Source organism: Prochlorococcus sp. ALOHA_ZT_50 (assembly GCF_022447305.1).
GTDB lineage: Bacteria > Cyanobacteriota > Cyanobacteriia > PCC-6307 > Cyanobiaceae > Prochlorococcus_A.
The window spans coordinates 1-51680 of sequence record NZ_JAKVCI010000016.1 but is presented as its reverse complement, the minus strand read 5'-3'; the positions used below and the strand labels follow the sequence as shown (position 1 = coordinate 51680).

53 protein-coding genes, 3 tRNA genes and 1 other RNA gene are annotated in these 51680 nt (G+C 32.5%); 31 read left to right on the top strand and 26 right to left on the bottom strand.

Annotation, left to right across the window (positions count from 1 at the left end; translation table 11 throughout):
* The coding region (ffh, locus tag MK115_RS05830) for a signal recognition particle protein (RefSeq protein WP_287610165.1) at positions 1-1375 on the bottom strand (1375 nt) is incomplete at its 3' end.
* Positions 1376-1422: 47 nt separating this feature from the next.
* The gene (locus MK115_RS05825; RefSeq protein ID WP_287610163.1) at positions 1423-3528 is read right to left on the bottom strand and encodes an IMS domain-containing protein; all 2106 of its coding nucleotides are present in this window, start codon (positions 3526-3528) and stop codon (positions 1423-1425) included.
* Between the two features lie 113 nt (positions 3529-3641).
* On the opposite strand from MK115_RS05825, the gene pdhA reads away from it, so the two are divergent.
* The gene (pdhA, locus tag MK115_RS05820; protein WP_209110844.1) at positions 3642-4715 is read left to right on the top strand and encodes a pyruvate dehydrogenase (acetyl-transferring) E1 component subunit alpha; all 1074 of its coding nucleotides are present in this window, start codon (positions 3642-3644) and stop codon (positions 4713-4715) included.
* Between the two features lies 1 nt (position 4716).
* Here the strand turns inward: pdhA and MK115_RS05815 are convergent, their stop codons facing one another.
* Complete coding sequence (locus MK115_RS05815; protein WP_025935352.1) at positions 4717-5658, bottom strand: RpoD/SigA family RNA polymerase sigma factor; 942 nt, start codon at positions 5656-5658, stop codon at positions 4717-4719.
* Positions 5659-5797: 139 nt separating this feature from the next.
* Positions 5798-7363: an NAD(P)H-hydrate dehydratase gene (locus tag MK115_RS05810; protein ID WP_287610159.1), complete on the bottom strand. Its 1566-nt coding sequence runs from the start codon at positions 7361-7363 to the stop codon at positions 5798-5800.
* A 46-nt stretch (positions 7364-7409) separates the two neighbouring features.
* Here MK115_RS05810 and mnmA point away from each other — a divergent pair, with 46 nt between their 5' ends.
* Complete coding sequence (gene mnmA / locus MK115_RS05805; protein WP_287610156.1) at positions 7410-8567, top strand: tRNA 2-thiouridine(34) synthase MnmA; 1158 nt, start codon at positions 7410-7412, stop codon at positions 8565-8567.
* On the opposite strand, the gene MK115_RS05800 is transcribed toward mnmA, so the two are convergent.
* Positions 8560-10047 carry a carbon-nitrogen hydrolase family protein gene (locus tag MK115_RS05800; protein WP_287610154.1) on the bottom strand — a complete coding sequence of 496 codons (1488 nt, stop codon included), beginning with the start codon at positions 10045-10047 and terminating at the stop codon, positions 8560-8562. The genes mnmA and MK115_RS05800 overlap by 8 nt on opposite strands.
* 86 nt (positions 10048-10133) lie before the next feature.
* Between MK115_RS05800 and MK115_RS05795 the strand changes: the two genes are divergently transcribed.
* From MK115_RS05795 to sodX, 3 genes are all read left to right on the top strand, one after another.
* The gene (locus tag MK115_RS05795; protein ID WP_025928738.1) at positions 10134-10706 is read left to right on the top strand and encodes an FKBP-type peptidyl-prolyl cis-trans isomerase; all 573 of its coding nucleotides are present in this window, start codon (positions 10134-10136) and stop codon (positions 10704-10706) included.
* A 78-nt stretch (positions 10707-10784) separates the two neighbouring features.
* Positions 10785-11258, top strand: coding sequence for a superoxide dismutase, Ni (gene sodN, locus MK115_RS05790; RefSeq protein WP_025894879.1), 474 nt, complete (start codon positions 10785-10787; stop codon positions 11256-11258).
* Positions 11258-11659, top strand: coding sequence for a nickel-type superoxide dismutase maturation protease (gene sodX, locus MK115_RS05785; RefSeq protein ID WP_502923634.1), 402 nt, complete (start codon positions 11258-11260; stop codon positions 11657-11659). Before sodN ends, sodX begins: the two co-directional genes overlap by 1 nt.
* Here sodX and MK115_RS05780 read toward each other — a convergent pair.
* The 4 genes from MK115_RS05780 to MK115_RS05765 are packed head-to-tail and all read right to left on the bottom strand — an operon-like array spanning position 11618 to position 15568.
* The gene (locus tag MK115_RS05780; protein ID WP_079332964.1) at positions 11618-12289 is read right to left on the bottom strand and encodes a hydantoin utilization protein A; all 672 of its coding nucleotides are present in this window, start codon (positions 12287-12289) and stop codon (positions 11618-11620) included. The genes sodX and MK115_RS05780 overlap by 42 nt on opposite strands.
* Positions 12290-12344: 55 nt before the next feature.
* Positions 12345-13232, bottom strand: coding sequence for an indole-3-glycerol phosphate synthase TrpC (trpC, locus tag MK115_RS05775; RefSeq protein WP_287610148.1), 888 nt, complete (start codon positions 13230-13232; stop codon positions 12345-12347).
* Between the two features lie 12 nt (positions 13233-13244).
* Positions 13245-14684: a dihydrolipoyl dehydrogenase gene (gene lpdA, locus MK115_RS05770; protein ID WP_209110862.1), complete on the bottom strand. Its 1440-nt coding sequence runs from the start codon at positions 14682-14684 to the stop codon at positions 13245-13247.
* Positions 14685-14695: 11 nt separating this feature from the next.
* A complete protein-coding gene (locus tag MK115_RS05765; RefSeq protein WP_353847956.1) occupies positions 14696-15568 on the bottom strand; it encodes a TrmH family RNA methyltransferase in 873 nt (290 codons plus the stop codon).
* A gap of 159 nt (positions 15569-15727) precedes the next feature.
* Here MK115_RS05765 and murA point away from each other — a divergent pair, with 159 nt between their 5' ends.
* The 4 genes from murA to MK115_RS05745 all read left to right on the top strand — a co-directional run bounded on the left by murA (position 15728) and on the right by MK115_RS05745 (position 20136).
* Positions 15728-17098, top strand: coding sequence for a UDP-N-acetylglucosamine 1-carboxyvinyltransferase (gene murA / locus MK115_RS05760; RefSeq protein ID WP_287610144.1), 1371 nt, complete (start codon positions 15728-15730; stop codon positions 17096-17098).
* A 531-nt stretch (positions 17099-17629) separates the two neighbouring features.
* Positions 17630-17711: transfer RNA gene (locus MK115_RS05755), tRNA-Leu, on the top strand.
* A gap of 5 nt (positions 17712-17716) precedes the next feature.
* Complete coding sequence (locus MK115_RS05750) at positions 17717-18892, top strand: aspartate aminotransferase family protein (protein WP_287610142.1); 1176 nt, start codon at positions 17717-17719, stop codon at positions 18890-18892.
* Between the two features lie 11 nt (positions 18893-18903).
* A complete protein-coding gene (locus MK115_RS05745) occupies positions 18904-20136 on the top strand; it encodes a bifunctional folylpolyglutamate synthase/dihydrofolate synthase (protein ID WP_287610140.1) in 1233 nt (410 codons plus the stop codon).
* On the opposite strand, the gene MK115_RS05740 is transcribed toward MK115_RS05745, so the two are convergent.
* Both MK115_RS05740 and MK115_RS05735 read right to left on the bottom strand, forming a co-directional pair.
* On the bottom strand, positions 20133-21485 hold the full coding sequence (locus MK115_RS05740) for an FAD-binding oxidoreductase (protein WP_287610138.1): 1353 nt from the start codon (positions 21483-21485) through the stop codon (positions 20133-20135). The genes MK115_RS05745 and MK115_RS05740 overlap by 4 nt on opposite strands.
* 38 nt (positions 21486-21523) lie before the next feature.
* Positions 21524-22759 (bottom strand): amidohydrolase family protein, encoded by a 1236-nt coding sequence (locus MK115_RS05735; protein WP_287610136.1) that lies wholly within the window; start codon positions 22757-22759, stop codon positions 21524-21526.
* A 129-nt stretch (positions 22760-22888) separates the two neighbouring features.
* Here MK115_RS05735 and MK115_RS05730 point away from each other — a divergent pair.
* From MK115_RS05730 to ftsZ, 6 genes are all read left to right on the top strand, one after another.
* A tRNA-His gene (locus MK115_RS05730) sits at positions 22889-22961 on the top strand.
* Between the two features lie 72 nt (positions 22962-23033).
* Positions 23034-24428, top strand: coding sequence for a tRNA (N6-isopentenyl adenosine(37)-C2)-methylthiotransferase MiaB (miaB, locus tag MK115_RS05725; protein ID WP_287610134.1), 1395 nt, complete (start codon positions 23034-23036; stop codon positions 24426-24428).
* Positions 24429-24439: 11 nt separating this feature from the next.
* Positions 24440-25507 (top strand): D-alanine--D-alanine ligase family protein, encoded by a 1068-nt coding sequence (locus MK115_RS05720; protein ID WP_287610132.1) that lies wholly within the window; start codon positions 24440-24442, stop codon positions 25505-25507.
* Positions 25508-25517: 10 nt separating this feature from the next.
* Positions 25518-25928: a hypothetical protein gene (locus MK115_RS05715; protein WP_011863423.1), complete on the top strand. Its 411-nt coding sequence runs from the start codon at positions 25518-25520 to the stop codon at positions 25926-25928.
* Positions 25925-26650, top strand: a complete 726-nt coding sequence (locus MK115_RS05710) for a cell division protein FtsQ/DivIB (protein WP_287610130.1) — start codon at positions 25925-25927, stop codon at positions 26648-26650. The genes MK115_RS05715 and MK115_RS05710 overlap by 4 nt, the downstream gene beginning before the upstream one ends.
* Positions 26651-26829: 179 nt before the next feature.
* Positions 26830-27945 carry a cell division protein FtsZ gene (ftsZ, locus tag MK115_RS05705; RefSeq protein WP_011863425.1) on the top strand — a complete coding sequence of 372 codons (1116 nt, stop codon included), beginning with the start codon at positions 26830-26832 and terminating at the stop codon, positions 27943-27945.
* A 12-nt stretch (positions 27946-27957) separates the two neighbouring features.
* On the opposite strand, the gene ffs is transcribed toward ftsZ, so the two are convergent.
* Positions 27958-28054, bottom strand: an RNA gene (gene ffs, locus MK115_RS05700) — signal recognition particle sRNA small type.
* A gap of 47 nt (positions 28055-28101) precedes the next feature.
* Here ffs and panB point away from each other — a divergent pair.
* Positions 28102-28875 (top strand): 3-methyl-2-oxobutanoate hydroxymethyltransferase, encoded by a 774-nt coding sequence (panB, locus tag MK115_RS05695; protein ID WP_287610127.1) that lies wholly within the window; start codon positions 28102-28104, stop codon positions 28873-28875.
* Here the strand turns inward: panB and hemW are convergent.
* Positions 28868-30091, bottom strand: coding sequence for a radical SAM family heme chaperone HemW (gene hemW, locus MK115_RS05690; protein WP_287610126.1), 1224 nt, complete (start codon positions 30089-30091; stop codon positions 28868-28870). The two genes, panB and hemW, sit on opposite strands and share 8 nt — an antisense overlap.
* 96 nt (positions 30092-30187) lie before the next feature.
* Here hemW and MK115_RS05685 point away from each other — a divergent pair, with 96 nt between their 5' ends.
* The 7 genes from MK115_RS05685 to MK115_RS05655 all read left to right on the top strand — a co-directional run bounded on the left by MK115_RS05685 (position 30188) and on the right by MK115_RS05655 (position 35256).
* Entirely contained in the window at positions 30188-31297 is a 1110-nt protein-coding gene (locus MK115_RS05685; protein ID WP_025900790.1) for a PIN/TRAM domain-containing protein, read from the top strand.
* Between the two features lie 40 nt (positions 31298-31337).
* Positions 31338-32000: an ATP-dependent Clp protease proteolytic subunit gene (locus MK115_RS05680; RefSeq protein ID WP_011376956.1), complete on the top strand. Its 663-nt coding sequence runs from the start codon at positions 31338-31340 to the stop codon at positions 31998-32000.
* A gap of 24 nt (positions 32001-32024) precedes the next feature.
* Positions 32025-32636, top strand: a complete 612-nt coding sequence (locus tag MK115_RS05675) for an ATP-dependent Clp protease proteolytic subunit (protein ID WP_002807795.1) — start codon at positions 32025-32027, stop codon at positions 32634-32636.
* Positions 32637-32747: 111 nt separating this feature from the next.
* The gene (gene ilvC, locus MK115_RS05670; RefSeq protein ID WP_002807943.1) at positions 32748-33737 is read left to right on the top strand and encodes a ketol-acid reductoisomerase; all 990 of its coding nucleotides are present in this window, start codon (positions 32748-32750) and stop codon (positions 33735-33737) included.
* Entirely contained in the window at positions 33725-34750 is a 1026-nt protein-coding gene (cbiB, locus tag MK115_RS05665) for an adenosylcobinamide-phosphate synthase CbiB (RefSeq protein ID WP_287610120.1), read from the top strand. Before ilvC ends, cbiB begins: the two co-directional genes overlap by 13 nt.
* A gap of 45 nt (positions 34751-34795) precedes the next feature.
* Positions 34796-35041, top strand: a complete 246-nt coding sequence (locus MK115_RS05660) for a chlorophyll a/b-binding protein (protein ID WP_162512697.1) — start codon at positions 34796-34798, stop codon at positions 35039-35041.
* A gap of 2 nt (positions 35042-35043) precedes the next feature.
* Complete coding sequence (locus MK115_RS05655; protein WP_079292620.1) at positions 35044-35256, top strand: hypothetical protein; 213 nt, start codon at positions 35044-35046, stop codon at positions 35254-35256.
* Here the strand turns inward: MK115_RS05655 and MK115_RS05650 are convergent.
* From MK115_RS05650 to MK115_RS05635, 4 genes are all read right to left on the bottom strand, one after another.
* Positions 35251-35508, bottom strand: a complete 258-nt coding sequence (locus MK115_RS05650; RefSeq protein ID WP_032524907.1) for a hypothetical protein — start codon at positions 35506-35508, stop codon at positions 35251-35253. The two genes, MK115_RS05655 and MK115_RS05650, sit on opposite strands and share 6 nt — an antisense overlap.
* A gap of 58 nt (positions 35509-35566) precedes the next feature.
* Positions 35567-35809 carry a hypothetical protein gene (locus MK115_RS05645; protein WP_287610115.1) on the bottom strand — a complete coding sequence of 81 codons (243 nt, stop codon included), beginning with the start codon at positions 35807-35809 and terminating at the stop codon, positions 35567-35569.
* A gap of 54 nt (positions 35810-35863) precedes the next feature.
* Positions 35864-36121, bottom strand: a complete 258-nt coding sequence (locus MK115_RS05640; protein ID WP_233485802.1) for a hypothetical protein — start codon at positions 36119-36121, stop codon at positions 35864-35866.
* 192 nt (positions 36122-36313) lie between these two features.
* The gene (locus tag MK115_RS05635; protein WP_002806330.1) at positions 36314-36589 is read right to left on the bottom strand and encodes an HU family DNA-binding protein; all 276 of its coding nucleotides are present in this window, start codon (positions 36587-36589) and stop codon (positions 36314-36316) included.
* Between the two features lie 623 nt (positions 36590-37212).
* On the opposite strand from MK115_RS05635, the gene MK115_RS05630 reads away from it, so the two are divergent.
* Positions 37213-39246 (top strand): glycogen debranching protein, encoded by a 2034-nt coding sequence (locus MK115_RS05630; protein ID WP_287610110.1) that lies wholly within the window; start codon positions 37213-37215, stop codon positions 39244-39246.
* A gap of 1 nt (position 39247) precedes the next feature.
* Here the strand turns inward: MK115_RS05630 and MK115_RS05625 are convergent.
* Positions 39248-39318, bottom strand: a tRNA-Gly gene (locus MK115_RS05625).
* 112 nt (positions 39319-39430) lie between these two features.
* On the opposite strand from MK115_RS05625, the gene MK115_RS05620 reads away from it, so the two are divergent.
* From MK115_RS05620 to plsY, 5 genes are read left to right on the top strand one after another with little or no spacing between them, the layout of a single operon-like run.
* Entirely contained in the window at positions 39431-40777 is a 1347-nt protein-coding gene (locus MK115_RS05620) for an MFS transporter (protein ID WP_287610167.1), read from the top strand.
* Between the two features lie 9 nt (positions 40778-40786).
* Entirely contained in the window at positions 40787-41542 is a 756-nt protein-coding gene (locus tag MK115_RS05615) for an MlaE family ABC transporter permease (RefSeq protein WP_025937520.1), read from the top strand.
* Between the two features lie 4 nt (positions 41543-41546).
* Positions 41547-41951, top strand: a complete 405-nt coding sequence (locus MK115_RS05610) for a DUF3119 family protein (protein WP_012008209.1) — start codon at positions 41547-41549, stop codon at positions 41949-41951.
* A 35-nt stretch (positions 41952-41986) separates the two neighbouring features.
* Positions 41987-42997: a DUF3086 domain-containing protein gene (locus MK115_RS05605; RefSeq protein WP_287610103.1), complete on the top strand. Its 1011-nt coding sequence runs from the start codon at positions 41987-41989 to the stop codon at positions 42995-42997.
* Positions 42998-43002: 5 nt separating this feature from the next.
* Positions 43003-43596 (top strand): glycerol-3-phosphate 1-O-acyltransferase PlsY, encoded by a 594-nt coding sequence (gene plsY, locus MK115_RS05600; protein ID WP_025968241.1) that lies wholly within the window; start codon positions 43003-43005, stop codon positions 43594-43596.
* Here plsY and pyrF read toward each other — a convergent pair.
* Genes pyrF through MK115_RS05585 form a run of 3 tightly spaced genes read right to left on the bottom strand, consistent with a single transcriptional unit; the run spans position 43580 to position 45896 of the window.
* Positions 43580-44308 carry an orotidine-5'-phosphate decarboxylase gene (pyrF, locus tag MK115_RS05595; protein ID WP_287610100.1) on the bottom strand — a complete coding sequence of 243 codons (729 nt, stop codon included), beginning with the start codon at positions 44306-44308 and terminating at the stop codon, positions 43580-43582. The genes plsY and pyrF overlap by 17 nt on opposite strands.
* Before the next feature lie 6 nt (positions 44309-44314).
* Positions 44315-45553 (bottom strand): tyrosine--tRNA ligase, encoded by a 1239-nt coding sequence (tyrS, locus tag MK115_RS05590; protein WP_287610099.1) that lies wholly within the window; start codon positions 45551-45553, stop codon positions 44315-44317.
* A 19-nt stretch (positions 45554-45572) separates the two neighbouring features.
* Positions 45573-45896 (bottom strand): DUF1825 family protein, encoded by a 324-nt coding sequence (locus MK115_RS05585; RefSeq protein ID WP_002807348.1) that lies wholly within the window; start codon positions 45894-45896, stop codon positions 45573-45575.
* 151 nt (positions 45897-46047) lie between these two features.
* Between MK115_RS05585 and MK115_RS05580 the strand changes: the two genes are divergently transcribed.
* Together MK115_RS05580 and MK115_RS05575 are read left to right on the top strand one after the other, a co-directional pair.
* Positions 46048-46659: a hypothetical protein gene (locus MK115_RS05580; protein WP_287610094.1), complete on the top strand. Its 612-nt coding sequence runs from the start codon at positions 46048-46050 to the stop codon at positions 46657-46659.
* Positions 46660-46683: 24 nt separating this feature from the next.
* Positions 46684-48156 (top strand): leucyl aminopeptidase, encoded by a 1473-nt coding sequence (locus tag MK115_RS05575; protein WP_287610092.1) that lies wholly within the window; start codon positions 46684-46686, stop codon positions 48154-48156.
* 12 nt (positions 48157-48168) lie between these two features.
* Here the strand turns inward: MK115_RS05575 and msrA are convergent, their stop codons facing one another.
* The 5 genes from msrA to MK115_RS05550 form a co-directional block, all read right to left on the bottom strand.
* The gene (msrA, locus tag MK115_RS05570) at positions 48169-48771 is read right to left on the bottom strand and encodes a peptide-methionine (S)-S-oxide reductase MsrA (RefSeq protein WP_287610090.1); all 603 of its coding nucleotides are present in this window, start codon (positions 48769-48771) and stop codon (positions 48169-48171) included.
* A 16-nt stretch (positions 48772-48787) separates the two neighbouring features.
* Complete coding sequence (lpxB, locus tag MK115_RS05565) at positions 48788-49966, bottom strand: lipid-A-disaccharide synthase (RefSeq protein WP_287610088.1); 1179 nt, start codon at positions 49964-49966, stop codon at positions 48788-48790.
* Complete coding sequence (gene lpxA / locus MK115_RS05560) at positions 49963-50805, bottom strand: acyl-ACP--UDP-N-acetylglucosamine O-acyltransferase (protein ID WP_287610087.1); 843 nt, start codon at positions 50803-50805, stop codon at positions 49963-49965. Before lpxA ends, lpxB begins: the two co-directional genes overlap by 4 nt.
* Before the next feature lie 4 nt (positions 50806-50809).
* Complete coding sequence (gene fabZ / locus MK115_RS05555) at positions 50810-51268, bottom strand: 3-hydroxyacyl-ACP dehydratase FabZ (RefSeq protein ID WP_287610086.1); 459 nt, start codon at positions 51266-51268, stop codon at positions 50810-50812.
* 17 nt (positions 51269-51285) lie between these two features.
* Positions 51286-51680 (bottom strand): UDP-3-O-acyl-N-acetylglucosamine deacetylase (locus MK115_RS05550; protein WP_287610084.1); only part of this gene is annotated, 395 nt, incomplete at its 5' end.

Below are 51680 nucleotides of genomic sequence, written 5' to 3'. Positions count from 1 at the left end.
TCCCTCCCGTTCCTGGCATTCCTCCCATTCCTGGCATTCCTCCCATTCCTGGCATACCTCCCATTCCTGGCATTCCTCCGTTAGACATTTGTTTCATAAAACCTCTCATTCTTTGAAAATCGGCTAAAACTTTATCTACATCTTTTGCTTCATAACCGCTACCTTGAGCGATTCTTTGTCTTCTTGAGGGGTGAGCGGCAAGAACTTCGGGTTTTTGTTTCTCCTCAAGAGTCATTGACGAGATCATAGATTCTATTTTCTTAAGTTGATCTTCTCCATCTTTTATCATCCCATCATCTATTTTATTCATTCCAGGAATCAATTTAATCAATCCACCAAGTGAACCCATTCTTTTAATTAATCTCATTTGCTTTACAAAATCATTAAAATCAAAAGTCGCTTCTTGAAGTTTCTTTTGCATCGCTTCTGCATCAGCAAGTTCAACTTCTTTTTGTGCTTTTTCAACAAGTGTCAATACATCGCCCATGCCTAAAATTCTGCTGGCCATTCTCTCTGGATGAAATGGTTGCAATGCCTCTATTTTTTCACCTACACCTATAAATTTGATTGGTTTACCACTTATTTTTCTTATTGATAAAGCAGCTCCGCCTCTTGAGTCACCATCCAACTTAGTTAATATCGCCCCTGTGATTCCTACTTTTTCATGAAATGACTTTGTTAAGTCTGCAGCTTCTTGCCCAATCATTGAATCAACAACAAGCAAAACCTCATCAGGATTAGAAACTTCTTTTATTCGAACCATTTCACTCATCATGGAATCATCAATTTGCAGTCTTCCTGCGGTATCAATAATTATCGAATTAAAATCATTTTCACTAGCAAAATTCAATGCTTCCTTTGCTATTTCTTCTGGTTTGCTATTTTTTTCTTTAGCTGAAAAAACTTCCAATTCATATTGACTTCCCAATGTTTTAAGCTGCTCTACAGCTGCTGGTCGATAAATATCTGCAGCCACCAAAAGAACTTTTTTATCTTTTTCCTTCAAATAAAGTCCTAATTTTCCTGTTGCAGTTGTTTTACCCGCTCCCTGAAGTCCAGCCATCAAAATGACTGTAGGACTATTTTCATTTTCGTTTAATGGAGAATTTTCATTCCCCATAATGTTAATCAATTCTTTATTTACAACTTCTATAAATTTTTGACCTGGGTTTACACCCCTAACTACTTCTTCTCCAATAGCTTTATCTTTGACATCTGATATAAACTCTTTTACTACAGACAAACTAACATCTGCATCAAGGAGTGCTCTTTTTACCTCCTTCAAGGCATCGTTAATATTATTTTCACTAATTTTTGCTTCGCCTCTTAAACCCTTTACTGCGTCTTCAAAGCGTGACGAGAGTTCATCAAACATTATTAAAAAGTAATTTTAATTATTATAGATGATCTTGAAGTTTGTAATTACAAGCCGCTCACGAAATCAACCAATTTCCATGATTTATTTGAAAAACCCAAAATATATTTAACTTTAAGGGGATTTAATGATGTTTCATTAACAAATTCTCCAGAATTCTTTACTATTCTCTCTAGATAATTCAATTCTACTAAAACAACTATCCGAGATGAAGTTTGCGATTCCAAATCAATCTTACGTATTTGGGAATTAATTTCTTTATAAATTCCCTTCTTGATATCGTTCTGTCTTTCTTCGATTGTTCGATCAATTAGACCTTTACTAACAATCTTAGAAAGATTAATTTCACTCTTTCCTGCTAAATAATTACTTTTACTTAGAAGCCATCCATTAATTAAATTCCTTATATCTTCCAAAGAAGGTGAAGCTGTATTAAGTTCTTTGAATTCATAGGAAATAATTGAAGTAGATTTCTCAGAAATAGAATTCAATTTACTTGAAGGATTTTTTTTTATTTCTTGAATAATATCTATCTCACTAAGCTTTTGATTTTTATCTATAGCAATTAAAGGTTTTTCAGCAATAGATTCGTCCTGAATTGATTTTTTTAAATTATTTCTTAAAAATCCAATACCAATACCAAATGCAAATAAGATCAAAAACGCATAAATATAAATTAAATAAGGCGACCGATTAATAATCTCTTTATCCTTTAAGAATTCCCCAAAACTAAACTTTAATTCAGCAATTTTTTCAATTAAAAAATTATAAAACTCTATTGGTTTTTTCTTAAAGTATTCCTCATTGAATTCGTTTTCTTTGATCTCAACCTTTTCATAATCTTGTTTTATACCACCAGGCCAAGGTAATTTTCTTTCATCAATATTGCCCAATATATTATCAAAATCTTCAGTCGTTTTTGTGGAGGATTCCTTCTCAGTTTGTTGGTTTTGAAGATTTGATCTAATTGCAATTTTATTTGATTTCTTTTCTAATTTTTCAATAAATTCTTGAATTTCCCTATCTTCAAACCAAGAATCTAAATCAACCTCTTTTGATTCAATGTCTCTATACCCAACTAAAACATCATTCTCTAACCAATTTTTACAGAAAATACATATCGCTTCTAACTTATTTCCAGGATAATTATTAAGCCAATCTCGTAAATTTTCATCAGAACTACTTGAAAACCTTGCAGAGGCCTGGTCAATATCAGCTAAAAGCAAATCTAAACAACCAACTAGAGGCATTGAATCAAGACCGGATAAATTTAGTTTCTTTAAAATTCTCCTCGCTTCAAATAATTTTTCCGGCTTTCTTCTAGAGAAACCAATAGCTGTTAAGGATAGAAAAGCTAAAAATCCTGCTTCTAATGATCCTCTTTTTTGTAATTCAAGAAACAAATCAATCTGTTCTTGCACTGTCAAAAATGGCTTAATTTGTTGAAAAAAAGCTTCAAACTCTTGCTGATTTAAATAATCTTTATATTCAGATTTATTATTACCTTCTAAACCACCTCTTTTGATTATTAAATTTTCCAACATACTTAAGCCTTTTTTATGAGACTCTTGATCATTTAGATCCCTACTAAGTAGATCTAGGATTCTGTAAGGAAGCAAAGCAACCAAATCTTCTTCAAGTTCTTTTCTTTTTTCTCCAAGCTTTCCCATTCTTTGTAGAAGTTGTATACCTTCATGTAAAAAGTCTGCCGCGTTCGAATAGGATCTAAGCTGTTGTTCTTGAATTGCAGAATCTCTAGCTGTTAAAGCAGCCAATAATGTTAAATCAGCTTCTCTACTACTTCCTAAAGCTGGAGTTTGTGGGGGTTGCAATGCTTTTCTCGTAATTTTAAAAGCTTCTTTTGGTGAACCTGATTCCCAAAGAAGTATTAATCCTGCTACTTCTCTATTTGAGGAAAAATCCAATCCAGAATTCCCATTTAATAACAAATTTTCGTACTCTCTTCTGCTTTCTGGATCTGTAAGTAGATCTGCAGTGAGGCGAAGCAACTCAGATCTTTGGGTTAAAACTTCATAAGTAAAACCTTCATCAGGTGTTTTATCTAACCGCAATTGAAACGCCCTTAATATTTCCTCAGAAGTTGCAGAGGGGCTTACGCCAATTAAACGAAAATGGTCTAAAGGAAGTTCCAAACAAATATCCTATTGAAAATTCTTAGACAAATTTTATCAAGTTAAAAATTTTTTTCACAAGGTCTTACAGAGTTATTAAAAAAAATCATGAAAATCGCCCTTCACGGCTTAGAATGTTAACAAATCAAAACTTCGTTAAGGTATTTTTCTTGGAAACACACGTAGAGAGAATCTCAAATCTTCAAGACATAAAAAAAGCCGAATTAGATCGAGAAACCGGATTATTTCTTTATGAAGACATGACGCTTGGTCGTAGGTTTGAAGATAAGTGTGCAGAAATGTATTACAGGGGGAAAATGTTTGGTTTCGTTCATTTATATAACGGTCAAGAGGCTATAAGCACGGGAGTAATTGGCGCCATGAAAAAGAAACATGATTGGTTTTGTAGTACCTATCGCGATCATGTTCATGCACTAAGTGCGGGTGTTCCCTCATTTGAAGTAATGAGTGAACTTTTTGGTAAAGCTACTGGTTGTAGCAAAGGCCGAGGTGGATCCATGCACTTATTTTCAAGAGAGCATCACTTACTCGGAGGATATGCATTTATTGGAGAGGGAATTCCAGTTGCCTTAGGGGCAGCCTTTTCAAGTAAATACAAAAAGGAAGTTGCTGGTAATAGTAATAGTGATGCTGTAACTGCAGCATTCTTTGGGGATGGGACTTGCAATAATGGGCAGTTTTTTGAATGTTTAAATATGGCCCAGTTATGGAAATTACCCATAATTTTTGTTGTTGAAAATAATAAATGGGCTATTGGTATGGCTCACGATAGAGCTACTAGTAATCCTGAAATCTGGAGAAAAGCGTCTGCTTTTGGTATGCACGGCGAGGAAGTTGATGGAATGGATGTATTAGCAGTTAGAGGAGCAGCACAAAGAGCAATTGAGCGCGCTAGAGCAGGAGAAGGTCCCACACTTTTAGAATGTTTGACTTATAGATATAGAGGACATTCTCTTGCAGATCCAGATGAATTAAGGTCTGAAAAAGAGAAGGAGTTTTGGGGGAAAAGAGATCCTATTAAGAAATTAGCCAAAGAAATTATTGACGGTAAATTCGCAACGGAAGAAGAATTAAAAATTATTGAAAAGAAAATTGATGCAGAGATATCGGAGTCAGTTAAAAATGCTATTGAAGCTCCCGAACCCCCTTCAGAAGAATTAACCAAATATATTTGGGCAGAAGATTAGATTAAATACCACTAGGTAATTTTCTGGTTAAATTCCTTAATTTTCTTAGTGCCTTAAGTTCAACTTGTCTTACTCTTTCTCTAGAAACTTCTAATAATCTTCCAATTTCTGCAAGCGTATGTCTCTCATTTGCATCAAGTCCAAACCTTAGTTTGAGAACATGTTGTTCTTGCTCGCTTAAATGACTTAACCACTTACCAAGTTGCTCTTGATGCATTTTCTGTTCAACTTGATCTAAAGGCTCTTCATTATTACTATCTGCAATTAAATCACCTAAAAAGCTCCTGCCATCATCACCATTTACTGGAGCATCTAAACTACTTGTCGATAAAGCTTGTCTTAAAACAGAATCCAATTCTTCAACATCAATTTCCATTGCCTCTGCAATTTCAATTCTGCTTGGCATAGCACCAAGCTTATGAGCCAAATCTCTACTAACTTTTCTAATAGAAGCTAACCTTTCACTTAAGTGAACAGGTAAACGGATTGTTCTTGATTGACAGGCAATTGCTCTTGTCATACTCTGCCTAATCCACCAAAAGGCATAAGTAGAAAACTTATATCCTCTTGTCGGATCAAATTTTTCAACAGCCCTCTCCAACCCAAGAGAACCTTCTTGTACTAAATCAAGTAATTCCAGTCCTTTACCTTGATATTTTTTTGCCACACTGACAACTAATCTTAAATTAGCTTTCATCATTCTTTCTTTAGCTCTTCGACCAATTTTTATAGTTCTTTTTTGCTGAGTTGTAAAATCATTAATCTTTTCATTTAATTGTCCATCTTCTGTAAGAATCATCATCTTCTGGACTTGATTACCCAATTCAATCTCTTCGGCAGGTGTTAATAAGGGAACTCTACCAATATTCTGCAAATACCAACTTATTGGATCATTACTCCTCCTTTTAGGTTGTTCTGATTGAGTTGGTAATGATGAAACCATTTTTTGACCTATTTAGGTAGTAAAACTCTCCTACACTTTTAAAGAAATGGCCAAATATTTAATGCGCGCTTCAGATTTCAAGTAATATTTGTACACTTATGTGTTTAAAACTATAAATAACTCTCTTAAATTGTTTCTTTCAAGATATTTGTCTCGTTTTTATATTTCTCATTAATTTTGTCAGTTCATCACCAATAGCAGAAGCATTTGACCCACTTTTGCACTTTGATGCAGCAAATGAATGCAAAAGTACATATTTAGCAAAAAAATCTGTTGATATATTTCTACACAAGGTTAAATCAATCGCAGAACTACCAGCTACAAAACCAGATAAAAGATCACCCAATCCAGCTCGAGCTGTCTGAGAATCGGTTCCAAAAAGTTGCCATACTTTTTTATTATCAGCAACTATACTGTTAGCTCCTTTTAACAAAATACTGATATTGAATTCTTTTGCCGCATCACGAGCAAGCCCAACATTGGTCTTAGATTTGATATTAGGAAATAATCTTCCAAATTCTTTGCTATGTGGTGTAATCCATGTTTTAAATTTTCTCTCTAAAAAGAAATTTGCCCCCAACTTAGATTCCGAAATTCTATTAAGTGCATCTGCATCCAAGATCAATAATCCTCCAAAAGCCATAAGATAGTCTTTTGATTTTTGCCAATCATCATTATCAATTCCTATTCCTGGACCGACAGCTAATGAATCAAACGCACTTAAATCAATATTCTTTAATGCACTAAATAAAGATGCATTTCCATTTTGGTTAGATTGCATAGTTTCTTTTAAAACTATTTCTGGGGCAACTTGCCAAATAGATTCAGCAACTATCCCAGGAAGGACCGCAGAGATAAAGCCTGCTCCACTTGATATGGCCCCTTTTAATGCTAAGTATGCAGCACCAGGATATTTTTCACTTCCGGCTATTAGTAATGTTCTACCTCTTTGATATTTGTTGGAATTTTTTGGTAAAGAAGGTAAATCAATATTTTTTATATCTTTGTAAGTAACCTTAAAAATCTTTTTATCAATTTTGGACAGCTTACTAGTAGGCATCCCAACATCTATATGGTGCAATTCTCCAATAAAAGGTAAAGCAGAATCTTGGGTCAACCCAATCTTATAAAGACCAATGGCCAAGGTATAGTCTGCCTTTACTGCGTTATCTAAAAAAGGCTCTCCTTTATCAGGACATAATCCTGTTGGAATATCAATACTTATTACCTTGCCATATTTGTTATGAAATTTTTGATTAAAAAGTTTAATTAATTTATTATCAACTTTTCTTGTTTGATTATTACCAAAAACTGCATCAATCCAAAGTTCTTTACCATTTGCATCAGGGGGCTCTACTAATTTTGTGACACCAATAGATGTAAGATAATTAAGGTGGTTATTTGTTAATGTTTTTTTTATCGGGAATGGACACCATACCTTTACTAAAAAACCTTTCAAAAAAAGCTCTCTAGCTATTACTGCACCATCCCCGCCATTATGCCCAGGACCTATAAAAACAGTTATTCCATTCTTGAGAAGAGGTTTCTTTTTTAAGAGCCATCTACTAATTTGGATACCAGCTTTTTCCATCAATGCTTCTTGTGGCATTCCATCAGAAAACATTTCTTTCTCTAATATCAACATTTGCTTTGAATCAACAATTAAATGTTTAGAGTCAATTGTTGGCCATACAATTTCGTTCATAATTAGTACAAAGCAATTGAAGAACTGTTCAAAAATTTAAACTTCCATGTTAAAGACACAAAAGGATAAAAAATTAGAGAACTTTTTTTCTTCTAATAATAAAACTAAAAAGAAGAAAAATATTATTGTAGGTCTTTCTGGTGGCGTAGATAGTTCCCTTTCAGCTGCTCTTCTTGTAGAAAGAGGCTGGAATGTTGAGGGACTAACTCTTTGGCTAATGAAAGGACAAGGCTCCTGTTGTTCTGAAGGATTAGTAGATGCTGCTGGCCTTTGTGAAGATTTGGGAATTAATCATAAAATAATAGACTCAAGAGAAATTTTCGAAAGAGAGGTAATTAAAAAAACTACTGAAAGCTATGAGAAAGGATTCACTCCACTTCCATGTTCGATGTGCAACAAGAATGTGAAGTTTGAAGAGATGCTTAATTACGCAATAAACAAAAAAGACTTTACTCATATTGCGACCGGACATTACGCAAGGATAAAAAAATCATCTTATGCTGAAACACTTGATTGCAAGAGCTTTGTATTTAAGGACTTCCTTCTTCTCAGAGGTGCTGACGAAAACAAAGACCAAAGTTATTTTCTTTATTCTCTTTCACAAGAAGTACTAAGCAGATTAGAATTTCCTCTTGGTGAAATGAAAAAAGAAGAGACAAGAAAGGAAGCCCTGAGATTAGGCCTTAGAACTGCTCAAAAACCAGAAAGTCAAGATTTATGTTTAGTTGAGCATTATGGATCAATGCAGAGATTTATCGACAAACACATTGAACCCAAAGAAGGAGAAATTGTGCATGTAAATGGGAAAGTCCTAGGAACGCACAATGGTATTCAGCACTTTACAGTAGGTCAAAGAAAAGGTTTGGGCATCGCTTGGCCTGAACCATTATATGTAAAAAGTTTAGACAGGGTAAAAAACATAGTTTATGTAGCAGATAAAAGTGATCTATTTAATAAAGAAGCAATAATTAGTAAGGTTAACTGGGTTTCAATCGAAGAACCTAAGCAAGAGATAGAAGTAGAAGCACAAATCAGATATAGAAGTCATCCAGTAAAAGGAACTTTAATACCTTTGAAAAATTTAGATAATCCAACTACAACATTTAAATTAATTTTTGAAGAAAGTCAAAGTTCGGTAACGCCCGGACAAGCTGCAGTTTTTTATAAAGGAGAAATTTTATTAGGTGGCGGATTAATTAATTAATTTTCCAAAAGAAATTTAATCCCATAAAAAATATAAACAAAAACAAAATAGGTTTATCTCCAAATTTTGTATAGAAAGTCTTTTCGGATGAAAAATTAGGGAACACTATTTCATTTTGCTCAACATCATAATCTAAAAGTTTAATTATTTTTCCATCATCTTGAACTAAGCCCGAAGGGCCGGTATTTGATACTAGTAAATTATTTTTCTTATTTTCAATACTTCTTAATCTAGCCAAAGATAGGAATTGATTATAAAGCTTAGCTGGATATGGATCTAAATTTGCTGCAGTTATTATTAGTTTTGCACCGCTATTAATAGCCTTTCTTATTTCTAGTCCATCACTAATTTCGTAACATATAGCTACTGCTAGTGGGGGTGTAAATTTAGGATCAAAAAATCTTGAATCAGAGCCTGGTTGAATTCCTCCTACTGCAGATAATCCTCTTGAAAAACTATCTAGAAATCTAGGTATTTTTTCACCTAATGGAACAAGTCTATTTTTATCTATAAATGAGGTAAAAGATTTATCTCCAATTTGAAATCCGAGTAAAGAACTTCTTAACTCATTATTTGAATTTCTGAAACCTCCTGACAAGGTATTAACCTTAATGCCTTTAGAAAAATAAAAATTATTAGATAGAGTTCCTTCAGGAGCAACAAGAAGTTTCGCTTTGTTTGATAAAGCATATTTTTGAGCGATAGATAGCTTTTCTTCAATAAATTCATCATTTATTTTTAATTTTTCTCTTGTTGGTATATTAGTTTGCCAAATAGCTACTGGATATTCATAATTTCTTTTTATTGGAGTTGTTAAACCTCCAAATAAATGTAAGAAAATAAAAACCAAAAGTCCTAAAAGAAATATTTTTTTAAAGTAAAGTTTTCTTTCCCATCTACCTTGAATATAAAAAATCCAAAATCCAATCAATATTTGTAATACGCATAAACCACTTGCACCAATCCATCTTGCTAAACCAGCAAGATAAATATCACCTGGGATAAGACTCTCTCCTAAACCTATCCAAAAAAAAGGTGTTTGAGAAAGTATCAATTCACCAATACCCCAAGTCAAAGATAAAAAAAATACTTTTACTGTTAAAGATAATATTTTCATTTTGAAAACATCCTCTTTCCAGAGAATAATTTCAACTAACAATCCCCATAAATAAACTAATATCCCACCCAAAAAAGCGCAAAATAATAATATTAAAATGGCAATAATTAAACTTGCAAGCCATGAAAACCCAAGCCATGTCAATGGATGAAGATCATAAAGCCAAGAATGACTTATCAAGATAAAGAAAAAACCCCAACAAAAATTTGCTATTCTCCTTTCACTTCCCTTCCATAAAATAAATAATGATATCGGCATAAAAATCAGCCAAAAATGAGTTGAAACTGAAATTCCTCCTAAAATCCCTCCTAAACAAGGGTAAAAATATTGTCTTAGACTTTTAATTTGAGTTGGGATTAACAATCTAAAATTACGAAATTAAATTTATAATCACCCATTTATTGTACCTTCATTCTGTAGACTAAGTTTTAGTAACTTTCAAAATTTAAGTGAAAGAAGTCTTTATTAGTTTTGCAGTTTTTGTTTTTTGTGTTTCATTAACTCTTTTCAGTCAATTTAATTCACCTCAAGTTGTTAATGCTGCTGAATCAGAAACTCAGTCAGTTCAAAGAACACCTGTTGCAAAATCATCAAATGTCTCAAATAATAATTTATTTGAACTAGACCCATCAGATCCAAATCCTATACTTTTCGCTATGGCAGAAGAAACACCATCAGACAACAATTCAAGGACTACAGAAAGTGGTCTAATTATTGCAGATATCGTAAACGGGGAAGGAGATGAAGCTAGTGCTGGGCAAACAGTTACTGTAAATTACACAGGAACTCTAGAAGACGGGACACAATTTGATACCAGTATCGGCAGAGCTCCATTCAGCTTTCCCTTGGGTGCTGGACGAGTAATAAAAGGTTGGGACGAAGGTGTAGCAGGCATGAAAGTTGGAGGCAAAAGAAAATTAACAATACCTCCGGAACTTGGATACGGATCAAGAGGAGCTGGAAATGTAATACCTGCTAATGCGACTTTAATATTTGAAGTTGAATTATTAAAAGTCAATTAAATTAAGTAAGAAAAATATCTAAGACTTTTCAATTTAGTTAATCTCCAAGTAATATATATACAACACCAAATATTTGAAATGTTAAGTAAATTCATCAATTCTTTTCTAGATAAAAAATCCCCAATGACAGTCCATGCTCACTGCGATGGTCCTTGTGGTGTTTACGACCCAGCATCTACGAGAGTTGCAGCTGAAGCAGTTTTATCAATGACAAAAAAACTTATTGCATTAGAAGCTCCTTCTAGCACTGATTCAGCAGAGTGGGCTGCATACAGTAATACATTTTCTAGATATGTTGCAGTTAAAGAAGAGCAAGCAAAAGAAACAAAGAAAGAAATTCTAATTTTGTGGACAGATTACTTTAAACCAGTTCACTTAGAAACTTATCCAGACTTACATGAAACCATTTGGAAGGCGGCCAAATTATGCAGTGCATGCAAAGTTAATATTGACTTAGCCCAAGCTGAAGAACTCATGAGTTATGTAGAAAAAATTCATAATATTTTCTGGGCTTCAAAAGGAAGATCAGACGCTTTTGTAAAAGCTAGTTAATCAGAGTTATTTTCAAAAGTTTTTTTGATTTTATTTTATTTTTTTTAGGTTTAAGAAAAACCGCGATTATTAGTGGTGAATCGATGTTTCCTTACCTAAAAGAAGGTGATATTGTATTTTTTAAAAAATATAAAAAGAATAAATCAATACTTAAAAATCGACAAATAGTTATTTTTAATCATCCAATTAAAAATAAAAACCTAATAAAAAGGATAAATTCAGTAAATCAAAATAACGTTGAGGTTATTGGCGACAATATTGAATTTAGCGAAGATAGTAATAAATTTGGATTAATCAATAACGAAAAAATAATTGGGATTGTCACCTCTAAATTAATTATTCCTAAATTAAAAAATTTTTTAATTCAAAAAAACAGAAGCACTTCTTTGAATCCAAAATAATCCCAAAGAAAAGGAAAGCCCTCCTGCTACAGCTATTAATCTTTTAATAAATTTTTGACTTGCTTTAAAGGTGGTAAAAGATATTAAACAAGTAAAAAGATTCATACTTATTAGTGAACCAATCAAATATGAAATCAAATATAAGCAAGCGCTTGTTAAAGGTAGTGCTAAAGCAGGAAGAACTGCAAGAAAATGTGAACCTCCAGCTATACCGTGTAGCAAGCCTAAACCAGTCAAAGCATGTGAGTGCTTATTATTATTTTTTTGTTCCTTAACATGAAAGTGAAAGTGACGATGGGCAATTCCATTCTCATGCTTATGGGAATGCGAGTGGATACTTAATTGAAAAGAATTTTTTATAGCAAATACTCCAACAATTAGAAGTGAAATTCCAACTAGGAATTCGGCAATACTAGAAAATTTGTTTAATGGCGTAATATCCTTAATAAAAATCGCTAGAAAAGCTAACAAGAGGACTCCTGAAGAATGTCCCAAGCCCCATGAGAAACTATTTTTAAGAGCTTTTTGGGGATTATTAATCGCTGCTGGTGCCATTGCAATTAGATGATCAGCGCCACTAACTACATGCACAAATCCTGCGACTATACCTGTTAAAATTACAGCCTGCATATATATTCAGTACAACTCTGTTTATTCAATTTTATAGCACGATTTGAAGTCAATATTAAATTGAGTTAAATAATTTCTTGAACGATTGTTCAATATCAGTTTCTCTCATAAAAGTTTCACCAATTAATACTCCCTTGATTCCAATAGATCTAAGCGATTCTAAATCTTCGGCACAATTAATTCCAGATTCACTTATGGGAATAATATTTTGTTTTAAAAATATATCTGCATATGTATGCATCAATTCTATTGATGTTTTTAAATCCGTTTTAAAAGTCTTTAAGTCCCTATTATTTATTCCAATCAAATTAAAAGATTTTAACTTTAGAATCCTTTCTAATTCATTAGAGTTATGGACTTCAACAAGAACACTCATCTTTAAATTATCAGCTATTTTCTTTAAATAAATTAAATCATCATCACTTAAAATCGCAGCGATTAATAATATTGCATCAGCACCAGATACCCTTGCTTTATAAATCTGATAAGCAGAAATAATAAAATCTTTGCAGAGTAGAGGGAGATTAGTTGATCTCCTTACAGTTTCGAGTATTTCATAACTACCTTGAAAAAACCTTTTATCGGTAAGTACTGAGATACATGATGCACCTAATCCTTCATAACAAATTGCTATGTTTTCAGGGTTAAAATCTTTTCTAATAACTCCTTTACTCGGACTAGCTTTTTTTATTTCAGCAATAACTCCTGGTTTTATTTTTGACTCCAAAATATTTTTATAAAAATCTTTGGGAGTAGGAAGTTTTTCAATCTTTTTGATGAGATCTTCTAAAGAGACTATTTTTTTAAAATTCTTAATTTCAATATCCTTGTGCCATACAATTTCTTCCAGAATATTTTTTGCTTGTGCTTCTCTATGAGGTACAGCATATTCTAAATTTTCTACCCTTACTGTTGGATTTGGTGGCCTGCGTCTTATCTCCATTAATTTTAGATATTATTTTATTTGAGAAGCCGCTTGTTTATATGCGACCTCAACTACTTCACTAAGAGTAGGATGAGTATGAACTTCTTTAGATAATTCAATTACATCTTGGTTCCTTGAAATAGCGTTCGAAATTTCTTGAATTAAATCAGCTGCATGTAACCCAAAAATATGAGCACCTAATACTTTCCCATTATCTTTATTGAAAATCAACTTTAGCAATCCATCACTCTCCAATTCAGCCAATGCTTTTGAATTAGCCTTAAAGAAACTTTTGACAACTCCCAAAGTAAAATTTTCTTTTGTAGATATCTCTTTAGCTTCAACTTCAGAGAGACCAACTGAACTTATCTCTGGGTGAGTAAAGGTTGCTGCGGGGATACTTTTATAGTTAATTTCGACATTACCACCGCAAATATTATCAACAGCAATAGTACCCTGCGCTGCAGCTGTATGGGCAAGCATTAGTTTGCCCGTTACATCTCCAACAGCCCAAATGTTAGGTATTATTTCATCACCATTCTTAACTCTCATTTGATCATCTACAGGAATGAAACCTTTTACTGTTTCGATACCAACCGACTCAAGATTTAAGTTATTACTATTAGGACTTCTGCCAGTTGCGACTAGTACAGCGTCAACTTCTAAAGTTTCTACAACTTCCTTAGATTTTGCATCAGTCAGTTCTATTTTTACAGGGCATCCAGGTGTTATTTTTGTCGCAAAGACATTTGATTTTGTGTCTATATCTCTTGCTTGAATAAGGTTCTTCTTAGCAATTTTAGTGATGTCTGGATCAAATGTTGGCATAATATTCTCCAAAGCCTCGATCATGGTAACTTCACAACCAAGCGCGGTATAAACATCAGCAAATTCTAGACCTATATATCCGCTTCCAATAATTGCTATCCATCTTGGAAGCCACTCAAGTTTAACCGCATCATCGCTAGTAAATACGGTCCTATTATCCAAAGTTATTCCACGGGGCACAAAAGGAGAAGAGCCTGTTGCTATAACAATATTCTTACATGTGAAAATTTTATCAATTCCGTTTTTATCTCTTACACCTACTTTTTGATTTCCTTCAATTCTTCCAATGCCCAAAATAATTTCAACTCCACTCCTTTTAAGAGTTTTTGTTAAATTTTCTCTAACATTTAAAACTAAATTATTTGCATGATCTGCAATTTTTGATCTCTCGAACCTTACTGGTGAAGCATGTATACCAAATTTAGCTAAATGTTCATAATTAGCTATTTCTCTAACTTTTCCACTTGCAGCCAAAAGAGCTTTAGATGGAACACAACCCTTGTTAACACAAGTGCCTCCCATATCAGAAGATTCTACTATTGCGACTTTCAGTCCCTTACCAGCAGCATGTTTAGCGGCATCAAAACCTCCATATCCTGCTCCTATTACGATTAAATCAAAATCAAAACTTGAATCAGTCACTTTTTATTTATTTATTTAGAGGTGTATGCGACTCTTTTTCGTTCTAGTAATAACGGAACTGCAACACAAGCCACATTCAATGATTCTACAATCTCACTATGCGGAATTGTAATTGTTTCATTAAAAGCTTCTTGAATTTTTTTATGAATACCTTGACCTTCATTACCCAAAATTAATGCTGTACGTCTAGACCAATCAACTTCCCAGTAAGGTTTTGAAGGTTTTTTTGAACTCTCATTATGGCTACTAGTAGAGAAAATCTTAAATCCTACATTTGATAATTCAGACAAAGACTTAAGTAAAGAATTTAATATTTCTTCTTCAATGCCATCAAATCTTAAAAATGGCAGATGAAAAACTGCACCTGAGGATGCTCTTAATACCTTTTGGCCTAATGGGTGCGCACCTCCAGCTAAAAAAATTGCATTAACACCCGCAGCTAAAGCGGTTCTAAATAGATTACCCATATTCCCAGGATCTTGAATTCTGTCGAGAACAAGAACAAAATCATCTTTTCTATTAAATTGATAATTAGGTATTGCTGAAATCTCTACTAAAGCTGCTATCCCATCTGGATTAATTGTTGAAATCGCAGATGCCAAGACTTCCTCTGAGACAATATTTATTAATGACTCATCAAATTTTTTGCTTAGATTTTGATTCTTTCTTAGCCATTTTTCGGTAACTAAAATCTTAGAGGGATTTTTTCCAGACTTCAGCAATTCTTCAATGAGATGTGTACCCTCTATGCAAAAAAAGTCTTGATCTTTTGGAGATGATCCTCTTTTAAATGATCTAAATCTTTTAACTAGATTATTGTTTTTACTAGTTATTTTTAAAAAAGTATTTTCTATGAGTAATTTGAAAAATTTGTTATCAACTATATTTTAATTACATAAATATTTTGATCAATTATTTATTAAATTTTTATTTCCCAAGAAATCAAAAAATACATTTTCACTTTTAATTAATATTCATGACGTTACATAGGGTGGACTTAATATTATTAGTTTGTCATGATGAATCTAATAAATTAAGTCTTAATGATTTGCGGAAGCAAAACGAAGTCATATCTTAAATCGCAAAATTTAAAGATTCTTGGCCAAGGCAAGTTAAATGGAATAGTTGAAATAAGTGGTGCGAAGAATTCCGCCTTAGTTTTATTAGCCTCATCATTGCTAACTAATGAAAAAATAATTCTTGAAAATGTACCTTTTCTCACTGATATTGAAAAGATGGGGAATATCTTAAAGAATTTAGGAGTGAATTTAGTTCGTAAAAACAACCAACTAGAAATAGATCCAACAACTATTTCGATTAAAGAACTTCCATATGAACTTGTTAAAGGATTAAGAGCTAGTTTCTTTTGTATAGGTGCACTATTAACTAAATTTGGAGAAGCTCAAGTACCGTTACCAGGTGGATGCAATATTGGTTCAAGGCCAATAGACGAGCACATTAATGGATTAATCGCACTAGGAGCAGACATTATTATTGAAGAGGGAATTGTAAAGGCAAAAACAAGGGGGAACAAAAATAGACTTCATGGCACTCATATTAAATTAAATTGTCCAAGTGTAGGTGCGACTGAAACTTTAATAATGGCAGCATCTTTAGCCAAAGGAAGAACTACTATTGAAAATGCTGCTAGAGAGCCTGAAGTTCAAGATTTATGCCAAATGCTTAATAAAATGGGGGCAAAAATTTATGACTCCGGTAAAGAAACAATTATTATTGATGGTGTTAATAAGCTTGGCGGATGTACCCATAAAGTAATTCCAGACCGAATAGAAGCTGGAACTTTTCTAATAGCTGCTGCTGCAACTTCCTCTTCAATAACAATTTCTCCAGTAATCCCTCATCATCTTGAAGCTGTCACTAATAAGCTTCAAGAGAGTGGGAGTAAAATTACGATTAAAGGTAATTCGATTTCTATCAAGAGTAAAGAGATTAAAGGAGTAGATATTGAAACAGCTCCTTTCCCAGGCTTTCCTACTGATTTGCAGGCACCATTTACAACTCTAATGACAATCGCAAATGGTGAATCAAAGATAACTGAAACAATTTTCGAAAACAGAATGAATCATATTTATTTACTTAATGAAATGGGCGCCAGTATAAAACTAAACAAAAACGTAGCTCACATCAAAGGTGTTAAAACAATTAATGGGATGAATCTAGTTGGCTCAGATTTAAGGTCATCAGCTGCATTAATAATTGCAGGAATCATCGCAAAAGGTAGTAGTAATTTCTATGGATTAGAACATCTAGATAGAGGTTATGAAAATTTTGAATTAAAACTAAAAAATTTAGGTGTAAAAATAATTAGAGAGATCAGTAAAAATACTTTTGAGGAGAATGGATATAAAATTGAACCTAAATCTGAGAATCTTTCAAAACTCGAAGCAGCTTAGTCTTTTCCAAATATATTTTTAAAACTAAGAAAGTTGATTCAAACGTAAGCAATATTGATTAGTGAAATACAACCCAAAAATAATATAAACAAAACTAGAAAGCGATTAGACCAAATTTTATTTAAACCATTAAATTTGAATTCGTTCATGCCCAAGTTCCGCTATTAGATCCGAATGTTGTAAGTATAGTTACTGCAATAAAAAGATAAGGGACAAATTTAAAGGATAATTTTTTAGCTTGAGTTTTAGACATTTGTTTTTTTATTAAATATAACACAATATTACTAATCATGAAGCTATCTCCTTTTAAAAAAGACTTTTAAGCGCATTTAATCACAAAAATGTATCATAAATGTTTAAATTTTCTTTTTCCCCTCATTTCTTGTCAGCAAATGCAATAAATAATTCTATGTTTTTATCGAAAAGATTAACTATTAACAAACGTTATCTTGATAACTGTTCCTTGACCAAAACAATAGTCAATAAGTTGATTTTTGTTATAATAAAAAAGTTCATTTTTTCAAAAGCCTTGGGAGCGTGGTGGAATTGGTAGACGCACCGCACTCAAAATGCGGCACCTTCGGGTATGTCGGTTCAAGTCCGACCGCTCCCACTTTGATGAATACCTATAGTCGATTCGATATATCTTTCAAAAAAGGAAAAGGTTGTTGGCTATGGGACAAAACAGGTAAAAAGTATCTTGATGCAGTCGCTGGTATAGCAACTTGTAGTCTTGGACATAGCGATAGAGTTTTAAGAAGAAGGCTATCAACTCAACTAAAAAAGATTCAGCACATTTCCAATCTCTACAACATTGAAGAACAAGAACAATTAAGCAGAACTTTAACGAATATGAGTTGTGCTAAAAGCGTCTTCTTCTGCAATAGTGGTGCGGAAGCAAATGAATCAGCAATTAAATTAATTAAAAAATATGGTAATACAACAAATAAAGGTAAAGAATCAATTATTCTCGCAGCAGAATCCAGCTTTCATGGAAGGACGCTTGCAGCCTTGAGTGCCACTGGACAGCCCAAATATCAAAAAGGTTTCGAACCAATGATTCAAGGGTTCAAATTTTTTAAATTTAACAATTTTGATTCGGTAAAAAAATTATTTGAAGAGTGTGAAAATAATGATCAAAAAATTTCCGGCGTTTTAGTTGAACCAATACAAGGAGAAGGCGGCGTAATTCCTGGAAGTAAAATATTTTTTAAAAGCCTGAGAGAAATATGTGATAAATATAATTCTCTTCTCATTTTAGATGAGGTCCAAAGTGGAGTAGGTCGAACTGGGAAAATGTGGGGTTATGAGAATTTAGGAATTGAACCTGATGGATTCACCCTTGCTAAAGGATTAGGAGGAGGTCATGCAATTGGAGCATTATTGGTAAAAGAAAAAGCCAACATTTTTTCTCCAGGAGATCATGCAAGCACTTTTGGAGGGAACCCATTCGCCTGTAAAGCTGCCCTAACTGTATTAGAAGAAATAAATAGAAGAAATATTATCAATAATGTTTATCTAAGAGGGGAACAATTAAGTGCTGGGTTTGAAGAATTGTCAAAAAAATTTCCAAATATTATTAGCGGGAAAAGAGGTTTAGGTTTAATACAAGGTCTTGTGATCAATGATGATTATGCTGATGCAAAAAAAATTACATTAAAAGCTTTTGATAAAGGATTACTGGTAGTTCCTGCAGGAGGAAATGTTGTAAGGATTGTCCCACCATTAGTTATATCTCGAAGAGAAATTAATATTCTTTTGGATAAGCTAAATTCAATTTTTGAAGAGTTATAGCAATTTAAATTTTGAAAAATGCAAATTTAAAAATTTTTGAATTATTATCTCCTAAATATGAAAGGGATAATATCAAGTTAGGTTTATCAAGAATTAAAAAAGCACTTCAAGAACTTGGTAATCCTTGCAAGAATATCCCTGCGATACAGATTATTGGAACCAATGGGAAAGGATCAATCGCGGCATATTTAGAAAGTATACTTTTTGAAGCTAAAAGGAATTTCGGTGTAACGACATCTCCTCATCTTTTGGATGTATGCGAGAGGATTAGAGTTAATAAAAAAAATATTAATAAAACTGATTTTGAAAAAATCTATAGATTAATAGAAAAAAATTTTTCAACATTTGAATTAACTCCTTTTGAAAAAATCATTTGCTGCGCACTAAATTTTTTTGACCATAAAAAAGTTGAATTACTCATTCTTGAAGCTGGCTTAGGGGGACGATTAGACGCGACAACAGCCCATAAATCTAGACCAATCATTGCTATTGGGAATATTGGCTTAGACCATAAAGAATTTCTTGGAGATACGATTGAAAAAATTGCCGAAGAAAAATTAGCAGTTATTGAAAAAAACTCAATTGTCATCTCATGCAATCAAAATAGTCAAGTTGAAAATTTAATAACCAAAAAAGTTAAAGAGGTAGGAGCAGAAATTATTTGGAAAGATTCAATTTCAAACAGCTATGAGCTTGGATTAAAAGGAATTTTTCAAAAGCAAAATGCTTCAGTAGCTGTTGGAGCAATTGAAGCGCTGAATAATTTGGGATTTAATATAAAAGAAAAACACATATCTGAAGGTCTTAAAAAGACAACTTGGAACGGAAGGCTAGAAATAATAAATTATTTCAACAAAGAAATTCTTGTAGATTGTGCGCATAATTATCCTGCTGCAAAAGCACTCTCTAATGAGCGAAGCAATTGGGAGAATGAAGATAAAGGAATTTATTGGATTTTAGGTGTCCAAAGACAAAAAGATATTTACGCAATATTAAAAACACTTCTAAAGAAAAATGATCACTTATTACTTGTGCCAGTTCCAAACCAACCTAGTTGGCAATTAAATGATCTCTCTCAGATTAAAGAAATTGACTTTCAAAAAACAATTGAATTTAAAACATTTGAACTTGCCATTGAGTATTTATTTTCCCTAGAAAAATGGCCACCTAATCATCCTGTTCTAACAGGTTCTATTTTTTTAGTTGCTGAATTTATTAAATTTGCAAATAAACAGAAATGTTAAATATTAAATTGTTCCTTTACTTCCCAACCTTCCAATTTTCCTGGATTTAATAGCCCTTTAGGATCAAATTTTAATTTCGCTTTTACTTGATCTGCGTCAACCACTCCTAGGCCTCCGCCTTCGACAGTTAAAACATGGGGATTAAAAATAAACGCACCAAGTTTCTTGCAATCTTCCATTATTTCATTTAATTCTTCTGCCCCATTCCACTTTAATACAGGCAAAGCCGCTAATCGCGGTGATCCTTGTTGAGAAACTGCCTCTAAATGCCAAAGAACTTTTTTACCCCATTTTTTTCTCAAAAAATTAATTAATTCTAGTTCATTATTAAGTGGCAAAAGCATCTGTAAATACGTCCAATTTTTATCCCTAGACCTCATATGAAGAGTTGTATGATTCCATACGACTTCAGAAATTCCATTCACGAGCTTTTCTTCTTCCCCAAGTAGGGTAGATTCAACTTTAAATTTTTTACAAATTAGCTCGATGGTTTTTATTCCTCCAAGAGTAGATTGAATTAATATCTTGTGACTTCTAGATTTACTTTTAAACCATTTTGGCATTTGATCTACAATTTCTTCTTCAAGAATTGCTCCTAATTTCAGATCAATTGCTGCGCTGGTGAGAGTTTTTAATATTTCTATTGTTTTTTCAAATTCAATACAGTCGATAACTATTGAATACCACTTACGTTTGATATCAGTAGCAAGTAATAAAGAAGTAATTATTCCATTAGTCCCATAAGCATGATTTAGAGGTTCGGATTCTTCAGCATCAAATTTTAATAATTCAGGTTTTTCATTCATCGTTACTGCCTCTAAACCAATAAGATTTCCTGGATCTCTTAAAAATCCCCACCTAATGGAACCAATACCTCCTGATCCACCTGCAATAAAACCTCCAATTGTTGCAGTTTTCCAAGTACTAGGAAGCAACCTCAATTCCCTCCCATATTTCTCTAATTGTTTATTCAAATCTCCCATAACACAGCCAGACTGTACTTTTACAAAACCTGTATCTGGATCAAATTCTTCTAACTTATTAAAGTGACTCATCTGCATTACAACTCCTTTAAACAATGGGACAGCTTGTCCATAATTACCTGTACCTGAACCCCTTAAAGTAAGTGGGATAGAAAATTCCCAACAAATTTCTGCTACTTCCTTTACCGCTTTGTGATCACTAGGTCTTACCACCAAATCAGCAATACATTCGTCTAATTTTTCAGTAAGGATTGGAGAGTAGTTATAAAAATCTTTTGAAAGTCTTTTTACATCGGATTTATTTTCAATGATCTCTAAGTTTTTGACTTCTCTAAATTTGTCTATAAATTTAAGTTTTGATATCATTAATAAAAATTTTTATGCTTTGTATATAAATTAGCCAATTAGCAATATAAATCGCCGTTTATAAATACTTTTCTCTTTAAATTGCTCGAAAAAACATCTGCCCATCTTTGTGCATCTAAAATCACAAAATCAGCAGGACAACCTTTTTTAATTAAACCATCCCATTTTAAATTTAATAATCTGCTTGGAGCTAAAAAAATAGAAGATAGAGTCATTCTCTCCCAGGGATTTAGTTGAAGCATAGGCATCGAGCAAGACAACATATAAAAAGGGTCAAAATTACCAAATGGGTACCAAGGGTCTTGAACATTATCACTACCAAGAGATACATCCACATGTGATTTTTGTAATTGCTTTATTGGCGCAACTGGTCTTTTTAATGAAGTAGTTTTATTACTTCGATTGAGCAGCCAAAAATTTGTTAGGGGTAAAGCAATAACCTTAATATTTTTCTCAGCCATTTTTTCTCCTAAATTTAAAATCTCTCTATTACTTAGAGAAATAAGACTACTCAAATGACTACAAGTGATCGGAATACTATTAATATTTAAATTTTCGATTGTTTCTAATAAAACTTTTATTCCCGCTCCAGGTTCAATAATTGATTCATCTATATGCAAATCAATTTCTAATTTATATTTACTCGCAAGAAGAAGCATCTTTGCTAGAAATTTGCTTGTATTTTTTTTATTGAAAGGGGGTACAATAACACCTCCTAAAATGCCTCCATTAGAGGAAAATATTTTTGCCAAATCTTCTCCATCAGTTGTATCCCAGAATTCCAATGGAGCTAGAGCAACGTATTGTAAAGTCAACTCAGATGAAAATTTTTTTTGTAATTTAAAAAGTTCAATCCAAATATCAATAGATTGACCTTTGTATGTATCAATATGACTTCTAATAGCTCGGTATCCATTTTGTATGGCAAGTTTTAATGATTTCTCAACTCTTTCAAGAACCTTATCTGTAGTTCTAGTTTTATGTTCTTCAAGATTTACTGATAATGCTCCTCCATAGTTTGATTCCAGATTAGGAAAGTCTGCCCATGTAAAAGATTTATCAAAATGCGAATGCGTTTCAACAAATCTTGGGAATAAAATATTTTTTGGTTTTGTAACTTTATTTTTTAAAGGCTTTAACTCAGAAACAAATCCATCCTCCCAACTAATGGAAACTGAACATAAATCCTCTACATCGATAATGAGGTTATCTATATCTTCTATTAAACAAAGGCTTCTGGGAATAAGAACCTCAGCTGTGCCGGAATTACTCAAATTTTTAAATTTTCTTTTATTTTAAATCATAAGAAAACTTTACTGAATTAGAAAATAATTCAAATTTCGCTAAAAGATAAAAATAACTATGAAAAATTACCCTTGAGTTGTTAAATTTATAAATGTGAGGCGGGCGTCGCCAAGTGGTTAAGGCAGCGGCTTGTGGCGCCGCTATTCGGGGGTTCGAATCCCCTCGCTCGCCCTCAAAAAAATTGCAGCAAAATTATTTAACTTGTAATTTTGAATTAAAGAATCATAAAAAATTCCTAGCAAAGTGCTAACAAAAACAAAATCAGACGAAAAAAAAACTCAAAAGAATTCAACTACTGGCAGTTATTGGATAACCACATTTGGATGCCAAATGAACAAGGCTGATTCTGAGAGAATGGCTGGGACATTAGAGAAAATGGGATACACCAGAGCAGATAATGAATTAAATGCCGATTTGGTCTTGTACAATACATGCACTATTAGAGATAATGCAGAGCAAAAAGTTTATAGCTTTCTAGGAAGACAAGCAAAAAGAAAGCACAAAACACCTAGCTTAAAACTTGTTGTTGCAGGTTGTCTTGCTCAGCAAGAGGGAGAATCCTTACTAAGAAGAGTCCCAGAACTTGATCTGGTTATGGGGCCTCAACACGTAAATAATCTTGAGAATCTTCTGGGGAAAGTTGATTTAGGAAATCAAGTTGCTGCTACAGAAGAAACCTTCATTTCTGAAGATATAACAAGTGCCAGAAGAGAAAGCTCTATTTGTGGCTGGGTTAATATCATCTATGGATGTAATGAAAGATGTTCATATTGTGTAGTCCCCTCTGTCAGAGGAAAAGAGCAATCAAGATATCCAAATGCGATAAAAAGTGAGATCCAAAAATTAGCTGATGATAATTTTAAAGAAATTACTCTTTTGGGTCAGAACATTGATGCTTATGGTAGAGACCTTCCAGGAACTACAAAAGAGGGGAGAAAAGAAAATACCCTAACTGATCTTTTGTATTATATTCATGATGTTAAAGGAATTCGCAGAATAAGATTTGCTACTAGTCATCCAAGATATTTTTCAAAAAGGTTGATTCAAGCTTGTTATGAACTTGATAAAGTCTGTGAACATTTCCATATCCCCTTCCAAAGTGGAAATGATGAAATTTTAAAGCAAATGTCCAGAGGATATTCTATTAAAAAGTATAAAAATATTATCGAGAACATAAGGTCATTAATGCCAGATGCATCAATCACAGCTGACGCGATAGTTGCTTTCCCAGGAGAAACCGAACAACAATATCAAGATACATTAAAGCTAATATCAGAAATTGGCTTTGATCAAGTGAATACAGCAGCATACTCTCCAAGACCAAATACGCCTGCAGCAGTTTGGACGAATCAACTTTCGGAAGAGGTAAAAAAAGCTAGATTACAGGAAATTAATGATTTGGTCGAGAAAACTGCTAGGAGTAGAAATCAAAGATATATCAATAATATCGAAAGCGTTTTAATTGAGGGTTTAAATCCAAAAAATTCCTCTCAAATTATGGGTAGAACTAGAACAAATAGATTAACTTTCGTAGAGATTCCCAAAAACATTAACTTTAATTTTTCGTTGGGAGATGAGATAAATGTCAGAATAAATGAAGCAAGACCTTTTTCTTTAACAGGAGAACTTTCTTTATAAATTTTTTTTAAATGATCGGGGGAAAGAAAAAATGTATTGGGTTAATATTTGGCGGGCATTCCAATGAACATGAAGTATCGATATCCTCTGCAAAAACAGTTTTTCAAGCATTTAATGCACAAATAAACAAAGAACGCTTTACAGTTAAAGCCTTTTACATAAACAAATATGGAGATTGGCTTGATAGTGATATTTCAGAAAAAATCCTAATTGGTGAAATTGAAAACTATAAAACAAAAAAACAAGAAATTTTTAATCAAGAAAAAATTAACTTCCTTGACGGAATTGAATTTCAAAATGTTGATGTTTGGTTTCCTCTTTTACATGGATTTAATGGTGAAGACGGATCAATTCATGGCTTACTTAGATTTACAAAGAAACCTTTAGTCGGATGTGGAATTATTGGCTCTGCACTTGGAATGGATAAAATATTGATGAAAACAATTTTCTCAAATCTTAAACTTCCACAAGTTAATTATCTAGTTTTTCAAAATGAAGATCTCAACGATAAGCAAGTAAAAAATAAAATAATTAATGAAATTTTAAAAAAATTAAAATTTCCTGTTTTTGTTAAACCATCGAACTCTGGATCATCTCTTGGCATCTCCAAAGTCAAAAATGAATCGGAAATATTACTAGCATTAGAAAAGGCTCGGGAAATAGATCCAAGAATCTTAATAGAGGAAGGTTTAGAGGTAAGGGAGATTGAATGCGGAATAATTGGGAATTCAAAACTCTTAACCTCTGAGATAGGCGAGGTAAATTACGAAAGTGATTGGTATGATTACGATTCAAAATATCACTCAAATAATAAAATAATTATCCCAGCCGAAATAGATTCTAAAATCACAAAAGAAATTAAAGAAATTGCTATTAAAAGTTGTAGAGCACTAAATATTTTCGGTTTTGCAAGAGTAGATTTCTTTTTAGAAAAATCTTCAAATAAAATTTTACTAAATGAAATAAATACAATTCCTGGTTTTACAAAAAACAGTATGTTTCCAATGCTTTGGGAAGCTTCAGGTTTAAAAATTGAACAACTTGTGGCTAAACTGGTAGATATATCTTTAGATTTGTAATTTAAATCAAATGTTGCATGGACTACTTTGGTTACCATTACTTTTAATCTTCATTTTATTAACTGCACTTGGATGGTTAGAAAGAAGAAGGCAAAATCTTTTTAGAAGTTGGGCTAGTGATTCTGAACTGTGCAAGTTAGATAGTTCAGGTGCAGCGTCTTTAAAAAATGGGGAGTTAAAGTGGAGCGCATTTGAAGCTGGTAAATTTGAAGAAAAAGATTGTTTTACGATCAAGAAACTGGAATTAGTTGAATTAATGGCACTAACTTCAGGTGAAGCTCCTCTAACAAGTGAATCTCAAGGTAAGTGCAGGTTGAGATTAGTAGGGGATGGGAAAGAGATGGATGTACCATTTTCAGATGCAGAGCAAGCGAGAGAATGGATGGACCAACTGATGGAAAAAGCTCGATGTGATTTGTGAAAAACAAAAAAGGAATCAAAAATAGAAGCTTTTTTTTTCTAATTTCATTTTTATTTTTAACAAGCTTATTAAGCATAAAAACACTCAAAAAAGTTGATACTCAGGACATTAGGATTTCTGGTAGTGAATTATTTTCGCAGAATGATGTGGTAAAAAATTCATCTTTAAATTTTCCTATCCGATTAATTTTTGTTGAAACTAATTTGTTAGAAAAAGAGTTAAAACAAAATTTATCTCTCAAGAATGTTTCGGTAAACAGAGAATTATTTCCTTTTGGTTTGAAAGTTCATATTAATTCAAGAATTCCAATAGCTTACGGTGAGAGAATATTAAACGACGAAAAAATATTAGGCTTCATTGATAAAGATGGAATTTTTATAAATAAACAAAATGTGGATGAAAAAAATTTGAATAAATTAACCATACAAGTTTTTGGATGGAAAGAAAAATTTAAAAAAATATTATCTGAAATTTTTATCGCTATAGAGAATTATGAATTAGAGATAGTTAAAATAACTTTTTCATCCGATGGGTTTCTAACTGTTGAGGAAAAAGATTTAAAAACAATATTCTTAGGATTTAAGCCAAATTTAATCAACTATCAATTACAAATAATCAATAATCTTAAAAATGAATTTAAGAAAAATAGCTTTTCAAAAAAAATAGATAATATTGATCTTACTAATCCAGATAAACCAAAAATAAAAGTGTTCAAACCCTAATATTTGAAAAAGGATTTTGAGTAATTTTTTTTAATTATTGTAGTGTTGATATGGGTTTTGCATTCAAAACAAAATATTTAATAAATAAATATTTTTAGGATTTTCCTCAACAAATTCCTACAGATGAGCTCAGTAAGTTCATAATGCACCCAATACTAGTATTAGATTCCTATTAAGAGATGAGCTTCGGTAACAATCCAAACTTTGATCAATCGAGAGAAATCCTTCCAAGCCAAAACGCCAAAATAGAAGTTATTGGTGTAGGTGGTGGTGGCAGTAATGCAGTCAATAGAATGATAAATAGTGATTTAGAAGGTGTTTCATTTAGAGTCCTCAATACCGATGCACAAGCCCTACTACAATCTTCTGCAGAAAGTAGAGTTCAACTTGGACAAAACCTCACTAGAGGTTTAGGTGCAGGTGGGAATCCAAGTATTGGGCAAAAAGCAGCCGAAGAATCCAAAGAAGAGCTTCAACAAGCTTTAGAGGGATCTGATCTAGTTTTTATAGCCGCTGGAATGGGTGGAGGAACTGGTACAGGTGCTGCTCCCGTTGTTGCAGAAGTAGCCAAACAAAGTGGGGCTCTAACAGTAGGTATAGTAACCAAACCATTTTCTTTTGAAGGGAAAAGAAGAATGCGTCAAGCAGAGGAGGGGATCGCAAGACTAGCTGAAAACGTTGATACTCTTATAGTTATTCCAAATGACCGATTAAAAGACGTTATAGCAGGAGCTCCTCTTCAAGAAGCATTTAGGAATGCTGATGATGTTCTAAGGATGGGAGTCAAAGGCATTAGTGACATAATTACTTGCCCAGGATTAGTTAATGTTGATTTTGCAGACGTAAGATCAGTTATGACGGAAGCTGGCACTGCTCTTCTCGGAATAGGTATAGGTTCAGGAAGATCGAGAGCTATAGAGGCAGCACAGGCAGCAATGAATAGTCCTTTATTAGAAGCAGCTAGAATTGATGGAGCTAAAGGCTGCGTTATAAATATTACTGGTGGCAAAGACATGACTTTAGAAGACATGACCTCTGCATCTGAAATTATTTATGATGTTGTTGATCAAGAAGCAAATATTATTGTTGGTGCAGTGGTCGATGAGGCAATGGAAGGGGAGATACAAGTTACTGTAATTGCTACAGGATTTGAAACAACCCAACCATTAAACCAGCAAAGAATAAAAAACAGATTATCTAATCAACCCTTATATAATTATTCCGACAATAAAGAATCAGGAGCCAGTATTCCTGAGTTTTTGAGATTAAGGCAAAATAAAAAAGATATAGGTTAAAAGGTAAAATAGAGTGACTCGGTTATCTCGCCTGCCTCAAGCATCCCTTGTGGCTGCTACCTTCCGGTCCTGACCAGGTTTAGGCGTTAAAACCGCGAAAGGCCGAGTCAAAAATATACTAGCAATTCTTGATTAAAAAAGATACATAAATTTATTATGTTACCTTCAGACCTAGTTAATTATAAAAAAAAATCTCGCAAAATCATTGCACTAACTGCATGGGACTCCATATCAGGATCTATTGCAGAACAAGCAAATGTTGATCTCGTACTAGTAGGAGATTCATTAGCAATGGTCTGCTTAGGATACAAATCGACATTGCCATTAACTTTAGAAAACATAATTTATCATACTAATGCTGTTTCAAGAGGATTTAAGAAGAAAATTGAGGAACAACCTTTAGTCGTTTCAGATATGCCTTTTCTGACTTACCAATGTGGTGAGGATAAAGCTGTTGAGTATGCAGGGAAAATCATTCAGAGCACTTATGCAAAAGCTGTAAAAGTAGAAGGAGCTGAACCAGAAATACAAAAAGTTATTTCTAGATTAATAAGAATGGGAATCCCTGTTATGGGTCATATAGGTCTTACACCACAAAGCTATCTAAATATTGGATTAAGAAAACAAGGAGAAAGCTTAGCAAGCCAAGAAAAAATCAAGAAAGAGGCTTCAATTCTTGAAGAATTAGGATGTTTTTCAATAGTTCTTGAACATATTCCTGATTTGCTTGCTAAAGAAATACAAAATTCTTTAACAATTCCCACAATAGGTATCGGCGCAGGTAATTATTGCGATGGGCAAGTAAGAGTTACTGCAGATTTGTTAGGCCTCAATGATGATCAACCACCATTTTGCCAACCAATTATCCAAGGAAAGAAATTATTTAAGGATAAATTAAAAGAATGGGTAGACTCTGAAAGACTTAGTTAATCTCATCCCACCACTTAAACATAGAAACAAGAACTTGATTACTAAGTTCCATGCCATTAGGCTCACTTAAAAAGAATCTATTCCCCTTTCTTACTAGTAGTCCACTTTCAAGAAATCTTTCCCATTCTTCAACCAATTTACTGAAGTTGCTTTCAAATTTTTTGTTTTCCCAGTTTTGTTCTTTAAACACTTCTTTGATATCTACACCCTCTTTGAGTCTTAATCCCAACATTATTTTCTCATCAAGTTCTTTATAGACAAACTCCTTATTAGTTAGGGATGAATCTAAATTAAATTCGTCTTGTCTAGTTACCCATTCTTTATATTCTTTACTAACTCTTGGTCGAGTAAACTTTTCCCCCCAAGGTGAACTAGTGGAACCTTGACCAAAACTCCACCAGCCTAAACCACTCCAATAAACTCTATTATGTCTCGATTGATGTCGCGGAAGGCAATAGTTTGAGATTTCATATCTTGAATACCCTGAGTTTTTTAAAATTAAATGGGTTGATTCACTATTTCTAAAAGCTTCTTCATCACTTGGGAGTTTTAATTTTCCTAAATTAACTAATTTTTTAAAAACAGTGCCATTTTCAATATTTAAATCGTAAATAGATAGATGAGGTGGTGAAAATGTTATTGCTTTTTTTAAGTCATCTTGCCATTCTTTAAATCCACTAAGTGGCAAGTTTTGAATTAAATCTAAACTCCAGCTTTTTATTAACCCAGAATCATATTCTCTCTTCAACCATAAACAAGATTTTTCTGCATCTTCTTTCAAATGACGCCTTCCCGACTTTTGAAGTATCTGATTATTAAAACTTTGTACTCCGAGACTAAATCTATTTATCCCAGCATTTATGAATCCAAAAAGATCATCTTGAGTAAAACTAGCTGGATCAACCTCCATAGTGATTTCAGCACCATAGTCAATTCCATAATTTTCTTTAAAAAGATCAATTAATTCTTTGATTTGGGTAGGATCTAAAATTGATGGTGTACCACCTCCTATATAAATTGTCGATAGAGGTGATTTATGCTTAATTGACAATATTTCTTTATATAAAAATTGCAAATACTCTTGAACAGTTTTGCTTCCATAACCTTTTAAAGTTTCAACTTTGTTTCCTAGTGGAATAACTGCAAAATCACAATAAAAACACCTTCTGTGGCAAAAAGGAATGTGCACATAAGCACTTCTTGGAAACTTATTCATAATCTAAATTCATTTTTAAGCTCCAAAAAAGTATTAAGGATCGAAAAAAATAAAATCCTTATTTACTCAATTAATAAATCCTAGTAGATTATAGATATGACAGATATCTTAGTATTAATTTTATTTGTATTGTCTGGGGCTGCTTCAGGATGGCTTGGTGTTGATTTATTGCCAGTAGACATACTCAAACAGGTATCTAATGTAGAAGGTTTTAGAATTGTTTTAGCAATAATTGGTTTTTTTGTAGGATTAGCAGCTGGTTTTGTATTCCTTCAACTTAGAAAGACTTTTCTTGATCAAATAAGAACAATGCCTACGGACTTACTAATAAGTAGGTCCGTTGGATTAATTTTAGGATTACTTGTTGCGAATCTCCTACTTGCTCCAATACTATTAATTCCCTTCCCTAGAGAGGTTTTTTTCGCAAAACCATTAGCAGCTATATTAAGCAACATTTTCTTTGGTGTGCTTGGTTATAAGTTGGCAGATACCCATGGAAGGACATTATTGAGATTATTCAATCCAAATAACACTGATGCATATCTAGTCAATGAAGGAATTCTCCCTGCTGCAAGTCCAAAAATTCTAGATACTAGCGTAATTATTGATGGAAGAATCAATGGTCTATTAAGTTGCGGCTTATTGGAAGGGCAATTAATTGTTGCTCAAAGTGTAATTGATGAATTACAAACTTTAGCTGACTCAAGCAGTAATGAAAAAAGGTCGAAAGGCAGAAGAGGTCTCAAGTTATTAAAAGAATTAAGAGATTTATATGGGAGAAGACTTGTAATAAACCCAACAAAGTATGAAGGTAATGGGGTAGATGAAAAACTCCTTAAAATTACTGAGGATATGACAGGAACTTTAATTACGGCTGATTATAATCTTTCTCAGATCGCTGAAGTTAAAGAATTAAAAGTTATGAATTTGAGTGATTTGGTTATTGCTTTAAGGCCAGAAGTACAACCAGGAGAGTCACTTAATATAAAAATCGTGAGAGAAGGCAAAGAAAAAATGCAAGGTATTGGATATTTAGATGACGGCACAATGGTTGTTATTGATGAGGCAAAGAATTTTGTTGGAAGCAGATTAGATATTGTCATCACAGGAGCATTACAAACTCCCACTGGAAGAATGGTCTTTGGAAAACTAATAAATAATCCTGAGTCAAACAAATCTTTTAAATCACCAGCGACACAGGGCTAAATCTAGCTAGAATCAGTTCAATCTTAATTTTGTGATACAAATGACTGTATCTGCTCCTTATTACGGCGAAAACACCGTTATGAGGACCCCGCCCCCTGATCTCCCCTCTCTTTTACTGAAAGAGCGAATTGTTTATCTTGGTTTACCATTATTTTCAGATGATGATGCGAAAAGACAACTAGGAATGGATGTTACTGAGCTAATCATTGCTCAACTTCTTTATTTAGAGTTTGAGGATCCAGAAAAACCAATCTATTTCTATATCAATTCAACTGGGACAAGTTGGTACACTGGTGACGCAGTTGGTTTTGAAACAGAAGCTTTCGCTATCTGCGATACAATAAGCTACATTAAGCCTCCAGTACACACAATATGTATCGGACAAGCAATGGGGACTGCTGCAGTTATCCTTTCATCTGGCACTAAGGGACAAAGAGCCGCTCTTCCACATGCTTCTATTGTTTTGCATCAACCTATAAGCGGAGCAAGAGGTCAAGCAACCGATATCCAAATAAGAGCTGAGGAAGTTTTGAAAAATAAAAAATCAATGCTGGAGATTTTATCTCGTAATACTGGAAAGACTATCGAAGAACTCTCAAAAGACTCTGACAGGATGAGTTATCTCAACCCCCAAGAAGCACTAGATTATGGAGTTATCGATAGAATACTCACAAGTCAAAAAGATCTACCAAATAAAATTTAACACTCACAAAACTATTTTAAAATCATGCCAATAGGAACTCCAAGCGTGCCTTACAGACTTCCAGGAAGTCAATACGAAAGATGGGTCGACATATATACAAGACTAGGTGTTGAAAGAATTCTTTTTCTTGGACAAGAAGTGAATGATGGTATTGCTAATAGCCTTGTTGCACAAATGCTTTATTTAGATTCTGATGATAATTCCAAACCTATCTATCTATATATAAATAGCCCAGGAGGATCAGTAACTGCTGGCTTGGCTATATATGACACTATCAAATACGTAAAAAGTGATGTAGTAACAATCTGCGTAGGCCTCGCAGCCTCAATGGGAGCGTTCCTATTGGCCGCTGGCACAAAAGGTAAAAGAGTTGCTTTGCCTCATAGCAGAATAATGATTCATCAACCTCTAGGAGGAACTTCTCAACGTCAAGCAAGTGATATTGAAATAGAAGCTAAGGAAATTTTAAGAATTAAAGATATGTTAAATATGTCTATGGCAGATATGACAGGCCAATCATTTGAGAAAATTGAAAAGGATACTGATAGAGATTATTTTCTAAGTGCGGAAGAAGCAAAAAATTATGGATTAATTGATAGAGTAATTACACATCCAAGCGAAGCAAATCAGTCTTAAACTTTCTAAATTAATATTTTAATTTTAATTTTTTAAATTAATAATTTTTTTGGTTTATTGCCACCTTAATGTCTAAAATATTAATTATCAAATGCAAAGAAGCTACAACTAATGACCCAACTCTTTTACGACACAGATGCAGATCTAAGTCTTTTAAATAATAAAACAATAGCGATTATTGGATATGGATCACAAGGTCATGCACATGCCCTAAATCTTAAAGATAGCGGTATGGATGTAATTGTTGGATTATATAAAGGAAGTAAGTCTGAAAGCAAAGCTATTAGCGATGGTCTACAAGTCTTTAGCGTTTCTGAAGCTTGCGAAAAAGCAGACTGGATTATGATTCTCCTCCCCGATGAGTTTCAGAAAGATGTTTACCTTAAAGAAATAGAACCAAACTTAAAAGAAGGAAAGATATTAAGTTTTGCTCATGGCTTCAATATAAGATTCGGACTTATCAAACCTCCTAGTTTTGTGGATGTTGTAATGATTGCCCCAAAAGGACCTGGACACACTGTTCGTTGGGAATATCAGAACGGTCAAGGAGTTCCAGCACTGTTTGCAGTTGAGCAGGATTCTTCCGGAAGTGCAAGATCATTGGCAATGGCTTACGCTAAAGGGATTGGCGGAACGAGAGCTGGGATTCTTGAAACAAACTTTAAAGAAGAAACAGAAACTGATTTATTTGGCGAACAAGCGGTTTTGTGCGGAGGATTATCAGAACTGGTTAAATCAGGATTCGAAACTCTTGTTGAGGCAGGTTATCAACCCGAACTTGCTTACTTCGAATGCTTACATGAAGTTAAACTTATTGTTGATTTAATGGTGAAGGGAGGCTTATCTCAAATGAGAGATTCCATTTCAAATACTGCAGAATATGGAGATTATGTAAGTGGTAAAAGACTTATCAATAGTGATACAAAGAAAGAAATGCAGAAAATTCTAAAAGATATTCAAGATGGAACTTTCGCTAAGAATTTTGTGGAAGAATGCGATAAAAACAAACCCTTAATGACAAAATTAAGAGAAGAGAACTCAAAACATGAAATTGAGAAAGTAGGTAAAGGTCTGCGCTCGATGTTCAGTTGGCTGAAATAAATTTATTTTTAATATTTCTTGGATCGATTGGTTTTGATTTATTGATCGGCGATCCAAGATTCTTAATCCACCCTGTTCAAGTAATTGGCTTTTACATAAAAAAAATATCTGATTACCTCATAAATAATTTTGGGGAAAATAAAAATATATTGTTTTGGGGAGGTTTAATAGTAGCTATATCCACCATAGGAATGAGTTTTGGTTTAGGTAAATTGATAGAACTCAGTTATGTGCAATCAAGAAATAATTTTTTTGGTGGATTGCTAATTTTTTTTGGACTTTCAAGTTGTATTGCGACTAAGGGACTTATTTCAAGTGTGAAAGAGATTGCAGAGCTAATAGAACGCGAAGAAATTAATGACCAAAATAAGAGAATAATCAAAGAGAAGGTACAAAGGATAGTAAGTAGGGATGTAAGTTCATCTTCTTTAGAACATCTTTTGAGATCAAGTACAGAGAGTCTTACCGAAAATTCTGTTGATGGAATATTTGGGCCATTATTTTGGATTTTTATTGGAATTTTTTTTATGAAATTTTCAATTTTTCTGCCAGGGCCTTTATCACTTGGTTTTTCTTATAAAGCCATAAGTACTTTAGATTCAATGATAGGTTACAAATATGATTATTTTAGATATTTAGGTTTTTTCAGTGCAAAAATCGAAGATATTTTTACGTTTGTTCCTTCAAGATTAGTTTTAATCACATTACCTTTAGTTAGTCCCAAAATTAATGAGTATGGATCAATCATAAAAAAAAGCTATCTTGATGGTAAAAAATATGATTCGCCTAATGCTGGGATTTCAGAAGCTATATTTGCTTATATTTCTGGTATAAAATTGGGTGGAAAAAGTAAATATAAAAATGAGATTATTGAAAAGCCAATGATCAATGCGAATGGAGATAATTGCACTGGAGAGAAAATTAAATTAATTTGTCAATTAATTTTGAGATTACAATTTTTATGGATAATAATTTTTGTCTTAATTTTTTTTATAATTTCAACTTTAATTTAATAATAAATTAGTTTTAAAATTACTAGAATAAATCATAAAAATTCTATGCAAGAAAACGGCTCTCCAATAGAAAATCAAAATGATGATTTTACTAATACATCATCAACTGATAATGAATACTCAAAATGGGTAGACAATCAGGGAGATGAAGTAAAGAATGTTTTTGGATTTAATAGCAGTGCTGAACTTGTAAATGGTAGAGCAGCAATGATCGGATTCTTAATGCTCATATTAACCGAGTTAGTTTTTAGCGGCAGACCTGTTACTTCTTCAATTTTTGGTATTAATTAAAAATGGAAGCAAAAAAATCTAATCCAATAAAAGTATTCTTATACATATCTGTATGGGTAATTATTTGGGGTACTATAGGATCTTTAGTCGATTTTCCTCTATATAAAAATAAAATCTACTTAGAAGGAAGCATATATCAATATCTTACTTTCACAGTTACAGCGATTATTTCTATTATATCTGCAAAGTTTTTTTATAAGAAAATTGATTTATAAAAACTTGTACCTAAATTTCTTAATAATTTTTGCTGGTTCTTTACTTTCATTGGACTCGTAAAGTATCCACTGATGTGTCTCAGTATCATGATCACAACCATAATTTCCAGATGGGTTATCGTAACTTGAAAGATATGAATGACAATTTTGGTCTGCCTCAAAAGCAGAGTCATAACCTGTTAGAAAATATATCAAAAATAGAACAGTTATCAACAAAAAAAATACTTGAGAAACTAAATTAACTACCTTCATAAGATATTCTAAAATTTAAATATATCATCTAATAAAATCTTTCGATCTAAAAATATAGCTAACGTCCAACATTAAATACAAAGTCATGGAATTCTTGATTCTTTAAATACAGGATGACTAGCAATACTAAAATCATATTTAAGCCTATTACTATTGATCCAAAAATATTTATTTGTTTTTTGCCTGGCAAAGTGTAAGTAAATTTCTTGCCTTTAAGAAAACCAGCTAAGCCTTTTTTTTCTTTTATTTGAGTATTTTGAGTATTATTCTTAACTTCATTATCAGAAAAACCTTTTACCATTACAAATTAAATAACAAATTTATAATATTCCAAAAAAATAAATTATTTTAATAATTAACAATTTTTAATCACATATGGGATCATTAATGAAATTCTCTCATTTGAGAAATTATTAAAAAAATAAGCTTCAATAATTTCCGTTTGCAGCCCCAATAAACTTGATTGACATTTGAATCTATTTTGGTCAAATACTACTAATTGAAGTTTTTCTATTTCAGAAACTAATTCTTTACATATTTGGGTTCGAGAATCTTTAAAACAATCACTAGATTGTTTTAAAATCTTAGACTTTGTTGGTATTGTTTCAGCCATAACAAAATTAGATAACAACAAAAATTTAAGGAATAAAATAGTTAAACATTTCATTACTTCTTAAGATTTCAAAATTTTGGATACCTCGTTAAGAGTATTGGGCATTGAGCTAATTGCATCTTTTTGCGATTTAAAAAAAAAGATGCCCTAAAAGAGCACCTTGTTATTAAAGGAAGAAATAGATTAAAAAAATTACCCTTGAACTCTATCCTTAAAAAGTTTACCTGCAGAGAATGTTGGAACTCTTTTAGCGGGTATTGCTATTTTTTCGCCTGTCTTAGGGTTTAATCCCTGTCTTGCAGAACGATCTCTTGGTTCAAAAGAACCAAATCCTAGTAAAGAGACTTTTTTGCCTTCCACTACTGAATCAACAATAGTTTCAATAGCTGCATCAACAACTAAAGAAACATCCGTTTTTGTGAGCTCTGTACGAGCTGCAACAAGATTTACTAAATCAGCTTTGTTCATTGAAATTTAAATTAAAGCTAGGGGTTAAAAAAAGATTTAAATCGAGTTTAAACCTCGAACTTTCACATCATATGGAGCAAATACAAATACGGCAACCGAAAATGCCGGCGGCGCAAAGCTTTATACAAATTTTAGGGACATTTTTAGCAACATTATTTATTTCTTATAACCGCGCTTTTTCATTTATAAAAAATAGCCTCTTCATTTAGAGAACAGCAAAAAGCATTGGTGGCACTAGATTTAGCATTAAAAATCTAACTACATTTAGCAAAGGGGAAAAATGTCAAAGGGGGGTGAATTTAAGAATTTGAGCTATTTATTATGTTTTATTAATTTTCAGATATATTTCCTTCTCATCACATGAAAAAACACAATTTGTATTTTGAAATCAAGAAAAATCTAGTTTTCTCATTATTAAACTTTCTCTATAAATCGTTTTATGCACTGAGCAGATGGATGAAGAAATTGTAATTAATTAGAAAATTAATACTCTCCAAGATCTAATAAAGTTGATTAGTGAAGCCTTAAATTTGAGTTTTTTTTTAAATTTTGCATCTATTATTCAAATATCAGTAATTTAAATAAATTATCTCAATATTTAACTAATCAATGATAAAGAGAAAGTGATTCATCTCAATAAAGGTAAACCATTTCCTTTAGGGAGTTCTCTAACTTCACAAGGGATTAATTTTTCCTTAGTAGCCACAAATGCAGAATATGTAGAAATCTTATTGTTTGAGAAAGAGGACTCTATTTCCCCAAAAAGCATATTCAAATTAGATCAGACTCATAATAAAGGTCCTTACTGGCATGCGGAAATAAAAAATCTAGATGAAGGTTGTATTTATGCTTTTAGAGTAAAACAAAAAAATAATGAAATTAATAATAACTATGAAAAAAAAGTATTACTTGATCCATGTTCAAGGGGTATTACCGGATGGGGAAGTTATAAAAGAGAAAATGCATTAAAAACGCAAGAAAATACTAATTCTTGTCTTAAAAGCGTTGTTTGCGATAGAAAATTATTTAATTTTAAGGATTATCCAAGACCGAAACATTCTTGGGAAGAAACAATTATTTATGAACTCCATATCAAAGCTTTCACTGAATCAACTGATAAAGATGAAAGTTGTTTTAAGAAATTTTTAAAAAAAATTCCGTATCTCAAAGAACTGGGTATTACAACAATTGAATTACTTCCAATTTTTTGTTTTGATCCTACTGATGCCCCAAATGGTCTAAAAAATTTTTGGGGATATAGTCCAATTAATTGGTTTACTCCGCATTTTGAATATCTTTCGAATGAATCCGCCGAAAAGAATAGAGAGGAATTTAGAAGATTTGTAGAGGAATGTCATAAAGCAGACATTGAAGTCATCTTAGATGTTGTATACAATCACACTTCCGAAGGTGATTCAAAAGGGCCAGCAATATCTTGGAAAGGTATAGATGAAAATCTTTATTACTTTATTGGAAAAGATAAAAATTATCAGGACGTCTCCGGATGTGGTAATACTATTGCAGCAAACAGAGGATTAGTTAGAAAACTAATAATTGAATCATTAAAATGTTGGGCGAGTGAATTAGGAGTTGATGGTTTTAGATTTGATTTAGGAATTGCCCTATCAAGAGGAGAAAATCTTTCACCGCTTGATAATCCTCCAATTTTTGAAGATATAGAATGTGAACCAGAACTTATCGATATCAAGTTCATAAGTGAGCCATGGGATTGTGGCGGTTTATATAAATTAGGTGATTTCCCATCTAAGAATACTTTCACTTGGAATGGTCATTTTAGAGATGACTTGAGGAGATTTTGGAAGGGGGATAAAGATACAGCTTGGAATATGAGCGATAAAATAAAAGGGACGCCATCTATTTATAAAGAAGATAATATTTTTCCAAAGTCGATAAATTTTATTACTTCACATGATGGATTCACTCTAAAAGACTTAGTAACTTTCAATAGAAAACATAATTTTGCCAATAGAGAACAAAATAGAGATGGAGATAACCATAACAATTCTTGGAATCATGGTACTGAGGGACCAACTACGAACTTATTAATCAATGATTTAAGAAAAAGACAACAAAAAAATCTTATTCTTAGTTTACTTATCTCTAAAGGTGTTCCAATGATACTTATGGGTGATGAGATAGGAAGATCACAAGGCGGGAACAATAATTCTTGGTGCCAAAATAATTTATTGGGCTGGATGAATTGGGAACATGGTCAACAAGATTTGGAATTATTAGAATATTTTAAATACGTTATAAAAATCCGAAAAAAACTAATAAACATTTTCAATCCATCATTCTTCCCTAATAATCAAACCAATGAAAATATTCCAACATATCATTGGCATGGAACAAAGTTAGATAGCCCCGATTGGAGTAGTTGGTCTCACACAGTTGCCTTTAGCATTAACAAAGACAATACTAGTCCGCTGGTTTGGATAGGTTTAAATGCATATTCAAAAAGTATCGATTTCCCCTTGCCGAAATGTAAATATAATTGGTTAAAAGTTATTGACACTAGCATGTCTGAGATTTTTGAACCCTTAACTATTAATGAAAAATCTGTTTCAATAAAGAGTAGAAGCTCTTTACTAATCATTTCAGAAGAAGTATTTGGGGCAAAAAATAATTTATTCTAAAAGCGGGCGGCGGGAATCGAACCCGCATCTTCAGCTTGGAAGGCTGAGGTTTTACCACTAAACCACGCCCGCATTAAGTAATAGAATTACCATTGCAATAATACATTATCAAACAATAAACAAAGTAAAAAGATTGGAAAATTCACACTCGAAAAAAAATATTTCTAGATCAACAACAAGATTAATGTTCTCTTATGGGCTAGGAGATGCAGGCACAGGTTTAGTCGCGACACAATTTGGTTTTTTTCTTTTCAAATTCTTTATTTCTGCTGGTTTACCAGTAATAATTGCAGGTTCATTATTAATGTTAATAAAGATATGGGATGCAGTAAATGATCCGTTAATTGGATGGTTAAGTGATCGTACTAAATCAAGATGGGGGCCTAGAATCCCTTGGATGGTAGCAGCATCTGTTCCTCTTGGTTTCTCTTTAGCTGCGATATGGTGGACACCCACTGGTTCCGTGCTAACCAAGACTATTTACTATGCCATAATTTCTATAATCGTAATGACTGCTTATACAAGTATTAATCTTCCTTTTGCAGCTCTATCTACTGAAATTTCTGAAAAAACAGCAATAAGAACAAGACTAAACGCATCTAGATTTACTGGCTCAATAATTGCAGGACTAACTGGTTTAATAATTGCTGGAGTTGTATTAGGTTCCGAAGGATCAGCAAATAATGAATATTTTTTAATGGGTAAAATAAGCGGATGTATTGCAGTTGCTGCAACATTAATTTCTTGTTGGGGATTAGCTCCATTCGCAAAAAAAGCAAGAAGGCCTTCAGGAAAAGTTGAAGCTATAACACTTCAATTCAAAAGGATCTTCAGAAATAAAAAATTTCTAAAAGTTATTACGCTTTATATTCTTCTCTGGTGCGCCTTACAATTAATGCAAACAGTAGCGTTAATCTATGTAGAGGATGTACTGAATGTACCAACATATATTGCGAAGTGGATCCCGATACCTTTCCAAATTAGCGCTTTAGTGGGTTTACAAATATGGACCAGAGTATCAAATAAATTGAACAGGATTTCAGCTTTAAACTATGGAGCGATTATGTGGATTATTTCATGTACAGCAGCTTTATTTTTACCTTCATTATCAAAAATTTCAGGAGTTGGAGATAGTTTATTCCTAAATGCCAGCAACATATTTCTGTTCATTCTTTTAATTTTCATAATCTGTCTTATTGGCATTGGAGCTTCAACCGCTTTTCTTATCCCTTGGTCACTACTTCCTGATGCAATAGACGAAGACCCAGAGAAACCAGCAGGATTATATACTGCTTGGATGGTACTTATTCAGAAGATTGGTATCGCGTTTAGTGTTCAATTATTAGGATTTTTATTGTATTTATCAGGTTATCAATCATGCTTTGTTGATAAAGATGGTCTAAATATTATTGAACAATGCTACTCAGCACAATTAACTATTAGATTATGTATTGGTTTTATACCCTCAATATTGGTAATAATTGGTCTTTTAATCATGAGAAAATGGGATCGAAAATTAATTACAAACTAATATAAAGATATGTATTACCTTAATTTTTTCAAAAGACTTCTAAGCAGCTTAATCATTGGCGGGCAAGCAATTAATTTTATCTTTAAGGGTAAAATTTCCAAAAATGATCTCTTTGACCAACTTATGGAGTCAGGTCCTGGCAGTTTATTAATTGTATTAATTACAGGAATTGCCGCAGGTACAGTTTTTAATATTCAAGTTGCATCACAACTTACAAGTATGGGGGTTTCAAGTGAAATTGGAGGTTTATTAGCAGTAGGCATGGCAAGAGAAATGGCTCCTCTTCTAACTGCTACTTTAATGACTGGAAAGGTTGCAACTGCCTATGCTGCTCAACTGGGCACTATGAAAGTCACAGAACAAATTGAGGCAATAACCATGTTAAGGACCGAACCAGTCCAATATTTGGTAGTCCCAAGGTTACTATCGATGGTAATAATGTCTCCAATACAGTGTCTTTTGTTTTTATCTGTAGCTTTATGGAGTGGACAAATTTGGAGCACAATTTTTTATAAAGTTCCTCCAATAGTTTTTTGGACATCTGTAAGATCAGGCAATGTGAGTTTAACCAGTGCAGACTTAACTTCAATGTTAATAAAATCTGTAGTGTTCGGATTACTTATTTCAATCATTGCTTGTGGATATGGACTTACAACCAAAGGAGGTCCAAAAGAAGTTGGAACAAGTACAACAGGTGCAGTTGTAATGACTCTCGTTACTGTATCTTTAATGGATGTATTACTAACACAAATTTTATTTGGATGATTCTATGTTTAACACTAAATCAAAAAAAGAGGAACCAGTAATAATATCTCCATCATTTCAGTTGCCAATCATTCTAATAGTTTTAAGTTTTATGCTTTTGTTTTTGAATATTGGTTCTTTGCCAACAATAGTTTTTGCTTCTTTTAGCTTTTTTTTATTACTTCAGTCATTCACCTTAAGAATAAAAATAACAAATGATGATTTTATCGTTTTACAATTAGGGAAAGAGATTAGAACTTTTCCATTCAAGAACTGGATATCATGGAAATTCTTTTTCCCTATAATCCCAGGTATTTTTTATTTTAGAGAAAAGTCCAGTCCTCATTTATTACCAATTTTATTTAATCCAAAGCAATTAAAAGATGAGCTCATAAAAAAAGTTGACTCCCTGGAAATTAAAAATTCTTAAAATTCAGACTTTGCCTAATCATCAAAATTATTTAAATGACCAATACAGAAATTTCCGACAATAATCCTGAAAAGGAATTAAAAATAGATAAGTCAATTTCAGATGATAAAACAAAACAAATTAGTAAGAAAAATACAACTCAAAATAAAAAAATTACACCGAAAAACGATAAATCAACTAAATCTTTTGATGAAATTTCTAATGAAATTTTTAGAGATCTCTTTTCAAAAAAAGATTCTTTAGTTAAAGAAATAAAAGAGTTAGAAACAAAAAAAAATGAAATAGAAAAAGATATTGAGTCTAATTTTAAAGGACAGTCAGATAATATTGCTAAAAGAGTTAAAGGCTTTCAAGAGTACTTAACTGGAGCTTTGCAGAATCTTTCACAAAACGTAGAGAAACTTGAATTAGTTTCTCAACCAATAATCGTAAAGCCTTCTCCCCTTGATGAGAAAAAGCAAGACAATAGCACAAATAATGTAGTTAATGTTCCTGCTCTTTCCGAGACATTTAAGCCAGATGAAGAGATTATAAAAAGTTGCTTTTCAAGTTTCACAGAACAACCTGACTTTTATGCAGAACCTTGGAAATTAAGACGGAGTCTTGATTCATCAGATATAGAAATTATGGATGATTGGTTCTTTAACATGGGCGGAAGAGGTTCTCTTGAAAGTAGAGGATCTCGACAAAAAAATGCCTTGTTATCAGCTGGCTTAATATCTATTCTTGGCGAATTATATGGAGATCAATTTCAGACTCTTATTTTAGCTTCGCAGCCTGAACGATTAGGTGAATGGAGAAGAATTCTTCAAGATTCACTTGGTCTAACAAGGGATGACTTTGGACCTAATAGTGGGATTGTTCTTTTTGAAAGGCCTGAAGGTGTCATCGAGAGAGCTGATAGATTAGAAGCGAATGAAGAATTGCCATTTATTATCATTGATGCAGCAGAAACCTCTGTTGAAATTCCAATACTTCAATTCCCATTATGGGTTGCATTTGCTGGTTCAGATAATGAAATTTACGATGATCTTGAACTAAACTAAGCTTTATGAATATCTTAATAATTTTTGCAAGTTATCTTTTAGGATCACTTCCGACAGGTTTTTTAATTGGAAAATATCTCAAAAATATAGATCTAAGAACTATAGGTTCTGGATCTACAGGTGCCACAAATGTCTTAAGAAATGTTGGGAAATGGCCAGCACTTTTTGTATTTATCATTGACGTTGGGAAAGGCCTTATTGCAGTAAAAATTGCTCAATATTACACAGATCAAGGATTAATAGAAGTTATAGCAGGGATATCCGCTATCTCAGGACATATTTGGCCAATATGGCTTAGAGGTAAAGGAGGGAAAGCTGTTGCAACTGGATTAGGTATGTTTTTAGCTCTTTCTTGGAAAGTTGGACTCGCATCTCTTGGCATTTTTTTAATAGTCCTAACAAAAACTAAATTTGTTTCTTTATCCAGTATTTCAGCTGCAATCTTACTTCCTATTTTTATGTTTTTTTACCTAGGTAAATTTATGCACTCATATTTTTTTATAAGTTTAATTGTGGCATTATTAGTAATCTGGAAACATAGAACAAACATAACAAGATTGCTTAAGGGAGAAGAATCCAAAATTAATCAGAATCAATAGATTTAAATATTTCTATTAGAGCTTTATTAGGATCTATAGCTTTTGAAATTGATCTGCCAATGACTAACTTAGAAGCGCCATTATCTATAGCTTCATAGGGAGTCATAATTCTATTTTGATCATCTTTATTGTCAATATTTAATCTGATACCTGGTGTAATAAGTTCAAAATTATCCTTATAAATAGATCTCAACATTTTTACCTCCCAAGGGGAACAAACACATCCATCTAATCCGGCATCAAAAGACAACTTTGCAAGTCTCAATACATTTTCTTCAATTGAATTATTTCTATCAAGATCAGTTTGAAAATCTTTAAGAGAAAAGCTTGTTAAAACAGTTATTCCTACAACCAATGGAGGTTTTACACTGACTGAGGTGGCTCCTTCTAAAGATGCTTTTTTCGAATCCTTAAGAGCTTTTAAACCTGCTGAAGCATGAATAGAAATTATATCAACCCCTAATTTTGAAACTTGGAAACATGCTGCACGCATGGTATTTGGAATATCATGAAATTTTAAGTCTAAAAAAATTTTTTTATTTAAACCTTTTAATATTTCAATAACTCTTGGACCTTCCCTAACAAAAAGTTCTAAACCAACTTTAACCCACTTAATATTAGGACATTTTTCCAAAAGTAATTTTGCTTGACTTACATCTAATCCATCAATTGCCAATATTATTTTATCTTCTGAATTAAATCTGTTATTCATCAATTTTCAGTTTTCAAACCTCTTAATTATTTTTTTTCCAATTTGCAAAATTTTTCCTTCCAAATCATTTTTTGAATTAAAAACTAAATCAGGATTTATTACTTTCTGACTATCAATTTTTACACCCCCACCTTTAATAGATCTTTTGGATTCGCTGCTAGATTTGAAAAGTTTTAGAGCACTTAATAAGTAGAAAAACTTTACTGGAAAAACTACTTCTTTTAAAGAAATCTCTGGAATTTCTCCAACTTTTTCTTTGTGTCCAAGGAATAATTTTTCGCAGTTTGATTGCGCCTTTAATGCTTCTTCAGCCCCATGGAATAAAGTAGTAACTTCTAAAGCCATTCTTCTCTGTAATTCACGAGGATTTGAGTTTTCAAGAAAACTTAAATCTAATTCAGTAAGTAATTCAAAATAGGTGGGTATTATATTATCGGGTACTTTTTCTAATTTTGAATACATTGAAAGAGGATCTTCAGTTAAACCGACGGTGTTAAATTCAGATTTACTCATCTTCTTAATTCCATCTAAACCTGTCAAAATTGGCAGCAGAACACCAAATTGAGGGTCTTGTTTAAAATGCCTTTGAAGATCTCTTCCTATTGCAATATTAAATTTCTGATCTGTACCTCCAAGCTCAATATCTGATTGAACAACTACCGAATCGTAACCTTGTAATAGTGGATATAAGAATTCATGCAAAGCAATTGGAACTTGCGAAGTGTACCTTTTATTAAATTCCTCCTTAGCTAGCATTTGACTAACTGTTGCACTCCCCATTAATTCAATTATCGAATTAAGATTTAATCCTTTTAACCATTCACTGTTATATCTAATTTCTATTCTATCTTTTGAATCAAAATCTAAAATAGATTCATTGGCTGGCTTTCCCATCCCTAGTTGGGTTAAGTATGTTTTTGCATTATCCTTAACTTGTTTTTCCGATAACTGAACTCTTGTTTTGTTTTTTCCGGTTGGATCTCCAATTTGAGCAGTAAAATCCCCAATAATTAAAACTGCAATATGTCCATTATCTTGGAATGCCCTAAGTTTTTTAAACAATATGCTGTGCCCAAGATGAATATCGGTTCCAGTTGGATCGATGCCGAGTTTAACCCTTAATTTTTTATTATTTTTTTTCGCATGATCAATTATCTCCGAAAAGGTTTGATCTGTTCCCTTAATTGGAAAATATTCTTCTATTCCTCTTGACAGCCATGATGGCAATATTAAATTATCTGACATGAAGCTTTAACAGTTAAATTTAAGAAGTTTTATCAAGTTCATCCTTCATTCTTATTAAGGTTTTATTCATTTGATCGAACATTTGATCAGGAGTAATCCCAAATTGACTTAACTGTGTCTTTAATTGTTCTACTGTCATTTTTGCTTGAAAATCTTCAGACAATTCAAATCTCTTCATAAAAACCTTATAACGATCCATAAGAGATTCCATTTTTTTTATAAACATTTTTTTCCCTTCTCTGTCAAATTTTCCATAATCAGAGCCAAGTTTCATAAGTTCTTGGTAATCTGTAAAAAGCTTTTTAGCTTCTTCTTGAACGATGTCTGACTCAAAGAATCCCATTTCTATTTTTTTACTTCGCAAGATTAAGGCTCAATTACAAGATAACAAGAATCTTTTAAATTGATTAGAACATTAATAAATTTTAGTTTATAAATAATTCTTTGATTTATATTTTTTCAGAATTAAATTTAGTAGACATGTTTCATAAATATTGGAAAAATTTAACGTAAATAATATTTCAAACCAAAATAGACAATTTGAATTATTTGGTTCAAATGTAAATACATCAATTAATTTTCAACACTCAAATAATCTAAAAATCAAAGGCGAAATCCTAACTGAATGGAGAAATAGAATATATAATCACCAATTCAAAATTTCAAAAGATACTCACAATAAAACTTTGCACCAAACAAGTCTTCCTATAAATACAATTTCCAATGAAAGAAAAATTGATCCGTTTTCCTTGCAGCCATTATCATTGAACTTTTGGAGAACCAATCAATATATACACAATGGGCCAGCAATGTATTTTGTAATTGACTCGATGGAGAGTTCTAAAATAATCCTTTATATAGGAGAAACAAATTCAGCAAATAAAAGATGGAAGGGAGAACATGACTGTAAAAATTACCTCATGAACTATAAAGAAGCCCTAGCTCATAACAAACTCTCAAGTCACCAAGATATTCGTTTCTTCTTAGATGTACCTAAAGAAGTAAAATTAAGACGTAAATTAGAACAGCAACTGATATATTTATGGTTACCACCTTTTAATAAAGAAACTCGAGATAGGTGGGCAACTACTTTCACAAACAACTAAAAGTTAATTAAATCCATTTTACAAATGCAATTTTCCACATTCCAAAAAAATCTAGATAACTGGCAAGGTGCTTCATTAATTTTTGGAGTTTTAGAGGAAGAAATTGCAAGCCAACTTGAAAACATAAAATTTGTTATTGACCCAAAATTATTACTAAAAAAAGTTACTCAAAAAAAATTTAAAGGAGAAAAAGGAAAAACTTTAAGCTTTGAATTTTTAGATCAAAAATTAGAAACTTTAATCATAGTTGGTCTTGGCAAATCAAAAGACCTAAATAAAAGTGATATAGAAAACTCTATAGGAAATCTAGTTAGGAAAACTGTTGATAAAAATGAAAAAATCAGCATCTTGCTACCTTGGGAATTAATAAATTCACAACTAGAAATAAATCAATTAGCAGAGTCAGCCAGATTATCTGCCTATAAGGACAATAGATTCAATAAGAAAAAAGATGAAAAGAAAGTTCTTAAAGAAATAGAGTTTTTGAATTTAAAAAAATTTGAGAATATTAGCTTTGAAGAGACAGCACAAATATGTGAAGGTGTAGAACTAGCAAGAAGACTTGTAGCCGCCCCTCCAAATAGCCTTACTCCTCAGGAAATGTCTATACAAGCTTCTCAAATAGCTAAAGATCATGGTTTGGAAGTAAAAATTTTAGAGGCAAAAGATTGTGAAGATTTAGGAATGGGTGCATATTTAGCTGTAGCAAAAGGTTCTGATCTAGATCCTAAATTTATACATCTTACTTTAAAGTCAGAGGGGCCTATAAAAGAAAAGATTGCGCTTGTTGGGAAGGGTTTAACCTTTGATTCTGGAGGATACAACCTGAAAGTAGGAGCCTCTCAAATTGAAATGATGAAATATGATATGGGCGGAAGCGCTGCAGTTTTAGGAGCAGCAAAAGCACTTGGAGCAATAAAACCAAAGGGATTAGAAATTCATTTTATTGTGGCATCTTGCGAAAACATGATAAATGGATCTGCAGTACATCCTGGAGATGTAGTTAAAGCATCTAATGGTAAGACAATTGAAATAAATAACACTGATGCAGAGGGTAGACTCACATTAGCTGATGCTTTAACTTACGCATCAAATTTAAAACCGGATTCAATAATAGATCTCGCCACTTTAACAGGAGCTATTGTTGTTGCATTAGGGAATGATGTAGCTGGATTCTGGAGCAATAATGATGATCTAGCAAATGACCTAAAAGCTGCATCAGCCCAGTCTGGAGAAGAATTATGGCAAATGCCTTTACAAAAATCTTATAAAGAAGGGTTAAAGTCTCATATAGCTGACATGAAAAATACAGGTCCTAGAGCAGGTGGGTCAATAACTGCTGCTTTGTTTTTAGAGGAATTCTTTGATAAAGAGATTAAATGGGCTCATATTGATATTGCTGGGACTTGTTGGACTGATAAGAATAAGGGGATTAATCCATCAGGTGCAACCGGTTTTGGAGTTAAAACTCTTGTTCAATGGATTAAAAATAAATAACTATATTTAAAATCATTCAGTCCAAAGATTTATTGATCTAGCGTTATCCCCCCATAATTTATCCAATCTCTGATCTCTCCCACATGAGAATCTATAGAACTTATATTTTAATTCATTTCTCTCAGCAAAATCCTGATGATATTCTTCAGCCAACCAAAATTTACCTTTTGATTTTAGTTCTACAGATATTTTTTCTAATGGCACTCGCAATTCATTAGAGGCCGAAAGAATTGCATTTTTTGCATCACTTTCCTCAGTTTCATCTTTGAAAAAGATCACTGGCCTATAAGAATCTCCACGATCACAAAATTGACCCTTGCCGTCTAGAGGATCAATATTTCTAAAATAGAGCCTAAGTATCTCGGGTAAAGTTACCAATTGGGAATCATAGTCCACCAAAACCACTTCCTGATGTCCTTCATGATTTTCGTAGGTAGGATTTTGTAAATCTCCACCTGAATAGCCACTTTGTACAAAATTTATCCCCTTTAATGACTCTAAATCATGTTCTAAACACCAAAAACAACCTCCTGCAAGAATCAATTCCTCTGCAAAAGCGTTTACAGGGTTGATAAACATTGAAAGAGCAATTATTAAAGGTAAAAAATATTTCATTTTTTTATTATAAAGTTCAAATAATAGAATTAATAATCTCTTTAGCAGCTCTCTGGACTACGCCCTCTTCTCCTAATTCTTTTTTTAAAAAAGCATAACCTTTTTTAATTTTTATTTTTTCTGACTTTCCCTCAAGAATCCTACAAGATTTATAGAAAATTTTCTTTTCATCAAACTCCTTTTGTACAAACTCAGGGATTATTAATTTATTAACTAACAAATTTACAGGGGAAATAAATCTTACTTTGAAATTGAGAATTTTTTTAGCAATAAAAGCAGTTACCCTACTTACTCTATAACCAACAATCTGTGGGATTCCATATAAAGCTAATTCCATATTAACTGTCCCAGATTTACAAAGAGCAATTTTAGTAAGCGAATAAATATAAGGCTTTAATTTTGCACTATCTTTTTGAGAAATCACAAGTCCTTTAACTTGATATTTTCTAAAGGCTTTTTTGAATATTTCATCAAAAGCATCCCGACAGGAGGGAATATAGACAACCAAACTTGGATATTTTTGTTGTAATTTTTTAGCCGATTTCATAAAAGTAGGTAATATATATCGCAATTCTTGAGGTCTTGATGCGGGCATTAAAAGTATGATGTTTTGATCTGGGCGAAGGTTTAAAATAGTTCTGGCATCTTTCTTTAGAGGAAGTTTTTTTGTCAAATCAATCATTGGATGTCCAACCCACAAAACATTTCCGCCCCTCTTTTTATAAAATGCTGCTTCTTTCTTGAAAATCGCAAAAATTTTATCAGAAAATTTTATTAGATTTGTTGTAGTATTATTGCCAACCCTCCAAGCCCACTCTTGAGGAGCAATATAGTAAAAAATTGGAATTTTAGTCTTCGATCTTTTTAATTTAGTACCAATTTTTATATTGGGACCCATATAGTCAATCAAAATTAAGCAATCTGGAGGATATTTTTTTAGTAATTTATAGAACCTTTTTTGAATTCTTATTGTTGGAATAATAAGAGGTAAAGCCTCCCAAATTCCTATTGCACTAATTGATGTAGTATCTTGAAGAATTTTTACACCTTCTTTCTTCATCCTTTCCCCACCTAATCCGCAAATTTCTAAATCTATAGATTTTTTTTTAGCTTCATCTAATAATGCTTTTGATAACAAACTTCCGTGCAAATCTCCAGAGACTTCTCCAGTACTTATAAATATCTTTTTATTCATAAATTCACTATAGGCATTGGTCCTCGTCTTTCTTTAGATATTGACTCTTTTAAGAAATTACATAATTTTGAAGATGAAATATCTAATTCTCCTTTCATTACTTTTTCTAATGAATTTGAAATCGCATCATTAGATTTAAAAAGTAGATTCCAAGTACTTTGAAGTAATTTTAAGTCAAAATCTTTATTTTCCATTAAACCACTTCTCTTAATTCCAATCCTATTTAAACCTCTCAATCTTCCTGGATGCCCTTCGGCCAAACAAAAAGGAGGTACATCTCTATCTACTCTAGTCATCCCTCCAATCATTGCTAAATATCCAATATGTACAAACTGATGAATACCTAAACAACCGCCAATAATAGCTTTATCTTCAATCTTTACATGGCCTGCAACTTGAACACTATTTGATAAAACTATCCTATTACCAAGTTCACAATTATGGCCGATATGAGTGTAAGCCATCAACAAATTATTATTTCCAATAATTGTTTTTTCGCCCTCATCAGTTGCCTTATTAATAGTTACACATTCTCTGAAAGTATTATTATCTCCAATAATTACTTCAGTATGGGCCCCTTTATATTTAAGGTCCTGGGGATCAAGACCTATAAAAACACTTGGGAAAACTTTATTGTTAATACCAATTTGAGTTCTTCCTGAAATAACAGCATTCGGTCCTATTTCGGTTCCTTTCCCGATAGTCACATCAGGACCGACAATAGCTCCTTGAGAGATAATAACCCCATCATGTAATTCGGCACTTGGATCAACAAAAGCATTTGGGTGAACTTTTACACCACTAAAGCTTGAGTTTAATTCAGTATTTTTATGATCCATATCCCTAATCAACTAATGAAAACATTAATTCTCCAGCACAAACCAACTTCCCATCAACATGCGCCTCACCTTTAACCTTCCCAAATCTTTGTCTTTTAATAGACAATAACTCACAAGAAATTATCAATTGATCTCCAGGCACAACTGGTTTTCTGAATTTAACATTATTGATTCCAGCAAAGACGAAAAGTCCTTTAGGAAGATCGGGCATTTGCGTTACAATTATTCCACCAACTTGAGCCATTGATTCAACAATAAGAACCCCAGGCATCAAGGGTCTCTCAGGAAAATGTCCCTGAAATTGAGGCTCATTTATAGTTACATTTTTTACTGCAACAGCTCTCTCCCCAGGAATATTCTCTATAACTTTGTCCACAAGAGCAAAAGGATATCTGTGAGGTAATAAACCTAGTATGTGCTCAGAGGAAAGTTGATTATTTTCACTGGATAATTTCTTTTCCAAAACAATTAAAGATAAAGTTAATTTTTTAGCGATGAGGCCAATAAAGCATTTAAAGAATGTGATCCTTTATAAACTAAAATTTGAGCCTTAGGTAACCCTACCAAAGCCAAGTCCCCAATTAGGTCTAAAATTTTATGTCTTATTGGTTCATTATCAAATCTTAATGGTGGATTAACCCATTTATCACCGTCACAAACAAGGGCATTTTCCAAACTTCCACCTTTTATTAATCCAAGTTCACTTAACTCTTGAAATTGATCTTTAAAACCAAATGTTCTGGCAGGAGCAATCATTTCAACAAAACTTTTTGGATTTAAATCAATCACAAAAGTTTGATTTCCAATTGCTTTATAAGCAAAATATATTGTAGATATAATTGTAGTTTTTTCAGAAGGGATAGCTGCTATTACTG

Bases quoted from the DNA above. Each gene is read 5' to 3' on its own strand.
- pdhA (WP_209110844.1), top strand. From the start codon at position 3,642: ATGTTAACAAATCAAAACTTCGTTAAGGTATTTTTCTTGGAAACACAC.
- MK115_RS05815 (WP_025935352.1), bottom strand. From the start codon at position 5,658: ATGGTTTCATCATTACCAACTCAATCAGAACAACCTAAAAGGAGGAGT.
- MK115_RS05810 (WP_287610159.1), bottom strand. From the start codon at position 7,363: ATGAACGAAATTGTATGGCCAACAATTGACTCTAAACATTTAATTGTT.
- mnmA (WP_287610156.1), top strand. From the start codon at position 7,410: ATGTTAAAGACACAAAAGGATAAAAAATTAGAGAACTTTTTTTCTTCT.
- sodN (WP_025894879.1), top strand. From the start codon at position 10,785: ATGTTAAGTAAATTCATCAATTCTTTTCTAGATAAAAAATCCCCAATG.
- MK115_RS05780 (WP_079332964.1), bottom strand. From the start codon at position 12,289: ATGCAGGCTGTAATTTTAACAGGTATAGTCGCAGGATTTGTGCATGTA.
- trpC (WP_287610148.1), bottom strand. From the start codon at position 13,232: ATGGAGATAAGACGCAGGCCACCAAATCCAACAGTAAGGGTAGAAAAT.
- murA (WP_287610144.1), top strand. From the start codon at position 15,728: ATGATTTGCGGAAGCAAAACGAAGTCATATCTTAAATCGCAAAATTTA.
- MK115_RS05750 (WP_287610142.1), top strand. From the start codon at position 17,717: ATGAATACCTATAGTCGATTCGATATATCTTTCAAAAAAGGAAAAGGT.
- MK115_RS05740 (WP_287610138.1), bottom strand. From the start codon at position 21,485: ATGATATCAAAACTTAAATTTATAGACAAATTTAGAGAAGTCAAAAAC.
- MK115_RS05720 (WP_287610132.1), top strand. From the start codon at position 24,440: ATGATCGGGGGAAAGAAAAAATGTATTGGGTTAATATTTGGCGGGCAT.
- MK115_RS05715 (WP_011863423.1), top strand. From the start codon at position 25,518: ATGTTGCATGGACTACTTTGGTTACCATTACTTTTAATCTTCATTTTA.
- ftsZ (WP_011863425.1), top strand. From the start codon at position 26,830: ATGAGCTTCGGTAACAATCCAAACTTTGATCAATCGAGAGAAATCCTT.
- panB (WP_287610127.1), top strand. From the start codon at position 28,102: ATGTTACCTTCAGACCTAGTTAATTATAAAAAAAAATCTCGCAAAATC.
- hemW (WP_287610126.1), bottom strand. From the start codon at position 30,091: ATGAATAAGTTTCCAAGAAGTGCTTATGTGCACATTCCTTTTTGCCAC.
- MK115_RS05685 (WP_025900790.1), top strand. From the start codon at position 30,188: ATGACAGATATCTTAGTATTAATTTTATTTGTATTGTCTGGGGCTGCT.
- MK115_RS05680 (WP_011376956.1), top strand. From the start codon at position 31,338: ATGACTGTATCTGCTCCTTATTACGGCGAAAACACCGTTATGAGGACC.
- MK115_RS05675 (WP_002807795.1), top strand. From the start codon at position 32,025: ATGCCAATAGGAACTCCAAGCGTGCCTTACAGACTTCCAGGAAGTCAA.
- ilvC (WP_002807943.1), top strand. From the start codon at position 32,748: ATGACCCAACTCTTTTACGACACAGATGCAGATCTAAGTCTTTTAAAT.
- MK115_RS05660 (WP_162512697.1), top strand. From the start codon at position 34,796: ATGCAAGAAAACGGCTCTCCAATAGAAAATCAAAATGATGATTTTACT.
- MK115_RS05655 (WP_079292620.1), top strand. From the start codon at position 35,044: ATGGAAGCAAAAAAATCTAATCCAATAAAAGTATTCTTATACATATCT.
- MK115_RS05650 (WP_032524907.1), bottom strand. From the start codon at position 35,508: ATGAAGGTAGTTAATTTAGTTTCTCAAGTATTTTTTTTGTTGATAACT.
- MK115_RS05645 (WP_287610115.1), bottom strand. From the start codon at position 35,809: ATGGTAAAAGGTTTTTCTGATAATGAAGTTAAGAATAATACTCAAAAT.
- MK115_RS05640 (WP_233485802.1), bottom strand. From the start codon at position 36,121: ATGGCTGAAACAATACCAACAAAGTCTAAGATTTTAAAACAATCTAGT.
- MK115_RS05635 (WP_002806330.1), bottom strand. From the start codon at position 36,589: ATGAACAAAGCTGATTTAGTAAATCTTGTTGCAGCTCGTACAGAGCTC.
- MK115_RS05620 (WP_287610167.1), top strand. From the start codon at position 39,431: ATGTTCTCTTATGGGCTAGGAGATGCAGGCACAGGTTTAGTCGCGACA.
- MK115_RS05615 (WP_025937520.1), top strand. From the start codon at position 40,787: ATGTATTACCTTAATTTTTTCAAAAGACTTCTAAGCAGCTTAATCATT.
- MK115_RS05610 (WP_012008209.1), top strand. From the start codon at position 41,547: ATGTTTAACACTAAATCAAAAAAAGAGGAACCAGTAATAATATCTCCA.
- MK115_RS05605 (WP_287610103.1), top strand. From the start codon at position 41,987: ATGACCAATACAGAAATTTCCGACAATAATCCTGAAAAGGAATTAAAA.
- plsY (WP_025968241.1), top strand. From the start codon at position 43,003: ATGAATATCTTAATAATTTTTGCAAGTTATCTTTTAGGATCACTTCCG.
- pyrF (WP_287610100.1), bottom strand. From the start codon at position 44,308: ATGAATAACAGATTTAATTCAGAAGATAAAATAATATTGGCAATTGAT.
- tyrS (WP_287610099.1), bottom strand. From the start codon at position 45,553: ATGTCAGATAATTTAATATTGCCATCATGGCTGTCAAGAGGAATAGAA.
- MK115_RS05585 (WP_002807348.1), bottom strand. From the start codon at position 45,896: ATGGGATTCTTTGAGTCAGACATCGTTCAAGAAGAAGCTAAAAAGCTT.
- MK115_RS05575 (WP_287610092.1), top strand. From the start codon at position 46,684: ATGCAATTTTCCACATTCCAAAAAAATCTAGATAACTGGCAAGGTGCT.
- msrA (WP_287610090.1), bottom strand. From the start codon at position 48,771: ATGAAATATTTTTTACCTTTAATAATTGCTCTTTCAATGTTTATCAAC.
- lpxB (WP_287610088.1), bottom strand. From the start codon at position 49,966: ATGAATAAAAAGATATTTATAAGTACTGGAGAAGTCTCTGGAGATTTG.
- lpxA (WP_287610087.1), bottom strand. From the start codon at position 50,805: ATGGATCATAAAAATACTGAATTAAACTCAAGCTTTAGTGGTGTAAAA.